Source organism: Variovorax boronicumulans, from assembly GCF_030812215.1.
Classification (GTDB): domain Bacteria; phylum Pseudomonadota; class Gammaproteobacteria; order Burkholderiales; family Burkholderiaceae_C; genus Variovorax; species Variovorax boronicumulans_C.
In genome coordinates, this window is sequence record NZ_JAUSSG010000013.1 from 1 (window position 1) to 54,743 (window position 54,743).

Genomic DNA, 54,743 nt, shown 5'->3' on the forward strand with positions numbered 1-54,743 from the left:
TGGGGCATCGGGCCGTCAGCGGCCGAGCACACCAGGATGGCGCCGTCCATCTGGGCAGCGCCGGTGATCATGTTCTTCACATAGTCGGCGTGGCCGGGGCAGTCCACGTGAGCGTAGTGGCGGTTGGCCGTTTCGTACTCGACGTGCGCGGTGTTGATCGTGATACCACGGGCCTTTTCTTCGGGCGCCGCGTCGATCTGGTCGTAAGCCTTGGCTTCGCCACCGAACTTGGCCGACAGAACGGTTGCGATCGCAGCCGTCAGCGTCGTCTTGCCGTGGTCAACGTGACCGATCGTGCCCACGTTCACGTGCGGCTTGGTGCGGGTGAATTTACCTTTTGCCATTTTTCAATCCTTGAAAGAGCATTCCCGTGTATTGGTTTTATGTCTGCACCCGATTGCTGGTTCGCCTCGCACGGGAACGCGGCGGCACCGGATCGCAGACAACGAGGGCCGCGCACCGCGCAGCCCTGCATTCTTCAAAAACTTACTTGGCGCGAGCAGCCACGATGGCTTCGGCAACGTTACGGGGAGCTTCAGCGTAGTGCTTGAACTCCATCGTGTACGTGGCACGGCCTTGCGACATCGAACGCAGCGTGGTCGAGTAGCCGAACATTTCCGACAGCGGCACTTCGGCCTTGATGGACTTGCCGCCACCGATCATGTCGTCCATGCCCTGCACCATGCCGCGGCGTGAGGACAGGTCGCCCATCACGTTGCCGGCGTAGTCTTCGGGCGTTTCGACTTCCACAGCCATCATCGGCTCCAGGATCACGGGGTTGGCCTTGCGGGCACCTTCCTTGAAACCGAAGATCGCGGCCATCTTGAACGCCATTTCGTTCGAGTCCACGTCGTGGTACGAGCCGAAGTGCAGCGTGACCTTGACGTCCACGACGGGGTAGCCCGCCAGCACGCCTTGCGTCAGCGCTTCCACAACGCCCTTTTCCACCGCGGGGATGTATTCGCGAGGAACCACACCGCCCTTGATGGCGTCGACGAACTCGAAGCCCTTGCCTGCTTCCTGCGGCTCGAGCTTCAGAATGACGTGGCCGTACTGACCCTTGCCGCCCGACTGGCGAACGAACTTGCCTTCGGCATCTTCGACGGTCTTGCGGATCGTCTCGCGGTAAGCAACCTGGGGCTTGCCCACGTTGGCTTCCACGCCGAATTCACGCTTCATGCGGTCCACGATGATTTCAAGGTGGAGCTCGCCCATGCCGGCGATGATGGTCTGGCCCGATTCTTCGTCGGTCTTGACGCGGAACGACGGATCTTCCTGAGCGAGACGCTGCAGGGCGATGCCCATCTTTTCCTGGTCGGCCTTGGTCTTGGGCTCAACGGCCTGCGAGATCACCGATTCCGGGAACACCATGCGCTCGAGCGTCACGACGGCTGCCGGGTCGCACAGGGTTTCGCCCGTGGTGACTTCCTTCAGGCCCACGCAGGCGGCAATGTCGCCGGCGCGGATTTCGTTGACTTCTTCGCGGTTGTTCGCGTGCATCTGCACGATACGGCCGATACGCTCCTTCTTGCCGCGCACCGGGTTGTAGACGCTGTCGCCCTTGGTCAGCACGCCCGAGTAGACGCGCACGAAGGTCAACTGGCCCACGAACGGGTCGGTCATCAGCTTGAATGCGAGCGCCGAGAACTTCTCGTTGTCGTCAGCCTTGCGGGTGACGGGGGCTTCGTCTTCGTCGGTGCCGGTGACCGGGGGAATGTCGGTCGGTGCGGGCATGTATTCGACGACGGCGTCGAGCATGGCCTGCACACCCTTGTTCTTGAAGGCCGAGCCGCACAGCATCGGCTGGATTTCGCCGGCGATGGTGCGCTGGCGGATGGCCTTCTTGATTTCTTCCTCGGACAGCTCGCCGCCTTCGAGGTACTTGTTCATCAGCTCTTCGCTGGCTTCAGCGGCAGCTTCGACCAGCTTTTCGCGGTATTCGGCGCAGACGGCGGCCAGGTTCGCGGGGATTTCACCGTAGGTGAAGGTCACGCCCTTGTCTTCGTCCCAGATGATCGCCTTCATCTTCACGAGGTCGACGATGCCCTGGAAGTGCTCTTCTGCACCGATCGGGATCTGGATCACGACGGGGTTGGCCTTCAGGCGGTCCACCATCATCTGGCGCACGCGCAGGAAGTCGGCGCCGGTGCGGTCCATCTTGTTGACGAACGCGAGACGCGGAACCTTGTACTTGTTGGCCTGGCGCCAGACGGTTTCGGACTGGGGCTGCACGCCGCCGACCGCGTCGTACACCATGACAGCACCGTCCAGCACGCGCATCGAGCGCTCGACTTCAATGGTGAAGTCCACGTGGCCGGGGGTGTCGATGATGTTGATGCGGTGTTCTTCGAACTTGCCAGCCATGCCCTTCCAGAAGCAGGTGGTGGCAGCCGAGGTGATCGTGATGCCACGCTCTTGCTCTTGCTCCATCCAGTCCATCGTGGCGGCACCGTCGTGCACTTCACCGATCTTGTGGTTCACACCGGTGTAGAACAGGATACGTTCGGTCGTCGTGGTCTTGCCAGCGTCGATGTGCGCGGAGATGCCGATGTTGCGGTAGCGCTCGATGGGGGTCTTGCGGGACATGATTTACTTTCGGGTTGAAATGCGTTGAGCGCTGGGCCCCGAGCATGGGCACAACGCCCGACACTCGACACCCAACGCCCAAGCGAAGTTTGATTTTTAGAAGCGGAAGTGGCTGAACGCCCGGTTGGCTTCTGCCATGCGGTGCACTTCGTCGCGCTTCTTCATGGCGCCGCCGCGGCCTTCAGTGGCTTCCATGAGTTCGTTGGCCAGGCGCAGGGCCATCGACTTTTCGCCGCGCTTGCGGGCAGCTTCCTTGATCCAGCGCATCGACAGGGCGAGGCGGCGGACAGGACGGACTTCGACCGGCACTTGGTAATTCGCACCACCGACGCGGCGCGACTTCACTTCAACCATCGGCTTCACGTTGTTGATGGCAACGGTGAAAGCTTCGAGCGGGTCCTTGTCAGGGTTCTTCTTTTCGATGAAGTCGAGCGCGCCATAAATGATGCGCTCGGCGATCGCCTTCTTGCCGCCTTCCATGATCACGTTCATGAATTTCGACAGCTCGACATTGCCGTACTTGGGATCCGGCAGGATTTCACGTTTGGGGACTTCGCGACGACGTGGCATTTTTCTAACCTCTTTGCTTCAGTTGGCACCGTTTCCGATACCGCGAGAGCCAGTCAGGACTCTCACTTACTCGACCCGGGATTGGGTCACTTCGTTCGACAAGCCCGCCAAGGCCATCGAACACCGTTTGTTTTTTGATGACAGAAAGAAGGCTTAGGCCTTCTTGGGACGCTTCGCGCCGTACTTGGAGCGCGACTGCTTGCGGTCTTTCACGCCTTGCAAGTCGAGCGAACCGCGCACGATGTGGTAGCGAACACCGGGCAAGTCCTTGACACGACCGCCGCGAACCAGCACGACGCTGTGTTCCTGCAGGTTGTGGCCTTCGCCGCCGATGTAGGAGATGACTTCGAAGCCATTGGTCAAACGGACCTTGGCAACTTTACGAAGCGCCGAGTTGGGCTTCTTTGGCGTCGTGGTGTAGACGCGGGTGCAGACACCGCGACGTTGCGGCGAGTTCTGCATGGCAGGGCTCTTCGAATTGATCTTTTCGACCGTTCGACCCTGACGCACCAGTTGATTGATGGTTGGCATGAATGAATTAGTCCCAAAACAACCCGGCTTTGGTGATCAAACCGCCCCTGGTCGTGACCCAAGGAAGCCGGGAATAACGAAAACGTGAAACCCTTCGGAAAATTCCGAAAAGCCCACGAGTATAGCAGGCAGGCTTGAAACGGCAAGGTCAGGCGCAGCCGACGCCCGCCTTGCCCCCGCCTGACTACTTGATCCAGAGACGGATGGCGTCCCAGGCGCGGCCGAAAACGCCCGCCTGCTCGACGCCTTCCAGGGCCACCAGCGGCACATCGGCCACCGGCTGGTCGTCCAGCGTCACCTTGAGGGAGCCCACGGCCTGGTACTTGGTGAACGGTGCCACCAGCGGGTCGGGGCGCGCCACCTGGGTCTTGATCTTGCTGGCCGAGCCGGCGGGAACCGCAACGACGATGGCTTCGGGACGCCCCAGCTTCAGCACGTTTTCCTTGCCCTTCCAGACCGCGGGCGTGGCGGCCGGCTGGCCGGCGTCGAACAGGCGGACGGCGTCGTAGGCCGTGTAGCCCCAGTTCAGCAGCTTCTGCGATTCATTGGCGCGCACCGTCTCGCTCGAGGCGCCCAGCACGATCGACAGCAGGCGGCGGCCGCCGGTCAGGTTCGGGAAATCGCGCTTGGCGGTGGCGATCATGCAGTAGCCGGCCGCTTCGGTGTGTCCGGTCTTCAGGCCGTCGACGGTCGGATCGCGGAACAGCAGCAGGTTGCGATTGGTGTCATTGGTCGACGGCGTGCCCGGGTAGCGGTACTTCTTGATGGCGTAGTACTTGGCTTCTTCCGGAAAGTCGCGCACCAGCCGGGTCGCCAGGATGCTCAGGTCGCGAGCCGTGGTGGTGTGGCCGGGCGCCGTGAGTCCTTCGGGGTTCTTGTAGCTGGTGTTCTTCATGCCCAGCGCCTTGGCCTGGGCGTTCATGAGTTCGACGAAATGCTCGACCGTGCCGCCGACGCCCTCGGCCAACGCCACAGTGGCGTCGTTGCCCGACTGCACGATCAGGCCCTTGATCAGGTCCTCGACAGGCACCTGCATCTTCGGATCGATGAACATGCGCGAACCCGGCATCTTCCAGGCGCGCGGGCTGACCGGGAAGGTCTGGGTCAGCGTGATCTTCTTGGCGCGCAAGGCGTCGAACACGATGTAGGCCGACATCAGTTTGGTGAGCGAGGCAGGCTCCACCGGGCTGTCGATGTCTTTCTGCGCGAGGATCTGGTTCGCGGTCACGTCCAGCAGCAGGTAGCTGCGCGCGGCGACTTCGGGCGGTGCCGGCACCTGGGCAACAGCAATCACGCCGACCGAGGCAGCGGCGGTCAGCACCAGTGCGCGGAGCGCATTGAAAAAACGATTCATGGGGAGGATGAGAAGAGACGAAAACAAGCCCGTGAGGCTTTCATTCAATGCCCGCGCGGAGGTGGCGGGCAACCAGACTTTTGAGCAGCGGCAATTGTCCGTGAAAGAAATGGCCGCCCCCGGGAATAACCGTGACAGGAAGTGACTGTGGCCGCGCCCAGTCCATCACGGCGGCGAGCGGCACGGTGTCGTCGGCTTCGCCGTGGACGACCAGCATGCGGTCGTGGGCTTCGACAGGCAGCGTGGCGACAGTATTGCGCGCGGCTGCCGTGCCGACCAGCACGATCTGCTTGATATCGCGCGTGGCCCAGAGCCGTTCGGCTGCGCCGGTCGCAACGAAGGCGCCGAACGAAAAGCCAGCGATGGCCAGGGGGCCTTCGAGCGCCAACTGGCCGACGACATTCAGCATGTCTTCCAGTTCGCCGCGCCCTTCGTCGTGCACGCCTTCGCTGGCACCAACGCCGCGAAAGTTGAAGCGCACCGTCGTCCAGCCGCACGACACGAAAGCACGCGCCAGGGTCTGCACGACCTTGTTGTCCATCGTGCCGCCGAACAGCGGGTGCGGGTGCGCGATCACGGCGATGCCACGCGGGGTGCCGGCAGGCTGGTCGCGCTGCACCTCGATCGCGCCGGCAGCGCCCTGGAGGCTGATTTTTTCGGTCTGGGAGTTCATGGCAAGGTGGGTGGGCGGGCCGGCAACGCCGGTCGGGAGCACGGTACGAGCAAAGCGTCCGGGGGAAAGTTCAGCGTCCGACGTCGGCAGGCAGCAGGAGCCGCTCGACGACTTCGCCGTTCTTCAGATGCGACTCGACGATCTCGTCGATGTCGTCGGCATCGACGAAGGTGTACCAGACGGCTTCGGGGTACACCACCGCCACCGGTCCGCCGGCGCAGCGGTCCAGGCACCCCGCCTTGTTCACCCGCACCTTGCCGGGCCCGGAAAGCCCCGCCTCCTTCACCTTTGCCTTGCAGCGATCGAAGCCTTCCTGTGCGTTGTGCATGGCACAGGAGTCCTCGCCGTTCTTGCGTTCGTTGAGGCAAAAGAAGATGTGGCGGCCGTAGTAGCCGGACGGCGCGGCAGGGGTGGGACTGGGCATCGGTCGATTTTAGTGACCGCCGTCTCGATGCCCGGGCTACGCTGCGAGCCGCCCCCGGCGCGACAGGGCCGCCACCACGTACGCCAGCACCGCGAACGGCCAGACCCATCCCAGCCACTGGGCCAGCCCGTGAAAGCGGATGAAGCGTCCCTGCTCCCAGGTGGCCAGGGTCTGCGCGAAGTAGGCGCTCTCGGGGGCCTGATTCAACAGGCTCAGCTGGAGCACGAGCCCCACCAGCAACAGGGCTGCACACAAGCGGCGCGGTGCGGCCACGAGCAGCACGCCCGCAACGAGCGCAGCCGCCATGCCGACCTGGACGGGAAGATCCAGCCACGCCCAGGCGTGGGCGGGCCCGTAGCTCAGGGCCGCCGAAAGCGCCGAAGCGGCAAAACCCGCCAGAAAGATCAGCGGGAGCAGCACCGCGCGCTGGACCACCGTGCGTGCCACCAGGTAGCCCAACAGACACGGCACCAGCGCGCCGAGCATCACGCACAGCAGCTCCACCGCCGGCACCAGCGGCTCGAGCTCGAACTGGCGCACGGGCAGCCAGTCGATGAAGGGCGTGTCGAGCAGCCACTCGGAAATCGCGACCTCCAGCCGCTCGAACACCTGGCCCAGCCCGAAGGGGACGGCGGCGGGGAAGAGCAAGGCGAACGGCCAGAGCGCCAGCAGCACGAGGGCGCCGCGCGAATCCTCGATGAACCAGTACGAGCGCGCACGGCCCCAGTGGGCCACCGCTCCCAGCCGCTCAAGCCCCACCGCCAGCACGGCACCGAGGACCGCGCCGGCCGTGTTCAGCCCCAGGTCGACATTGGAAGGAATGCGCGCGGGCAGGTAGCTTTGCAGCGTCTCCATCGCGAAGGCGATCGCCGCGCCGGCCACGGTGGCGCGCACCACCGCGCCACCGACACCGGCGGTCCGGCGCGTACGCAGCACCGCCAGGGCACACAGGAATCCGAAGGGTACGTAGCCCCCGACATTGATCGCGAAGTCGAAACCCGTCCAGTACTTGGGCCACGGCGCTGATAGATACGCCCAGGGCGCAATGCCCTGGTCGCGCCAGTCGGCGAAGGGGTAGAGGCTCGCATAGACGATCAACGCCGCATAGGCGAGCGCGAGGGGAAGCGCGGCGGACTTGTGCGGCTTCTCCACCGTGTCCATCGGGCTTAGAACGGCTTGACGACGACCAGGATCACGATGCCGAGCAGCAGCAGCACCGGCAGCTCGTTGAACCAGCGGTACCAGCGATCGTTGCGCTGGTTGCCTCCCGCCACGAAACGGCGCAGCAGCACGCCGCAGCCATGGTGATAGCCGATAGCCACCAGCACCAGTGCCAGCTTGGCGTGCATCCATCCGTTGCCCGGCCCGCGGCCGATGCCGTAGCCCAGCCAGAGCCAGAGGCCGAAGCCCAGCGCCGGAACGGCCAGGAAGGTGGTGAAGCGCAGCAGCTTGCGCGCCATGAGCAGCAGGCGCTCGCGCTCTGCGACCGACTCCGGGGGCACCATCGCCAGGTTCACGAAGATCCGCGGCAGGTAGAAAAGCCCGGCGAACCAGCTGGCGATGAAGACGATGTGGAGAGATTTGACCCAGAGCATGGCGGCAGTTTAGTGGCGCACCGCGCGGGCGCGCGGGGCCGTCACGTAACGCCCGGAAAGCCCCGGACAAAAAAAAGCCCGACGTCTTCACGTCGGGCTGGGAAGCCCTTTTGCTGTCACACATCAAGGCACCCGCTCAGGGAGGAAAAGCGGGGAGCGGCAAGCCGCCCGCTTCAGAATTTAACAAAGACGAAACAAGGTTTCAAGCGACTGAACCATTTTCTTTGCAATTCATAACTATTTATTTAGAACTTTATGGTTACGAATTTCCGTAGTTGTCAGACAACCCGTCTCGCAGGCGACAACACGGCGATTGAATGCTTCAGGCACAATTTTCGGGATTATGACGCGCCCTCATTCCCCCCTTGCCATGTTCCCCGCCGGCCGTCCGCGACGCCTGCGCCGGGACGCCTTTACCCGCAACCTGGTGCGCGAGAACACGCTGACCGTCAACGACCTGATCTATCCCGTGTTCGTGCAGGAAGGCGAGAAGCGGCGCGATGCCGTCCCTTCCATGCCCGGCGTGGAGCGCCTGAGCCTCGACCTCCTGCTGCCGGTTGCCGAACAATGCGTAGCCGCCGGCATTCCGGTGATGGCGCTGTTTCCGGTGATCGACGCAAGCCTGAAGACCCCGGCCGGCGATGAAGCGTTCAACCCCGACGGGCTGATTCCCCGCGTGGTCGCCGCCCTCAAGTCGCGCTTCCCCGAACTCGGCGTGATGACCGACGTGGCCCTGGACCCCTACACCAGCCACGGACAGGACGGCCTGCTCGACGACAGCGGCTACATCGTCAACGACACCACGGTCGAAGTGCTGGTGAAGCAGGCACTCACACAATCGCAAGCTGGCGTGGACATTGTGGCGCCCAGCGACATGATGGACGGCCGCATCGGTGCGATCCGCACCGCCCTGGAAGCCCGCGGCGACATTCACACGCGCATCATGGCCTACAGCGCCAAGTACGCCAGCGCCTTCTACGGCCCCTTCCGGGACGCCGTCGGCTCGGCCGCGACGCTCGGCAAGAGCAATAAGAAGGTCTACCAGATGGACCCCGGCAACAGCGACGAAGCGCTGCGCGAGGTGGCCCTGGACATCGCCGAAGGCGCCGACATGGTGATGGTCAAGCCTGGCATGCCGTACCTGGACATCGTGCGCCGCGTGAAGGATGAGTTCCATGTGCCGACCTTCGTCTACCAGGTGAGTGGCGAGTACGCGATGCTCAAGGCCGCCGCCCAGAACGGCTGGCTCGACCACGATGCTGTGGTGCTCGAAAGCCTGCTGGCCTTCAAGCGGGCGGGTGCCGATGGCGTACTGACCTACTTCGCGCTTGACGCTGCGCGATTGCTACAAAAACAATAGCTATCCAGGCCCACTGCACACGGGCAAGTCGGGCAGATAGACAAGAAAATCAAGGCAGGGCGATGCGCATCTTCGAAATCAACCGCTCGCAGGTCAGCGAGCATCCGGCGCTCACGCCACTGGCCGTGCCGGGTGCGTGCGCCGCCGGCGGCTATCTCTGGATTTCGCTCACGCGAGAGGAATTTCGCACCTCCCTGACCGAAGTCCAGCAGATCCTCCAGACGCTGTGCCAGACCCAGTTGGTGGACCTGCATGTGGCCGACCTGCTCAACGACCAGTTGCCCTCGCACTACGACTACACCTCGCAGTACGACGTGCTGGTGTTCCGGCGCCTTGCGACCAGCCAGGGGCAGGCGGCGCTGGGCAACGGCAAGGGCAATGGCAACGAAACCCCGCCCATCCCGACCTCCCCCAAACCCCGGGGCGGCCCGCCCGTGCTGCGCCGCGTCGACACCCGTCCGGTCGGCTTCGCGGTGTTCGACCGGGTACTGCTTTCGGTGCATCCCGAAGACGGCGCGGTGCGCGACGCCTTTGCCGCGCGGCTGCTCGCGGCCGGGTCGTCCGACGACCGCGGCGCCCCGGCGCTGGACGTGCGTGCGACCTCCACGCGCGTGCCCACGGGGCCTTCGGACCTGATGCTGCGCGTCATCAACCAGATCGTCGACGGCTACCTGGACCTGCGGCGCGAGCTCACCAAGCAGCTCGACCACTGGCAGACCGAGCTGATCGACCCGCGCAGCCGCTTCACCAACTGGGGGGCGCTGATGGAGGCACGACAGTCGCTGCACCACCTGGACGAGATCTGCGAAGACCAGCGCGCTGCCATGCAGGACTGGATCGACACGCTCGAAACCCTGCCGCCGCCCAAGGGCGAGGCCGAGCAGCGCGAGCGGGAACTGATCATGATCCGGAGCCGCGACGTGCTGGAGCACATCGAGCGGGTGGTGCACCACGTGCACCGCCTCGAGCAGAACGCCGAGACGGCTGTGCAGATGCACTTCAGCGTCCAGGGCCACCGCGCCAACGACATCATGCGTGTGCTCACGGTGCTGACCGCCATCTTCCTGCCGCTGAACCTGATCGCGGGGATCTTCGGCATGAACTTCGAGTTCATCCCGCTGGTGCACAAGGCCGACGGCTTCTGGATCGCGATGACCGCCATGCTGGTCATCGCGGTGCTGCTGGTGCTGGTCTTCTGGCGCAAGCGCTATCTCGCGCGAACGCGCTGATAACCAGCTGCTTGCCCAACGAAAAAGGCCACGCTTTCGCGTGGCCTTTGCTGAACTGCCCCGAGAGGCGGGTTCTTTTTTTTATTACTTGGCGGTTGCGCCCGTGCCTTGCTGGGCTTGAACGCGTGCGTCCATCGGATGAGCCATCGTCGAGATGACCTTGCTGTTGACGCGCGAACCCGAGGTCACGTTCTGGTCGGGAGCGTAGGAGGTACGAACGGCTTCGGCTTCCACGATCGAACGGTCCTTCGACACGGCAACCGTTTCCGGGCCGCGCGAACCGCGGGTCACGTTCTGGTTCGGAGCCGCTGCGGCGCGCACGGCTTCGGCGTTGACTTCGTCGCGGCTCTTGGTCGAGACGGCGGTGTTCACGCCTTGGTACGTTTCAGCTTGGGCGCCGGTAGCGGCCAGGAGGGTCAGAGCAGCGGCGGCGAGGATGTGCGAGGTCTTCATGTCAATTCCTTGTGTTCGTCGGATGGTTTGTCCACCAGGCTTGCTCGGGTCGCTTGCCTGTGCGGCGAGTGTCAAACGAAATTCCCTAGAGAAAACACCCGGATCAGAGACACGGTGTTTCCTCTATTGAAACAATGCGGACACAGATGCATGCACAAAGCAAAAAGGCCGGCGCCGCATGCGCGGCCCCGGCCTTTCGGAACCTGGGAGGTGTCCGGCCTAGCGGCCTGTTCGCGCCCCCTGAAACTGCGGCGGCACTTCGCTGTTCGCGAAGGCGCGGCGGTCCAGGTTCTGGTTCGGCGCGTGGGCCGCGGCAACCGCTTCCGCGTGGACCGAGGCGCGATCGAGCTGGCTGGGTCGCGTGGTCAGCGGCGAGGCCACCACGTCGCCATAAACATTGCCGCCGCGCGCGGCCGCAGCCCCTTCGGCTGCCAGTTGGACGCGGCCCCCGCCGATCTTCAGCGGCTGCACGGGCTCGAAACCCTGCGCATGCGCGCCGACGGTCGCGAGGATCGACAGGGCGGCAACGGCGATGATGTTCGGGGTGTTCATGGTTCGGCTCCTTCGGCGCGTGGAGCGAGTGTGACGCAGGTCGCCTAAGAAAAACGCCGGAGAATCGAACCACCGCGTTCCCCGAACGGAAACAATGGGCTCTTTGACATGGACAGTCTCGATCTGATCAGAACCTTCCGCGAGGTCGCCTCGCACGGCAGCTTCTCGCAGGCGGCCAAGAGGCTCGACATGTCGAAAGCCACCGTCAGCAAATACGTGGCCGAGCTCGAAACGCGCTTCGGCGTGCGGCTCCTGAACCGCTCCACCCGCTCCGTGAGCCTCACCGATGCCGGTCAGTTGCTGCTCGAGCGCAGCACCCCGGTGCTCGAAATGGTGGAACTCACCCAGGCCGAGCTGCAGGATCGCGCCAGCCAGCCCGCCGGGCGCCTCCGGATCTCGGCCCCGCACGGCATGGGCAACGGCGAATTTCCGAACCTGCTGGCCGACTTCATGCGCTATTACCCCGATGTGAGCATCAGCCTGCAGCTGACCAATCGCACGGTGGACCTCGCCGAGGAAGGCATCGATGTCGACATCCGCAGCGGCCCCGTCGAGGACGCCAACCTCATCGTGCGCAAGCTCCGCCTCATGCAGATGGTGGTCTGCGCCTCGCCGGTCTACTGGAAGAAGCACGGCAAGCCCGAGCATCCGCGCGACCTGGCCGGGCACGACGCGCTCACCCACTCCCTGCTGGGCGCCCAACCGGTGTGGCGCTTCGACGATGGCGGGGAGCCGCTGGACGTACACGTCAAGAGCCGCATGGACTGCACCGAAGGCGCGCCGCTGATCCGGGTCGCGATGCGTGGCTTCGGCGTGATCTACCTGCCCTCGATCCTCGTGCAATCGCACATCGAGCACGGTGAGCTCGTGCCGGTGCTGCAGGACTACACGCGCAAGGACATGTGGCTGTCGGCCGCCTACCTTCAGCGGCGCCACAACAGTGCCGCCCTGCGCGCGCTGCTCGACTTTCTTCAGACCCGCGTGGGCGACGCGCCGGGCCTCAAGAAGTAAGAAAGCCCGGCACCGGCCGGGCTCTTCGGCGCGGAGACGTTGCGTTCAGCCGACGTGCTTCGCAAAAAACGCCAGCGTGCGTTCGCGCGCCAGCTTGGCCGCCTCGGCGTTGTACGACCCGCGCTGGTCGCAATTGAAGCCGTGGCCGACCGGATAGACATGCACTTCCACTTCGGGATGCGCCTTCTTGAAGCTTTCGACAGTGTCCAGCGGAATCCAGTGGTCCTGGTTGCCGAAGTGCGCCAGCACCGGCACCTTGGGTTGGCGCGCGGTTTCCTCGGGCGAGGTCATGCCGCCGCCGTAGTAAGGCGCTGCCGCGGCCAGGCCCGGCAGCAGGCTCGCCGCGCGCCAGACCAGCAACCCGCCCCAGCAGTAACCCACGATGCCGACCTTGCCGGCCTTCGATGCATAGGCGATCGCCGCCTCGATGTCCTGGAGCACGCCGGGGGCGGGCAGTGCCTCGACCGCGGTCTTCAGGCCGAAGCCCTCCTTCATGTCTTCGTCGCTGTAGCCCAGCTCGACGCCGGGCTTGACGCGCTGGAAGGTCGATGGCGCGACCGCGAGATAACCCTCGGCCGCATAGCCGTCGGCCACCGAGCGAATGTGCGAGTTCACGCCGAAGATTTCCTGCACCACGACCACCGCGCCGCGCGGCTTGCCCGCGGGCTCGGCCACGTAGGCGGGAAAGCTGAAGCCGTCCTTGGCTTCGAGATCGATGAATTGACCCATGTTTGTCATGCTCCTGATGGCAATTGAATGAAGAAGAAGAACGTTGTCATCGTCACTGGCGCAGCGCCCGCTCGACGAAGTCGAGCCGGTCCTGCCCCCAGAAAATCTCGCCATCGATCACATAGCTCGGCGCGCCGAACACCTGGATGTCGATGGCCTCCTGCGTATAGGCCTCGTAGCGCTCCTGCACCGCCTGGCTTTGCGATTGCTCCGAGCGTTTCGCGGGCAGGCCGCATTCGACGACCAACGCTTCGAGCACGTTCGGATCGCCGATGTTCCGCTCCTGCACCCACACCGCGGCAAACACCGCCGAGCACATGCGCATCGCCGCCGCCGTCCCGTCGTTGATATCGACCGCGATGATGATCCGCGCCGCATCGTCGCCGGCCACCGGAAAGAACTTGGGCTTGGTGTTCATCGGCAGGCCGAGATACCGCGAGAACCGCGCCATCTCCACCAGCCGGTAGGCCTGCCGCTGCGGCGCCCGCTTGCCCAAGGGCAGTCCGCCCGACACCGGGAACACGCTCCCCATGTCGATGGGCCGCACCCGCACCGTGGCGCCCGCCGCGGCGGCGATTTCCGCGAACCGGGTATGACCCAGATAAGTCCACGGGCTCTGGGGCGCAAAGTAGTAGTCAATCGTCTTGTGCATTCAATAACCTCCGTGCTTCGCACTGCGGTGCGAGCTTGCTTGGGGCGGCCCGGCGCGGCGCTCATGCTCATGCGCCGGCCCTCGAATGATGTAATCCAAGCCGATGGTTTTAACTGACGCGCAGTTTCTCTGCAGGAGGTAGGTTTTGAATCCAGTGCTACTCATTACCGGCGGTGGGCGTGGCATCGGCGCCGCCACCGCCCTGCTCGCCGCGCAGCGCGGCTACGCGGTGGCCGTCAACTACGCCAGCAACTCGATGGCCGCCGACGAGGTGGTGCGCACCATCCGCGCCGGTGGCGGCACCGCCATTGCCGTGCAGGCCGATGTGGGCGATGAGGCCCAGGTGATCGCGATGTTCGAGAAGGTCGACGCCAAGCTCGGCCGACTCACCGCATTGGTGAACAACGCCGGCGTGGTCGACCTGCAGGCGCGCGTCGACGAAATGAGCGTCGCGCGGCTGGAACGCATGTTCCGCATCAACGTGATCGGCAGTTTTGTCTGCGCGCGCGAAGCCGTGCGCCGCATGAGCACGAAGCATGGCGGGGAAGGCGGCGCCATCGTCAACATCTCCAGCGGCGCCGCGCGCCTGGGCTCGCCGGGCCAGTACGTCGACTACGCCGCCAGCAAGGCCGCCATCGACACCCTCACCATCGGGCTGGCAAAGGAGGTGGCCGAGGAAGGCATCCGCGTCAACGCGGTGCGCCCCGGCCTCATCGACACCGAGATCCACGCTTCGGGCGGCATGCCCGACCGCGCCTTCGAACTTGCGCCTACCGTGCCGATGAAGCGCACCGGCAGCCCCGAGGAAATCGCCGGCGCCATCCTCTGGCTGCTGTCGGCCGAGGCGAGCTACACCACCATGGCCCTGCTCGACGTGACCGGAGGAAGGTAGACCCCATGAGCACCTCGATGGACCTCATCAAGCCGCTGGTCACCCTGGTGGCCATCGTCAACCCACTGGCCATCGTGCCCTTCTTCATCCACTACACGCAGGGGTATTCCGATGCGCAGCGCCGGCACACGGTGCGCATGTCGGCCTTCAGTGCGTTCGTGGTCATCGCGGTGAGCGCGCTGCTCGGGTTGCAGCTGCTGTCCTTCTTCGGCATCTCGATCGCGAGCTTCCAGGTCGGCGGCGGCCTGCTGCTGCTGATGAGTTCGCTCTCGATGCTCAACGCCAAGCCGGCCGAGAGCAAGACCAACGTCGAGGAACTGCGCGCCACCGAGGTGAAGGCCTCGATGGGCGCCTCCATCGCGGTGGTGCCGCTCACCATTCCGCTGCTGACCGGCCCGGCCACCATTTCCACCGTGGTGATCTACGCCGACAAGACGCAGCACCTGTGGGAACTCGCGGTGCTCGTGGGCTACGGCGTGGTGGTGGCGCTGGCGACCGCGCTGGCCTTCTCGCTCGCGCAGCCCATTGCGCGCGTGCTCGGCAAGACGGGCATCAACATCATGACGCGGCTGATGGGCCTCATCCTCGCGGCGCTGGCCGTCGAGGTGATGGCGGACGGACTCGGCAAGCTGTTCCCGATCCTGTCGAAAGTCGCCTGAACGCAGGGGCTCAGGCCAGCATCTTCTCGATGACCTTCCAGTGCGCCGGCTCCACCGGCGTGATCGACAGCCGGTTGCCCTTGCGCAGGATGATCAGTTCGGCCAGCTCGGGCTTGGCGCGCAACTCGGGCAGCGCCAGCAGCCGGGTCTTGCGCACCGCCTGCACATCGACCAGCAGCCAGCGCGGGTCTTCCTTCTTCGAGGCCGCGTCGTAGTAAGGCGACTTGGCATCGAACTGCGTCGGATCGGGCTTGATGCCCGAGGCCACGCGCGCGATGCCGGCGATGCCCGGCTCCGGGCAGCTCGAGTGATAGAACAGCACGCCGTCCCCCACTTTCATGCCGTCGCGCATGAAGTTGCGCGCCTGGTAGTTGCGCACGCCCGTCCACGCGACAGTGGCATCGGGCGCGGCGAGCGCATCGTCGATCGAAACCTCGTCGGGCTCGGATTTCATCAACCAGTACTGGGGCATGGCGTTCTCGCGAAGGTGAGTTTTCGCGGAATATAGCCGCTAGCCCCGTACCGGGGTGGCTGTCTATGGGGCGACGTAGTCAGAGACGACGACCCACTTCCCGTCCTTGATCTGCGACAGCCGCGACTGCTCGTTGCCCAGGCGCTTGGTGGCGGTGTAGTTGCTCTTCGGGCTGCCGAACATGTCGGGCTCGAAGGTCATGCTGTCCATCGCCTTGATGAAGCTGTCGGTCGTGAGGTTCGGGCCGGCCTTTGTCGCCGCCTTGATGAACGAATCGATGATCACGTAGCCGTACACCGAGAACACCGTCGGGTCTTCGTTGAACTTGGTCTTGTACTTGTTGGCCCAGAAGCGCAGCGGCTGCGATTGCTCGTCGGTGTAGGGGTTCTGCACCGTCATGGTGGCGTAGATGCCGTCCATCGCCTTGCCGCCCAGCTTGTGGATGAGGTCGGTGTACGCCGCGCTCGAACCGAGGAAGGTCGGGTTGAACCCCGTCTTGCGCGACTCGCCCACCGTGCCGATGGTCTCGCGGATGATCGTGCCCAGCACCACGAGGTCGCAGTTCGCCGCCTTCATCTTCGCGACCTGCGAGCTGAAGTCGGTTGCGCCGCGCTTGAACGAGGTCTTCTCGGCCAGCTCCATGCCCGCGGCCTTCAGGCCCGCTTCCGCGCCGCGCTGCACCTCGAGCCCGAACTCGTCGTCCTGGTAGATCGTGCAGACCTTCTTGGCGCCCTTGTCCTTGATCATCTTGGGCAGCGCCAGGCGGATCTGGTCGTAGTAGGTCGCCGCGAACGAGTACTTCAGCCGGTTCAGCGGCTCGTACATTTCGCGCGCCGCGGTAATCGGCATGTAGTTGACGATGTTCTTGTCGAACTGCACCGGCATCGCCGCCATGTTCTGCGCCGTGCCGATGTGCCCGGCCATGATGAAGATCTTTTCCTGGTTCACCAGCTTCTGCGCGGCCAGAACCGCCTTCTTCGGGTCGTAGCCTGAGTCCTCGACAAAGAGCTTGAGCTTGCGCCCGTTGACGTTGCCCTGCTCGTTGAGTTCGTCCACGCGCAGCTGCATGCCGTTGCGCGCCTGCTTGCCGAAGCCCGCGAGCGGACCCGACAGGTCCTGGATCGTGCCGATCCGGATCTCGTCCTTGCTCACGCCCTGTTGCTGCGCGGACGCGAGCGTCGCGGTCATCAGGCCCAGCACGGCCAAAGTCGTCACTGTTGTCACTGTCTTGGGCTTCATGCGGTTGTCTCCTCAGGTTGACACTAAAAACGTTCGCCGATCAGCGGTACATGGCCTCGATGCGCTCGGCATATTTGGTCTGCACCAGCTTGCGCTTGAGCTTCATCGTCGGCGTGAGCTCCTCGTCCTCGGCGCTCAGCTGCGTCTCGAGCAGGAAGAACTTCTTGATCTGCTCCACGCGCGCGAACTTCGCGTTGACGCGGTCGACCTCGCCCTGGATCAGGTCCAGCACCTCTTGCGCACGCGTCAGGCTCTCGTAGTTGCTGAACGGCACATCGTTGTCCTGCGCAAACTTCTCGACGTTCTCCTGATCGATCATCACGATCACCGTCAGGTAGGGTTTCTTGTCGCCGATCACCACCGCGTCGGTGACGTAGGGGCTGAACTTGAGCTCGTTCTCCAGCTCGCTCGGCGTGATGTTCTTTCCACCTGCCGTGATGATGATGTCCTTCATGCGGTCGGTGATGCGGAAATACCCTTCCGCGTCGACCAGCCCGACGTCGCCGGTGTGCAGCCAGCCGTCCGCGTCGATGGTCTCGGCCGTCTTCTCGGGCAGGTTGAGGTAACCCATGAAGACATTGGGGCCGCGCACCAGGATCTCGCTGGTCGCGGGGTCCAGGCGCACCTCGTTGTAGCTGGTGGCCGGGCCGATGGAGCCCGGGGCGATGCGCGACGGCGGCACGCCGGTGGCGGCGCCGCACGACTCGGTCATGCCCCACACCTCCAACATCGGCACGCCCAGGGCGAGGTACCAGCGCACGAGGTCGGGCGAAATCGGCGCCGCGCCGGTCACGAGGAATCGCGCCCGATGGATGCCGATGAGCTTGCGCACGTTGTTGAGCGCGAGCCAGCGCGCGATGCGGAACTTCAAGCGCAGCCCGGCGCCGATCGGCTGGCCCTGCAGCACGCGGTCGGCAATCTGCTGGCCGACGCCGATGCTCCAGCCGTAGGCGGCCTGCTGCATGCGGCTCGCCTCCTTCAGCGCGATCATCACGCCCGAATAGAACTTCTCCCACACGCGCGGCACGGCAGTGAACACCGTGGGCGAAATCTCGCGCACGTTCTCCGGCACCGTCTCGGGGTTTTCGACGAAGTTGAGGATCGAGCCGGTGTACATCGCGAAGTACTCGCCGCCCATGCGTTCGGCGATGTGGCACAGCGGCAGGAAACACATGCGCTCGTCGGTCTCGCCCTGCGCGAGCAGCGTGTTGTAGCCGCGCATGGTGTAGACCAGTCCGCGATGGCTGTGCATCGCGCCCTTGGGCTTGCCGGTGGTGCCGGAGGTGTAGACCAGGATCGCGAGGTCTTCGGCACGGCAGGCGGCGATGCGCTGTTCCAGCGCCTGCGGATTCGCCTTCAGGTGCTCGCGGCCGAGGGTGCGCAGGGCATCGAGGCTGATGACGCCGGGGTCGTCCAGGTCGCGCAGGCCCTCCATGTCGAACACGATCACCTTGCGCAGGAGCGGCAGCTGCGCGCGCACTTCCAGCGCCTTGTCGAGTTGCTCGTCGTCTTCCACGAAGAGCATGGTGGTGCGCGAGTCCTCGCAGAGGTAGGTGACCTGCGAGGCCGCATCGGTCGGGTAGATGCCGTTCGACACGCCGCCGCAACTGAGCACGGCCACATCGCACAGCACCCATTCGATGACGGTGTTGGAGAGGATCGACGCGCACTCGCCGTGCCCGAACCCCAGCGCCAGCAGCCCGCCCGCGATCTCGCGCACCGCCTCGGCGGTCTGCCGCCAGGTCCAGGTGCGCCAGATGCCGAATTCCTTCTGCCGCATCCACACCTTGTCGCCGCGCAGTTCCACGGCTTTCCAGAACACGGCCGGGATGGTGTCGCCGGGCACGACGACATCGAGCCGGGGTTGAAGATGCGCCAGGTCCCAGAGACCGGCAGGAGCGCGCAATGCGAGTGTGCTCATGGGGTCATCTCCAGTTCTTCTTCTTTTTCCAGCGCCGCTCGCCGCGCACGCCGTCGTCCTTCACGCCGAGGTAGAACTCCTTGATGTCTTCCTTCTCGCGCAGGCGGTCACAGGAATCCTCCATGACGATGCGGCCGTTTTCCAGCACGTAGCCATGGTCGGCGGCATTGAGCGCCATGTTGGCGTTCTGCTCGACCAGAAGGATCGTGGTGCCGCGCTCGCGGTTGATGCGCACGACGATCTCGAAGATCTCCTTCGTGAGCTTCGGGCTCAGGCCGAGGCTGGGTTCGTCGAGCAGGATGAGATGCGGCGCGGCCATGATGGCGCGCGAGATCGCAAGCATCTGCTGCTGCCCGCCCGAGAGCAGGCCCGCGTCCTGCGTGGCGCGCTCGCGCAGGATGGGGAAGTAGGTGTAGACGGTCTCCATGTCCCGCGCCACGCCATCGCGGTCCTTGCGGGTGTAGGCGCCCATCAGCAGGTTGTCTTTCACCGAGAGCAGCGGGAACACCTCGCGGCCTTCGGGCACGTGGCTCAGGCCCTGCTGCACGATGAAGGCCGGGTCCTTGGCGGTGATGTCCTTGCCCTGGAATTCGATGCTGCCTTTTCGGGGGTCGATGATTCCCGAGATGGTCTTCAGGATCGTTGTCTTGCCCGCGCCGTTCGATCCCAGCACCGTGGCGATCTCGCCCTGCTTGACCTTCAGGCTCACGCCGCGAATGGCCTTGATGGGGCCGTAGGCGCTTTCCACGTTGAGGAGCTGGAGAACGACGTCGGTCATGGCGTTGTCCTCCAAGCGCTTGCAGAGGGCGGGGAACGGCGTTGGGGCCCCTGCCCCGGGCGGGCCGACGTCACCGGCCCTTCGGGCTTCCCTGCGCTGCTCACGACGGGCGGGGTCTCGCCGAACTCGCTTCGCTCAAACAGCGGCGAGCCCTGATCCGCCCGTCGCTGCGCTGCTCGGCGGTGCCTCAACGGCCCGCCCGGGGCAGGGGCCCCAACGCCGTGGGTACGCACAAGGCGATCACTACACCCCGGAGCCCGGTGTGCGGTGCGGGGCGGGCGCCCCCTCTGCGCCGCCGAGGAGCGCAGCGTTTCGCGGATCAGGGCTCGCAGCTGTTTGAGCGAAGCGAGTTCTGCGAGACCCCGCGAAACGCGAGCACCGCAGGGGAGCCGCGAAGCGGCCGGCGCAGTGGGGGCGCCCGCCCCGCACCGCATACCGGGCGCCTCCCCGAAGAGAGCGAACGAGACATTCACGCCGCTACCCTCCTCAAGCTGCTCACGTCGTCCACGGTTCCGAGGTAAGCCTCAATCACTCGCTCGTCTGCCTGCACTTCGCGCGGCGTGCCGGAGGCCAGCACCTCGCCCATGTTCATTGCCAGCACGCGGTCCGATACTTTCGACACCAAAGACATGTCGTGCTCGACCATCAGCACCGACACCCCCAGCTCATGCTGGATGTCCTGGATCCAGAACGCCATGTCCGCCGTCTCTTCGACATTGAGGCCGGACGACGGCTCGTCGAGCAGCAGCAGCTTGGGCTCGGTGCACAGCGCGCGCGCCAGTTCCACCACCTTGCGAACGCCGTAGGGCAGGCCAGCCACCATCGAGTCGCGGTGATGCTGCAGATCGAGCAACTCGATCACCTGTTCCGCCTTCTCGCGCGCCGCGATCTCGGCCCGCCGCGTGGCGGGCGTGAAAAACACCTCGCTCCAGAACCCCGTCTGCCGATGCGTGTGGCGGCCGATCAGCAGGTTGTGCAGCACGGTCGCATGCTCGAAGAGCTCGATGTTCTGGAAGGTGCGCGCAATGCCCAGCGCCGCGATCGCATGCGGCGCCTGCTGGGTCAGCGCGAGCGGTCCCGACGCATCGCCGTGCCAGGTGATCTCGCCGGTGGTCGGCGTGTAGATGCGGCTGATCAGATTGAACACCGTCGTCTTGCCCGCGCCGTTCGGACCGATCAGCGTGAACACCTCGCCGCGCCGCACGTCGAAGCTCACCTTGTTGACCGCCAGCACGCCGCCGAAGCGCACGCTCAGGTCTTTGGCCGAGAGGAGGATGTCGCCGTTGCCGCTCATCTCAGCCGGTCCGATTTGGTGAAGGACTTCTGCCGCTTGAACAATCCCTTGCGGTAGAACGGGAAGAGTTGCAGGTACGTCCTGATCTTGAGCCAGCGACCATAGAGCCCCAACGGCTCGAACAGCACGAACGCGATCAGCACCACGCCGTACACCAGCCCTTGCAGCCCCGGCGCCTGGCCGATCACCGCCGGCAGCCAGTCCTTGCCCATCGAGATGAGCTGCGGCATGGCAATGAGGAAGATCGCACCGAGGAACGCGCCGTGCACCGAGCCGAGGCCGCCGATCACCACCATCAGCAGCAGGTCGATCGATTGCAGGATGCTGAACTGGTCCGGCGAAATGAAGCTCAGCTTGTGCGCATACAGCGCGCCGCCCAGCCCCGCGAGCGCGGCCGAGATCGCGAACGACATCGTCTTGTAGCGCGCGAGATGGATGCCCATGCTCTGCGCCGAGATTTCCGAATCGCGGATGGCCACGAAGGCGCGCCCCGTCGGCGAACGCAGCAGGTTCAGGATGCCCAGCGTGCTCAGCACCGCCACCACCAGGCACAGGAAATAGAAGCCGTCGCCCGAGCCCAGCGACCAGCCGAAGAGCTGCGGCGCCTTCACATGCAGCCCCGCGTTGCCGCCGGTGACGCTCTCCCAGCGCGCAAACACTTCCTCGACGATGAAGCCGAACGACAGCGTCGCGATACCGAGGTAGATGCCCTTCACGCGCAGCGCCGGCAAGGCGACCACCACGCCCACCGCCGCTGACAACGCCGCAGCCGCGAGCAGCGCAATCGGAAACGGCACACCGAGATTCGTCAGCACGCCCTGCGTATAGGCCCCCGCACCGAGAAACGCCGCATGCCCGATGGAGAACTGCCCCGTGAAGCCCGCGAGCAGCATCAGCCCCAGGCCGACGATGCCGTAGATCAACACGAAGGTCAGTTGCGCGAGCCAGTACTCCTCGATCAACCACGGCGCGGCGACGAGGAACGCGACGAGCAGGCCATACCAGAACACATGCCCGCCGTGCCGGGCGAGGCGGATGTCCTGGTCGTAGCTGGTCTTGAAGATGTAGCGCATGGAGACTTACACCTTCTTGCGCAGCTTTTCGCCGAAGAGGCCGTTGGGCTTGATCATGAGCATCAGCAGCACCACGATGTAGGGCGCCGTGTCCTTGAAGCCATCGGGCAGATAGAACCCGGCGAACGATTCGACGATGCCGATCACCAGCCCGCCCACGATCGCGCCCGGCAGGCTGCCGAAGCCGCCCACCACCGCCGCCGGAAAAGCCTTCAGCCCGATGAAGCCCATGTTCGCGTGCACGAAGGTGATGGGCGCGAGCAGCATGCCGGCAATGGCCGCGACCGCTGCTGCCAGCCCCCACACCAACCCGTTGAGCCGCTTCACCGGAATGCCCATGTAGTAGGCCGCGAGCTGGTTCTGCGACGAGGCCTGCATCGCGATGCCCAGCTTGCTGTAGCGGAACATCGCGAACAGCAGGCCGCACAGGATGGCCGTGGCCACGATGATCGCGAGCTGCTCCAGGTTGACCACGAGCTCGCCCAGCTTCCAGATCTGGTCCTTGTAGGGCACGGGCAGCGTGTGGGTCTCGGTGCCGATGCCCGGCACCATGGTGATGAGGCCGCGCGCCACGTAGGCGATGCCGATGGTCAGCATCACGATGGAGAACTGCGGCTGCCCGAGGATCGGCCGGATCACCGCCAACTCCAGCAACACGCCGAAGGCCGCCATCGCCACCACCGCGAGGATCGCCGCAAGCCAGAACGGCATGCCGAAGAGCGACATGCCGGCAAACGCACCGAAGGCGCCGAGCATCATCAGGTCGCCCTGGGCGAAGCTCACGGTTTCGGTCGCCTTGTAGATCAGCACGAACCCGAGCGCGATCAGCCCATAGATGCAGCCTTGCGCAATGCCCGACAGCAGGAGTTGGAGGATCTGCATGGGCCTCTTCTTTCGCCTACTGCCGAAAGCCGCCGGCCGCGTCGTGCAGCGCGAGGCGGCGCGAACCCGCCAGGATGTCGCTGGGCTTCAAGCCGTAGACCTGGCGGATCGAGTGGCTGAAGTGCGTGGAGTCGGGGTAGCCGGTGTCCAGCGCGATGTCGGTCAGCGTGGTGGTCTGGCGCACGTAGCGCAGCAAGCTGCGCGCGCGCTTCCAGGCCCGGAACGCGCGAAAGGCCATGCCGGTTTCCTGCTTGAAGAGATGCAGGAAGCGCGAGAACGACAGGTGCACCGAGGCTGCGCAGTCTTCGGCCGACGTGGGCGCGGCCGGATCGGCCACCAGCGCGTCGATGACCTTGCGGATGCGCGCATCGATCGCGCGGGGCGCAAGCGCGGCGCCGAAGAACAGCGCATCGAAATCGAAGCCGTCGAAGTCCGTGCCCCGGCCCGAGGCGGCGAGCAGGTGCGCATGGGCATCGCGCACGCGCTGCACGAAGGCAGGCGCATCGACCGGACCGCAGTGCTGCATGAAGACGGGCATGCGCGCGGGATCGACGGATTCCGATTCGATCAGCAGGTTGAAGATGAGCGGATGCTGGCTCTCGACACGGTGCGGCACCTGCGGCGGCACCACGATGAGTTCGCCCGTCTGCCAGGCGCCGCCACCGATGCGGATGCGGATCGGCGGCACGCCCGCGGGCGACACGTACACGCCGTGCCCGCCCATCGTGCGCTCGGCCGCCGCACCGAGCAGGCCGGCGTAGAACACGCGCTGCGGCGTGAGCCACATGAGGCGTTCGCCCTGCCGTGCGTCACCGTTTTCCGGGGGCGCATTACTCGCTCGCTGCATGGTGTTTGTCTCCTGCATCGGGTCTGGCCTGCCCTGCGGTGGGCAGCTTCGTGTTGGCTGGATCGTAGCGGCGCAACCCTGTTGCGCGGCATGCATTTGCGCGGGGACTTTCCCTAGTCTGATGAAAGCGCGCGATGCAACTCGGTGGCGCAAAGCGCAACGGCGGTGTTGGCCTCGTCGAGCACCTTGCCCATGGTGATGAAGCCGTGGATCTGGCGCTCGAAGCACACACAGTCCGCGCGGTTGCCGGCGGCGGTAAGCGCCTCTGCATACGCGAGCCCCTCGTCGCGCAGCGGGTCGTAGCCGGCGGTGATCACCAGCGCGGGCGGCAGCTTCGAGAGATCGGTGTGCAGCAGCGGCGAAGCGCGCCAGTCGAGGTCGTGCTTCGCATCGGTGATGTAGTGGTCGTGGAAGTACGTCATCGTGTCGCTGGTGAGGAGGTACCCCTGCCCGTTCGCCTGGTGCGACGGGTGGCCGCGGCGCATGTCGGTGGCCGGGTAGATCAGCAGCTGGAAGGCGATGGGCAGGTCGCCCGCATCGCGCGCGGCTATCGCCACCACGGCTGCGAGGTTGCCTCCGGCGCTGTCGCCACCCACCGCCATGCGGTTCGCATCGAGCCCCAGCGCGCCGGCCTCGCGGCGCACCCAGCGCGTGGCGGCAAGCACGTCGTCGACGGCGGTGGGAAAGCGGTGCTCGGGCCCCATTCGGTAGTCGACCGCCACCACCGCGCAGCCCGCGCCGTTGGCCAGCTCCCGGCACAGCACATCGTGCGTGTCGAGATCGCCGATGACCCAGCCACCGCCGTGGTAGTACACCAGCACCGGCAGTGGGCCGGCACCCGAACCCAGCGGCCGGTAGAGGCGCACCGGGATGGTGCCGTGCGGACCTTCCGCAGCGAGGTCGCGCACCTCGGCCACTTCCGCGGGCAGCGGCTGCGTGGCGGCGCGGCGCTCGCGGTAGAAGGCCCGCGCATCGGCGGGCGACAGCGTGTGGGTCGGCGGGATGCCGCGTGCCTCGATGAAGTCGAGCAAGGCGCGCGCCTGGGGATGCAGCATGGTGTCTCCGGTGGATCGAGCGGGCGCCCAGTGTGGAGCGCATCGTGCATGCGTGGTATCCGCATGCACCCGCCCCCACCTCGGCCTCCCGGCAAGCCCCGCACCATGCCCGCGCCCTTGCGGCGCGGCTTGCGAAAACTGGCTACGGCTGTCGCGGGGGCTTCAAAAGAGGCTCAGCCCTTGCGTGGCTTGACGCGGGAAGCCGCTTCCTTGGCGAGCTTGCGCGCCGTGTCGGTGTCGGCCGCGTGCACCAGCGCCACGCCCATGCGCCGCTTGAGAAAGCTCTCGGGCTTGCCGAACAGGCGGATGTCGCTGCCGGGCACCTGCAGCGCCTCGGCCACGCCGTCGAAGGTGATGCCGGTGGCGTCGATGCCGCCGTAGATCACCGCGCTCGCGCCCGGGCTCTTGAGCGAGGTATCGACCGGCAGGCCGAGGATGGCGCGCGCATGCAGCTCGAACTCGTTCTGCCACTGGGTGGCCATGGTGACCATGCCGGTGTCGTGCGGACGCGGGCTCACCTCGCTGAACCAGACCTCGTCGCCCTTGACGAACAGCTCCACGCCGAAGAGGCCCTGGCCGCCGAGGTCTGCCGTGACCGCCGCTGCGATCTGCTGCGCCTTCTGCAGCGCGGCCGGCGCCATGGGGTGCGGCTGCCAGCTTTCCACGTAGTCGCCGCTCACCTGCACGTGGCCGATGGGGTCGCAGAACTTCGTTTCCACGGTGCCGGACGCGTCCTTGGCGCGCACGGTCAAGAGCGTGATCTCGTAGTCGAAGTCGATGAAACCCTCGACGATCACCCGGCCATGGCTCACGCGGCCGCCGGCCATGGCGTAGTCCCAGGCCTTCTGCACGTCGGCGGGGCCGTCGATCTTGCTCTGGCCCTTGCCGGAGCTGCTCATCACGGGCTTGACGATGCAGGGGTAGCCGATGCCGCCGTCGATGGCGGCCTGCAGCTCGGCCAGCGAGTCGCAGAACTTGTAGGGGCTGGTGGGCACGCCCAGCGTCTCGGCGGCCAGGCGGCGGATGCCTTCGCGGTCCATCGTGAGGCGAGCGGCGCGGGCCGTGGGAATGACGCGCACGACGCCCGCGTCTTCCAGCTGCTGGAGCATCGGCGTGGCGATGGCTTCGATCTCGGGCACCACGAGCATGGGCTTTTCGGCTTCGATCAGCGCCTTGAGCTGCTCGGGGTCGCTCATGGTGATGGTGCGCGCATGGTGGGCCACCTGCTGGCCGGGCGCGTTCTCGTAGCGATCCACCGCGATGGTCTCGACACCGAGGCGCTGCAGGGCGATCAGCACCTCCTTGCCGAGTTCGCCGGAGCCGAGCAGCATCACGCGGGTGGCGGAGGGGGAAAGAGGGGTGCCGAGGGTGGTCATGGTCGAAGTCGAAAAGAGAGAAGAAAAAGCAACCGCCGCACTGTAAGCCACCGGTGGCCCCCGGTGTCGCGTGCGGGAACGGCGGCCCTGCGAGGCTGCTTCACAATCGATGTCCTCTGTCGCGGCGGTGGCCCAGGCGTCCCGCCCGCTCCCCCCTTTCCCAGTTTTTGTACTTCAAGGAGTTTTCTCATGACGATCCAGACCGTCGGCATCATCGGCGCCGGAACGATGGGCAATGGCATTGCGCAGGCTTGCGCGGTGTCCGGCGTGAACGTGGTGATGATCGACGTCGCCCAGGCGGCCGTCGACAAGGGCCTGGCCACCATCTCGGGCAGCCTCGACCGCCTCATCAAGAAAGAAAAGCTCACCGCCGAGCAGAAGACCGCGGCGCTCGCGCTGATCAAGGGCTCGACCAACTACGACGACCTGAAGGGCGCGCAGCTCGTCATCGAGGCGGCCACCGAGAACCACGCGCTCAAGCTCAAGATCCTGAAGCAGGTCGACGAGCTGCTGGCACCCGAGGTGATCGTCGCCTCGAACACCTCGTCGATCTCGATCACGCAGTTGGCTGCCGCCACCTCGCGCCCCGACCGTTTCATCGGCATGCACTTCTTCAACCCGGTGCCGATGATGGCGCTGGTGGAGCTGATCCGCGGCTATCTCACGAGCGACGCCACGCACGATGCCGTGAAGGCGCTGGCCGAGAAGCTGGGCAAGTCGCCGATCACGGTGAAGAACGCGCCGGGCTTCGTGGTCAACCGCATCCTGGTGCCGATGATCAATGAGGCTTTCTTCGTGCTGTCCGAAGGCATCGCAACGGCCGAGGACATCGACGCCGGCATGAAGCTGGGCTGCAACCAGCCCATCGGTCCGCTGGCGCTGGCCGACATGATCGGCCTGGATGTGTGCCTGGCCGTGATGGAGGTCTATCTTGAGCAATTCGGCGACTCCAAGTACCGCCCCTGCCCGCTGCTGAAGGAAATGGTCGCTGCCGGCCAGCTGGGCCGCAAGACGGGCCGCGGCGTGTACGCGTACTGAGTCGGCGTCCCATAAAGACAAGGAGACAAACGCCATGACCGCCACGCCCACCACGCCACCCGCAGAAGGCTGCATCGACACCCAGGTGCTCGACCATGTGCTGCTGATCGGCATCAACCGGCCCGCCAAGCGCAACGGCTGGACGCCGCCGATGTTCAAGCAACTGGCCGAGGCCTACACCCGGCTGGACGACGACCCGAACCTGCGCGTGGGCGTGCTGCATGCCTTCGGCGACCACTTCACCGCGGGCCTGGACCTGCCGGCGGTCACCGAGTACATGAAGCGCGGCGAGAAGGCGATTCCCGCCGGGCTGGTGGAGCCGCACGACTTCGGCCTGCCCGACTACCGCCGCCGCACCAAGCCGATGGTGGTGGCCGTGAAGGGCATCTGCTTCACGGTCGGCATCGAGCTGATGCTGGGCGCGGACATCGTGGTGGCCGCCGACAACTGCCGCTTCTCGCAGATGGAAGTGCAGCGCGGCATCATGGCCACGGGCGGCGCCACGCTGCGCATGGCCGAGCGCGCCGGCGTGGGCAATGCGATGCTGCACCTGCTCACGGCCGACGAGTTCGACAGCGCCGAGGCGTATCGCCTCAACTTCGTGCAGAAGGTGGTGCCGGCCGGGCAGGAGCTCGATGCGGCGCTGGCCATTGCGCAGCGCATCGCGGCGCAGGCGCCGCTGGCGGTGGTGGCCACCCGGCTCAACGTGATCAAGGCCATCGAGCACGGGCCGCTCGCGGCCGTGTCGGAATTCATCGAAACGCAAAAGCGCCTGTCGAACAGCGAAGACGCGGCCGAAGGCGTGCGCTCTTTCGTCGAGCGCCGTCCCGCGCGCTTTAGCGGTCGCTGATGCTGAATTCCACCGGAGCCTTGAAGCCCATGGCCTTCTTCCAACGCGCGGCGCTCGCCGCCGCCTTCACCCTGCTCGCCGTGAACACTTCCATTGCACAGACGCCCGCCCCCGCCGCGCTGCCCGATCCCGCGGCCACCTCGGTCGATGCGCTCGGCTGGATGAAGGGCTTTCCGCCTCCCCCCGACAAGCAGATCACCTTCGACAACCCGGCCGGCGGCGTGTTTCCGCGCACGCGCTGGAGCTTCTCGCATGTGCGCGAGACGGTGCCCACGGCCAACGTATGGCGCGGCAGCGGCGCTGCGAGCCCGCTGCCTTCGGCGCCGCGCAACGACATCGAAGCGGTCACCTTCAAACCTCTGGGCAGCGAAGAGACGATGACCTTCGCGCAGATGATCCCGCGCACCTACGCCGACGGCATCCTCGTGCTGCACCGCGGCCGCGTGGTCTACGAAAAGTATTTCGGCGCGCTCACGCCCGAGCGTCCGCACATCGCGATGTCGGTGACCAAGTCTTTTGTCGGCACGCTCGCGGCCATCCTCGCGGACGAGGGCAAGCTCGATCCGTCGGCACCCGTCACCAGGTACCTGCCCGAGCTGAAGGACACCGCCTATGGCGACGCCACCGTGCGCCAGGTGATGGACATGACCATCGGCGTGCACTACTCGGAAAACTACGCCGATCCGAAGGCCGAAATCTGGGACTACGCGCGCGCCGGCGGCATGTTGACGCAGGGGCCGAACTACACGGGCCCCAAGTCGTTCTACGAATTCCTCGTGACGCTGAAGAAGGAAGGCGCGCACGACGCCGCCTTCGCCTACAAGACGGTGAACGCAGAAGTGCTGGCGTGGATTCTTCGCCGCGCAAGCAATCAGTCGCTGGCCGACCTCTTGAGCGAAAAGATCTGGCGCCGCATCGGTGCCGAGCAGGACGCGTATTTCATGGTCGACCGCATCGGCACCGAATCGGGCGGCGGCGGATTGAACACCGTGCTGCGCGACCTCGCGCGCTTCGGCGAGACCATGCGCAACGGCGGCCGCGCGCCCAACGGACAGCAGGCCATTCCGAAGGCGGTCGTCGAAGACATCCAGCGCGGCGGCGACCCCGCCAAGTTCGCCAAGGCCGGCTATGCGCTGCTGCCGGGCTGGTCGTACCGCAACATGTGGTGGGTGTCGAACAACCCGCACGGCGCGTACATGGCGCGCGGCATCCACGGCCAGAGCATCTATGTCGATCCGAAGGCGGAGATGGTGATCGTGCGCTACGCCGCGCACCCGATCGCGGCGAATGGCGGGAACGATCCGCTGACGCTGCCGGCGTTCCAGGCGGTGGCCGAGGCGCTGATGCGCCCCTGAGCCGCGAAATCAGCCTCGCTGTTGGGCAATGACCAGCAGGCCGTCCATGATGAGGCTCTCCACGAGCTCGAAGTGCCCGTTCATCACGGGCGCCATCTTCCAGCCCGCACCACCGGTCATGTAGCAGGCCGGCTCGGCGCCGCAATGCGAGCGCACATGCTGCACCATGCGCTCGACGGCGCCCGCGATGGCGTAAGTGCCGCCGCTGGTGAGCGCATCGCTGGTGTTGGTGGGAAATTCGCGCACCTCGCCGGTCGGCACATGCAGGCCTGCGGTCCCCGACTCCAGCGCGCGCAGCATGATGCCGTGGCCCGGCAGGATCAACCCGCCGAGGAACTTGCCGCTGGCGTCGATCGCCTCCACGGTGACGGCCGTGCCGATCAGCACCACCACCATCGGCCGCGCCGGTCCTTGCGCGAGCATGCGGTGGCGCGCGCCGATCATCGCCACGAATCGGTCGGCGCCCAGGCGCGTGGGATGGTCGTAGCCGTTGACGATGCCGGCCTCGCCGGCGCTCGACACCACCCATCGCGGGGTGCAGTCGAAGCGCTCGACGATCTGCTCTTCGGCGCGGCGCCGAAGGGTGTCGCCGGCCACCACGCAGCCGAGCATGGAGCCGGGGGCGGGCAGGTCGGCCCAGGGACCGTCGGCCAATCGTTCGATGTGGTCCAGGAACTCCGCGCCCGAGGCCTGCAACGCGGCGCCCGGATGCGCCCCATCGTAGAGCGCCCATTTCAGGCGGGTGTTGCCGATGTCGATTGCGAGGAAGGGGGATGCCATGCGCGGGATTATTGCGACTTTGTTGTTATTCCTGCTGGCACGTCGCTGACACACGCGGCATGGGCCTACGCCCATGCACGGCGTTCCACCGCTACATTCGCAAATTCCATCCACCACCACGGCAAGGAGAACACCATGGGATTGCTCAGTTTCATCAAGGAAGCCGGTGAAAAACTGTTTGGCGGCTCGTCGGCCCAGGCGGCCACGCCCGATGCGAACACGGCGGCCGCAGCCGCCATCAAGACCTACATCGAGACGCAGAACCTCGGCCTCACCGGGCTCGAAGTGACCTACACCGCCAGCAGCGGCGTGGTGACCCTCGCGGGCCAGGCGCCCTCGCAGGAAGCCAGCGAGAAAGCCTCGCTCGCCGCGGGCAACGTGGCCAACGTCACGAGCGTGGAGAACAACCTGGTCGCCCCTGCCGCACCGCCCGCGCAGTACCACGACGTGGTCAAGGGCGACACGCTCTCGGCCATCTCCAAGAAGTACTACGGCGATGCCAACAAGTACAACGCGATCTTCGAGGCGAACAAGCCGATGCTGTCGCATCCGGACAAGATCTATCCGGGGCAGAAGCTGCGCATTCCTGCGCTCTGATCTTCTTCAGGCTCGCCATGGAAAAGGCCCACTGGAAACGGTGGGCCTTTTTTGCTTTTTTGGCGGAAGCGCCGTCCGACGCCTAGCTCTGCTTCCAGGGCAGCCCCCGCTTGCGCCACCCACCGACCTGCCCACGGTGGCCACTTTCATCTGGATTCCCCTCGAACCCTTCAAGGATGTTGTAGGCCTCCAGCCCCAGTTCAGTGGCGCGCTTCGCAGCCGCGATGGAGCGCACGCCGCTGCGGCACAGCAGCACCAGCTTCTTGCCGCCTTCACCGGCAGCACGCACGCCCTCGTCGAACGCGGGGTTCAACGCCATGCCCGGCCATTGTTTCCAGGCCAGCGGCACGGCGCCGGGCACGTAGCCGACCCATTCGCGCTCCGCATCGGTGCGCACGTCGACCAGCACGGCCTCGCCGCTGGCCTGCCATTGCGCGGCCTGCTCGGGCGTCACATCGCCGGCATAGCCCTTTTCACCAACGGGTTCAGTCATCTCTTTGCTTCCTTCCATTTCATTAGGGTTATCTCGCGGACCGCGGCGATCTTTACCTTGCCCGGTGCCCGCCGGATGGTGGAATTTTTCACCGGTTCGTGAAAACCCTGTTTGTCACGTTTTCGCGCGCGCCAAAGATCGGGCCTGGGCCTGCCAAACATAACTCGAAGAGGCGGGCAGGGTTTTTCGGTCAGTCAGAACTTGTATGGAGAGAGACAACATGACAGAGAGCAAATCACCCCGCCGCCGCAACCTCCTGAAGGGAGCAGCCGTGGCCGCAGGCGCCATGTCGGCGCCGATGGTCAGCATGGCCCAGACCACGTCGCTGCGCTTCCAGAGCACCTGGCCGGCAAAAGACATCTTCCACGAGTACGCGCAGGACTTCGCCAAGAAGGTGAACGACATGGCCGGCGGCCGCCTGAAGATCGAGGTGCTGCCTTCGGGCGCGGTGGTGCCCGCGTTCCAGTTGCTGGAGGCAGTGAACAAGGGCACGCTCGATGGCGGCCACGGCGTGGTGGCCTACCACTACGGCAAGAACTCCGCGCTCGCGCTGTGGGGCTCGGGCCCGGGCTTCGGCATGGACGCCAACACCGTGCTGGCCTGGCACAACTACGGCGGCGGCAAGGCGCTGCTGGACGAGATCTACAAGAGCCTGAACATGGAGGTGGTGTCGTACCTCTACGGCCCGATGCCCACGCAGCCGCTCGGCTGGTTCAAGAAGCCGGTGGCCAAGGTGGAAGACATGAAGGGGCTCAAGTTCCGCACCGTCGGGCTGGCCGTGGACATGTTCACCGAGATGGGCACCGCGGTGAACCCGCTGCCGGGCGGCGAAATCGTTCCCGCGCTCGACCGCGGGCTGATCGATGCGGCCGAGTTCAACAACGCATCGAGCGACCGCGTGCTCGGCTTTCCCGACGTGGTGAAGAACTGCATGCTGCAGAGCTTCCACCAGTCGGGCGAGCAATTCGAGGTGCTGTTCAACAAGGGCAAGTACAGCGCGCTGCCCCAGGAGCTGCGCTCGATCATCGACTACGCCGTGCAGGCCGCGAGCGCCGACATGAGCTGGAAAGCGGTGCAGCGAAATTCGCAGGACTATGCGGACATGAAGAAGGCCGGCATCAAGTTCTACAAGACGCCCGATGCGGTGCTGCGCGCCCAGCTTGCGGCGTGGGACAAGACGGTGGCGAAGAAGGCCGACGAGAACCCGCTGTTCAAGAAGGTGCTGGACTCGCAGCGCGTGTTCGCCGAGCGCGCACTGCAATGGCAGAACGACTACGGCGTCGACTTCAAGATGGCCTACGCCCATTACTTCGGCAAAAAGAAGTCCTGAGAGAGACCTGTCGATGACGGTTCGCGCCAGCCATCCGGAACGCTCCGGGTGGCTGGCTTTCTGATGCGTGCTTTCCTGCCTGCCATGCCTTCATGACCATCCAACGTTTCCTCCATACCGTCGACCGGTTCAGCATGGTCGTGGGCAAGACCTTCTCGTGGCTCATCGTCGCGCTGATGCTGCTGGTGTGCGGCGAGGTCTTCAAGCGCTATGCGCTCAACGCGCCCACCGCCTGGATCTTCGATGCCAACAACATGCTCTACGGCACGCTCTTCATGATGGGCGGGGCCTACACGCTCTCGCAGGCGGGCCATGTGCGCGGCGACTTCTTCTACGGCAGCATGAAACCGCGCACGCAGGCCGCGCTCGACCTCGTGCTGTTCGCGGTCTTCTTCCTCCCCGGCGTGGTGGCGCTCACCTGGTCGGGCTGGACCTATTTCGGTGAATCGCTCGCGATGCGCGAGCAGACATTCAATGCCGACCCGATTCCGGTGTATCCGTTCAAGTTCGTGATCCCCGTGGCCGGCGCAGTGCTGCTGGTGCAGGGCATCGCCGAGATGGTGCGCTGCGCGCTGTGCCTGAAGACCGGTGTGTGGACGCCGCGCCTGAAGGATGCGGAAGAAATGGACGTGGTCGGCGAACAGCTTGCCGGCAGCAGTTATGTCGATGAAGCCGACAAGCGCGAGGTGATCGACAAGGCCAAGGCCATCGAGCAGGCGGCCCAACAGCGCAAGAGCGATTCGACCGGAGGTGCGGCATGAGCGATCCCGCACTCGGTCTTTCGATGCTCGGCCTGATCGTGGTCGTGATCATGCTCGGCTTCCCCACGGCGTTCACGCTGATGGGCCTCGGCATGTTCTTCGGCTTCATCGCCTTCTACGACCCCGCTTCGCCCTGGCTCGACAACAAGGTCTTCGACCTGATGGTGCAGCGCGCCTTCGGCGCCATGACCAACGAGACGCTGCTGTCCATTCCGCTCTTCGTGCTGATGGGCTACGTGATGGAGCGCGGCGCGCTGGTGGACAAGATGTTCCACAGCGTTCAGCTCGCCTTCCGCCGCGTGCCCGGCTCCCTCGCGGTGACGACGCTGATCGTGTGCACCTTCTGGGGCATCGCGAGCGGCCTGGTCGGCGCGGTGGTGGTGCTGATGGGCGTGATCGCAATGCGGCCGATGCTCAACGCGGGCTACGACACGCGGCTGGCCGCCGGTGTGATCACGGCCGGCGGCACGCTCGGCATCCTGATTCCCCCCTCGGTGATGATCATCGTGTACGCGGCGGTGGCCGGGCAGTCGGTGGTGAAGCTCTATGCGGCCGCGATGTTCCCTGGCTTCTTCCTCGCGTTTCTCTACCTGGTCTACGTGATTGGCTGGGCCGTGCTGCAGCCGAAGGTCGCGCCCAAGCTGTCGCCCGACAAGCAGCGCGCCCCCATCACGCCGTGGGTCGCGCACATCGCGCAGAGCTATTCGCCGCGCATGCTGCCTGCGCTGTTCGCGGCGGTGGTGTCGCCGACGCGTGCCTTGCGCGGCGCGGCCGAGGGCGTGCGCATCACCTGGTGGATGCTGCTGCGCAGCCTGCTGACCTCGCTGGTGCCGCTGACACTGGCTGCGGCGACGCTGGGCTCGGTGTGGTGGTACGTCACGATCTACTCGCAAAAAGACGCCAATGGGCCAGTCGCGGAGCAGCAGGCCACGCAGAAGACTCCGGGGGCGGCCGCGACACTGCCCGAAGCGCCTTCGTCTGCTTCCTCCGAGAGCGGCACAGGCCTGGCCGAACCGCCGACCGACGACGCGCCGAAGGAGGCCGGCTCGGACAGCGGCCTGCAGGAGCCGCCCGGTGGCGTCGAGGAACCACCCGGCAGCGAAACTGCCGCGGCGCCTCCCGCGGCGGAAGGCGGCCTTCAACAGCTCGGCGAAGCGGTCGAAGCACCGAAGACCGCCGCCGTGCCCGAAGCCTTCTACACGGGCTTCCTGCTCGCCAGCCTCTTCACGCTCGCGCTGCTCGGCTGGTACTACTGGCGCATGGATGCGGAGCAGTTCGAAATCCTGCGCATGCTGGTGTCGTCGGTGATGCCGCTCGCCACGCTCACGCTGGTCGTGCTGGGCGTGATTCTGTTCGGCATCACGACCGCCACCGAATCGGCGGCGGTCGGCGCGGCCGGGGCGTTTCTCATGGCCTGGCAGGCCGGGACGCTGGACTTCAAGAAGACCAAGGAGGCGGTCTTCCTCACGCTCAAGACCACCTCGATGGTGTGCTGGCTCTTCGTGGGCTCGGCGCTGTTCTCGGCGGTGTTCGCGCTGCTGGGCGGGCAACGCATCATCGAGGAGTGGGTGCTCGGCATGAACCTGTCGCCGCTGCAGTTTCTGCTGCTGTCTCAGGCGATCATCTTCATTCTCGGCTGGCCGCTGGAGTGGACCGAGATCATCGTGATCTTCGTGCCCATCTTCCTGCCGCTGCTCGCGCACTTCCAGATCGACCCGCTGCTCTTCGGCGTGCTGGTGTTCGTGAACCTGCAGGCTGCGTTCCTCTCGCCGCCGGTGGCGATGTCGGCCTTCTATCTGAAAGGGGTGTCGCCTTCGCACGTGACGATCAACCAGATATTCGCCGGGATGATGCCGTACATGCTGATCGTGATCCTGTGCATGGTGTTCATGTACATCTGGCCGGGGTTGACGTTGTGGCTGCCGCAGTATTTGTACGGTTGAACGGAGTGCTCAATTGCTCTGCTGTCTTCATAAACCAGCTTCCGAGACCCAAGAAACCGTTGGGAGAATTTCAAGACGGCAACCACAACAAAGAAGGCTTCGACCAAGAGCCAAATATCTTCAGCCGCAAAAAAGGAAGGGGCCTCGATGCCATCGGCTCGACGGTCGGATGGGCCTACCTATTGAAATAGTCAGCGCCGCCGCTCCACATACGGCCGCGCCTGCAACAGCACGATCCTGTCGCCCACCGTCGCCCACTCGATATCCTGATCCACGGCGTTGAACGTGCGCTTCACGGCAGCACCCACACTGGCAAGCCGCACCACCAGCGCATCGGTCAGCACGTTGCGTCCATGCTCCACCGGCACCTCCTTCACCCCGCCGTCCTTGTCCAGCTGCAACGCCGTCTCTTCCGCCGACCGGCTGAGCACCTGGATCGCCTTCGACCAGCTCGAATACATCACCTGCTCCGCCACGCGCTGCCCCTCGACCACGCGGATGCCGATGCCGCGCTTGGCCGAGATGTAGGTGACGTGCGGATGGCCCGCGTCGAACGGGTCGCGCGTGATCATCACGCCCGCGTTGGTCGAGTCGATGGCGGTCTGCACGAACACGCCCATCAGCACCGATTCGGCGCCGAAGCCCGCGGCGCTGCGGGCCTCCCAGGCCTCGGGATTGAACACCGAGGCCCAGACCTTCTTCACCGCGAGTTCGAGCGCGTCACCGGTCTTCACGTTGGGCACCGTCGTGTAGAGCCCCGCGCCGCTGAAGCCCGGCAGGTCTTCGGAGTTGGACGAGCTGCGCACGAACACGCCGCCACCGCCCAGTTGCGATTGCCACGCGGCGCGCCATGACGCCGCGGCAGCGGCATCGACAGGCCACTTCACGATCTCGTCGCGCAGTTGCGCGAGCGCCTTCTGCCGCAGTTGCGGATCGCTCGCGAAGCCGGGTTGCTGCTGCATGCGTGCGATGCGATCGGCCAGGCCGTTCGTTCGCATGAAGCGGTCGTAGTGGGCGAACGGAATGCAGAAGCCATCGGGCACCGTGGTCGACGGAATGCGCGCGGCCAGCACCGCGCCGAGGTTCGCGGCCTTGGAGCCGCACTGCGCGCTGTTGCGCGCGCGCAGCGACGCGAGCGGCAGCAGGCGGGTCTCGCGCAGGTCGGGCTTCACGGCCCTGTCGCTGCCGGGCACGGCACCGGTGGCCGCAGCGCGCACCGCACGCGGCGGGAGCGCCGCGATCTCTTCCGCGGTGAGCCGACGCAACTGGTAGCCCGATGCCGCGACCTTGAGCGCGACCCACTGTCCCGCATGCTCGCGAAGCACGGTCGCCGCATCGCGCACATAGGCGTTCGGAATGCCCCAGCCCTTGGCCAGAAGGTTGACGTGAGAGAGCGCGGTCGACGGCCGCTCGGTCAACACACCCGCGACGGGCGGCAGGCTGATCGGCACCTGGCGCAACACGGCGATGTCGTCGGGCAAGAGCGCATTCAGCCCCGATGCGTCGTCCACGATGCGCACGCGTCCCGTCGCGGTGCCGAGGTTCATCGGCATGTAGGGCTGCTCCCGGATCAGCGCATCCTGGCTCACGAAATCGATGCCCGCTTCCTTCGCCACGCGTTCGTGCAGCGTGGAGTTGGTCTTGAACTTCACGGGCGCGAAGAAGCTGGCCTTCACCTGGGCATCGGCCTGCTTCAGCAGCGGTGCGGTGAGCTGGTCGCCTTCCCAGAATTCGTACGTGAAGGTGCCTATGTTCTGTTGCCAGCTCAGCGTGCCAAACAGGAAGCGGCGATCGGGCACGAGGTAGTTGCGGTCGATCTCGCGCTTGCCCGCGCGCGGCGAGAGCCCGGTGTCGCGCACGAAGCGCACATGCAGCTGGTAGCGCGGCGTGTCGATGTAGTGGGTGCGCACCGGCCTGGCCTGGCGGTCGATGGCGAACAGCACATGGGCCAGTTGCATCGGCGTGCCGGGATCGTAGACGCGCGCCAGCGTGTCGAAGTCGCCCTGGCTGCGCAGCGCGGGCAGCGACGCGGCCACTGCGGGGCGCGGCACAGGCTGTGCAGCCGGGGCTTCGGGCGGCGGCTCGACCTGCCGTCGGTAGAAGGAAGGCTTGCCTGCGAGTTGCGCGTCGGCCGGCACAGGCGCGATGGCCGCCGCGCACAACGCCAGTGCCGATAGCCAGACCGGCGCCTTGCGCGCCCGATGCGGGGTGCTGTTGTTCTTCATGGAGTGTCCCTCTCGTTGCAGGCGAATTCTCGCTCGCGTTCCGGCGGGGCCGCACCGCGCCAAGTCCCGCCGGCAGCACTGCCATCGGCCGGCCGCTACAGTCGCCCGAAAGGAGCCTCTTCTCATGCCCACATTCGACTTTGATCTCTTCGTCATCGGCGGCGGCAGCGGCGGCGTGCGCGCCGCGCGCATGGCGGCACAGACCGGCGCCCGCGTGGGCCTGGCCGAAGCCGCCGACCTCGGCGGCACCTGCGTCAACGTGGGCTGCATTCCCAAGAAGCTCTACAGCTATGCGGCAGGCTATGCCGAATCGTTCGAGGAGGCCGCGGGCTACGGATGGAAGTTGCCCGCCGAGCCGCAGTTCGACTGGTCGCACCTCAAGTCTCAGCGCGCGAAGGAAATCAGCCGGCTCAACGGCATCTATGCCTCGCTGCTGAAGAACTCGGGCGTCACGCTGATCACCGGGTGGGCACAGCTGGTCGACGGCCACACGGTGGAAATCGACGGCAAACGCCACACCGCGCGCCACCTGCTCGTGGCCACCGGCGGCACGCCTTTCGTACCGGAGATCCCGGGGCGCGAGCACATCGTGACGTCCGATGCGATGTTCGATCTCGACCCGTTCCCCAAGCGCCTGCTGGTGGTGGGCGGCGGCTACATCGCCTGCGAGTTCGCATCGATCTTCAACGGGCTGGGTTCGAAGGTGACGCAACTGCACCGTCGCGCGCACCTGCTCACCGGCTTCGACGACGACGTGCGGCAGTTCCTCGCGAACGAAATGGGCAAGGCGGGCGTCGATGTGCGGCTGAACTGCGAGGCCTCGTCGATCGCGCGCGGGCCGGACGGCCTGGTCGTGACGCTCGCGCGCGGCCAGCAGATCGAGGCCGACACGGTGCTCTTCGCCACCGGCCGGGTGCCCAACACGCAGGGCCTCGGCCTCGAGGCAGCGGGCGTGAAGCTCGATGAGAGCGGCGCGATCGCGGTCGATGCGCACTACCGCACGTCGGTGCCGTCGATCTACGCGGTGGGCGACGTGTCGACCCGCGTGCAGCTCACGCCGGTCGCGCTCGCCGAAGCCATGGTGGTGGTCGATGCGCTGTTCGGCAAGGGCAAGCGCCGCATGGACTACGAGTTCATTCCAACCGCCGTGTTCACCCACCCGAACATCGGCACCTGCGGCTATACCGAGCTCGACGCACGCGCGAAGTTCGGCGAGGTGACGGTTTTCTCCAGCGAGTTCAAGTCGCTGCGCCACACGCTCTCGGGCCGCAGCGAGCGCACCTTCATGAAGCTGGTGGTCGACAAGAAGAGCGACCGCGTGGTGGGCCTGCACATGGTGGGCGCGGACGCGGGCGAAGTCGTGCAGGGCTTTGCGGTGGCGATGCGCGCGGGGGCGACGAAGGCAATCTTCGACAGCACCATCGGCATTCACCCGACGGGTGCCGAAGAGTTCGTGACGATGCGCGAACCGATGCCTGGCTAAGCGACGGCCTTCTGCTGCTTGCCTTCGAGCAGCTTCACCATCACGAACAGCACGCGGTTGGCCGGCGTGGGCACGCCGAGCGCTTCGCCGCGGCGCACGACCAGGCCATTGAGGTGGTCGATTTCGCTGAGCTTGCCGCGTGCGAGGTCCTGCGCTGTGGATGAGTACTGCGAGGGCATCGATTGCGCGATGGCGCGGATGGCCGCGTCGGTGTCGCCTGGAATGACGACGCCCTCGGCCGCCGCCACGGCGAGGCATTCGGCGACCACGTCGCGGATCACGTCGGCCACGCCCACGCCCTTCACGAGCTCGCCATAGGGCAGTTGCGACACCGCCGACAGCGCGTTGTAGGCGCAGTTCAGGATCAGCTTGGCCCAGAGCGAGCCGCGCACGTTGCCGGAGATCTGCGTGGGAACGCCGGCGGCGATCAGGTGCTGTGCCACCTGCTCGCTCGCGCGTGAAGGTGCGATCACCAATTCACCGCGACCGTGGTGCTTCACATGACCGGGGCCCGCCATTTCGGTCGCCACGTAGACGACGGCGGCAGCCACTTCGCTCGTGAGCACCGAGCGCACGCGCTCGTCGTTGTCCACGCCGTTCTGCAGCGTGAGCACCAGCGCATCGGGCGCGAGGTGCGGCTTGATCTGCGCGGCGGCCGACTCGCTGTCGGTGGACTTCACGCAGAACAGCACGAGGTCGGCGCCCTGCACGGCGCTCGCCTCGGTGCTCGCAGCGAGGCGCACCTGCTCGTCGAAGGTCTTCGTCTCGAGCCGCAGCCCGTTCGCCCTGACCGCCTCGACATGCGAAGGCCGCCCGATCAGCACCACCTCATGGCCCGCGCGCGCCAGCATGGCGCCGTAGTAGCAGCCGACTGCGCCGGCGCCCATGACTGCGACTTTCATCGATTCGTTTCCTTGGTTGTCCGTTCGACCGCAGAGGTTAGCGAAGCTCGCCGGTTCACGCTTCCACACCGCGCGACTTCAGTCCCTCGTCCATGATCCATTCGCGAAACGCCACGAAGGCCGGCAGGTCGAGCCGGTCCGGACGGTAGCAGAGGTAGTGCCCCTGGTCCACGCGCACCGGCGTGCCGCAGGGGCTCAGGAGCGATCCCTCGGCCAGCTCTTCCTGCACGAGGAGCTTGGGCACCAGCCCGATGCCCAGGCCATTGAGCGCCGCCTGGATCAGCGCCGAGTACTGCGCGAAGCGCGGCCCGGCCACCGTCTGCACTTCGGGCACGCCATGCTGCGCGGCCCACGCGCGCCACGCGGTGGGCGCGCCTTCGTGATGCAGCAGCGTGTGGCCGACGATGTCCGCCGGCTGCGCGATGCGATGGCGCCCTTCGACCAAAGCGCGCGCCACGATCAGCACGAACTCGCGCCCCGCGATGTATTCGGACACCACGCCTGGCCAGCCGTCGGGGCCGTAGCGGATCGCGGCATCCACGCCCGCCGGAATGCCGTCGCTCGGCTCCAGGTGGCGACTGAAGCTCAGCATCACATGGCGGCTCTTCTGGCTGAAGGCCGGCAGGCGCGGAATGAGCCACTTGGTGAGAAAGGTGGGCACACTCGCGAGCGTAAGAAGGCCCGCGCCGGCATCGCCCGAGCGGGCCTCGAAGGTCGCGGTCTCGATGGCGCGCAGACCCCCCGAAATCTTCTGCCAGTACACCCGTCCCTGCGGCGTGAGCTGCACACCGCGGCCGTTCTTCTGCAGCAGTTCGCGGCCGAGAAAGGCCTCGAGCCCCGCGATCTGTTTGCTCACCGCGCTCACCGTGATGCACAGGGCACTGGCCGCGAGCGTGATGCTTTGCTGGCGCGCCACCGCGTCGAAGGCCAGCAGCTCCTGGATGGTGGGGCAGTCGCGCTTCATGCCTGGCTCCGGTTGATGAAAGTTCTGTGAAAAACACTTTCCGATTGCTCAAGCATCGTCATCCAACTTTCACCCATGGGTTCGTGTGTGCTTCCTAGAATTCGCTCGAACACGGCAGCTCGCCGTGCGCAAAAGGTAGAGCATCCGGAAAGTATGCCGGTTGCGCAAGTCACTCGGAGACCTTCACCTTGATTCGCGGCATCTCGCTCGTCTACGGCCTGTACCTGCTGCTGCCCATCGCCTTGCTGCTGGTCGGCAGCTTCGGCGGCAACTGGACCAACACGCTGCTGCCCACGGGCATCACCGGGCAGTGGTACGTCGACCTGTGGCTGGACACCTCGTTCCGCAAGGCCTTCGTGAGCAGCCTGGTGGTGGCGATGAGCACCTGCGCGATCAACACGGTGCTGGCGTTGCCGCTGGCCTATGCGCTGTACCACGGCGCGCGGCGCGGCAGCAGCATCGCGGCACGCATCGTGAGCGCCACACCCGTCGCGGTGCCGACGATCACGCTGGCCTTCGGCTACATGATCGTGTTCAACACCGACATCGCACCGTGGCTCGGCTCGATGCCGCTCCTGATCGCCGCGCACGCAATCCTCACGTTGCCCTACCTCACCAACACGCTGCTGACCGACCTGCGCCACCTGGACCTCGGCCGGCTCGAGCAGGCGGCTGCGACGCTCGGCGCCTCGGGCTGGCAGCAGTTCACCGGCATCGTGCTGCCGAGCCTGCGCCAGAGCCTGATCAGCGGGCTGGTGATGGTGGCGGCGATTTCGGTGGGCGAGTTCGGGTTGTCGAACCTGCTCACGAGCTTCCAGAACCGCACGTACCCGGTGGTGCTGCTGCAGGCCTTCTATGGCGCGACAGGTTTTGCCTGCGCGGCGACGGTGATTCTTCTTGTGCTGGCGAGCGCGTCGGCCCTTCTTTCCTCTTCATTGGTGAAGCAACGCGCATGAGCCTCCTTCTGGACAACGTGAGCTACAACTACCCCGGCAGCACGCACGGCCTGCACGACGTGTCGCTCGACGTGCGCACCGGCGAGCTGGTCGCGGTGATCGGGCCGAGCGGCTCGGGCAAGTCGACGCTGCTCAAGCTGGTGTCGGGCCTGGAGACGGGACACACCGGCCGCATTGCGCTCGGCGGCGAAGACATGTCGCGCACGCCGGTGCACCAGCGCCACATCGGCATGGTGTTCCAGAGCTACGCACTCTTTCCGCACCTGAGCGTGCTCGACAACGTGGCCTACGGCCTCAAGCTGCGCAAGGTCGGCACCGCCGAGCGCCGCCAGCGCGCGCAGAACCTGCTCGACGTCGTCGGGCTCGGCGACTACGCAAAGCGCGCGGTCGCCCAACTCTCGGGCGGCCAGCAGCAGCGCGTGGCGCTGGCCCGCGCGCTCGCCATCGACCCGCGCGCGTTGCTGCTCGACGAACCGCTCTCTGCGCTCGACGCCAGCGTGCGCGGCCATCTGCGCGACCAGATCCGTTCGATCCAGCAGCGCTTCAACGCGACCACGCTGCTGGTCACGCACGACCAGGAAGAAGCGCTCGTGATGGCCGACCGCGTGGCGATGCTCAAGGACGGGCGGCTGCTGCAAATTGCGACGCCGCGCGAGATCTACGAGCAGCCCGCAAGCCGCGCGGTGGCGGAGTTCGTCGGGCTCTCGACGATCCTGCCCGCGAAGGTATCGGCGCCGGGCCGGCTCGACATGGGCTTTGCCGAACTCCTCGCCGACACCGGCCAGCGCCCGTTCGGCACTGCGGTGCACGTGCTGGTGCGCCCCGAACACATCCAGCCCGCCCCGCCGTTGGACAGCGTGAATCGCCTCACGGGCCGCACCGGTGCGCAGCGCTACCTGGGTGCGCTCACGCGCTACGACTTCGAGGTGCCGGGTGCGGGCAAGCCATTCCTCGCCGAGTCGGCCGTGCCGGCGTCGGAAGCCATCGCCATCGCGCCCGAGCACCTCCGTTTACTCGACCACTGAACTTTTCCTTTCCTCCAAGGAGCCACCATGCAACGCAGACATCTGATCCAGGCCGCCGGCGCACTGCCCGTGCTGTCCCTTGCTCGCACCGCCTTCGCCTTCGACGGCCCCGAGCTCTACGCGGGCGAGAAGGCGCTGTACGCCGAAGCGCAGAAGGAAGGCCTGTGCGTCTCCTTCGACACCGGCCCCGAATGGGCCAACTGGAAGTCGCTGTTCCGCGACTTCAAGAAGCGCTACCCCGAGATCGAATTGACCTACAACGACATCGGTTCGGCCGCCACCGTCGTCGCATTGGAGAAGACCAAGCGCCGCCCGCAGGCCGACACCGCCTACTACTTCGCCGCCTCCGCCGTCGATGCCGCGAAGAAGGACGTGGTCGCGCCCTTCAAGCCCGTCAACTTCGACAAGCTGCCGCCGGTGTTCCGCGAGGCCGAGGGCCGCTGGTTCACCATCCACACGCTCAACATCGCGTTCCTCGTGAACAAGAAGCTGGTGAAGAACGTGCCTACCGGCTGGGCCGACCTGCTCAAGCCCGAATTCAAGAACACGGTCGTCTACCTCGACCCGCGCTCCACCGGCATCGGCCAGGTGCTGACTTTCGCCGCGGCCTACGCCAACGGCGGCAGCGTCGACAACGTGCAGCCCGGCACCGACTACCTGGGCAAGCTGCATGCGGCCGGCAACGTGCTGCGCGTGGAAGGCACCACGCCGTATGCCAAGTTCCTGAAGGGCGAGATCCCGGTGTGGATCAGCTACGAGAACGATGGCCTGAAGGCCAAGCACGTCGACGGCATGGGCGATGCGGTCGAGATCGTGATTCCGAAGGAAGCCAGCGTGGCCGCACCGTATGCGATCAGCCTGGTGAAGAACGGCCCGAATCCGAACGCCGGCAAGCTGTGGCTCAACTTCATCATGAGCGAAGCGGGGCAGACGCTGTTCGCACAAGGCTTCGTGCGGCCCGCCGTGCCGGGCACGCCGCTTTCTGCCGACGTCGCCGCCAAGATGCCGCCCGCACCGCAGATCCGCCCGCTCGACGTGGTGAAGGCCTCGGAGCGCAAGGCCGACGTCGACAAGCTCTGGGCGCAGGCCGCCTTGGGGAAGTAAGCCGTCATGCGACGCTTCGGCGCCTGGCCCGCATGGGCCTTCATGGCGCTCTTCTTCGCGGTGCCGCTCGCGGCACTGCTGCCCGAAGCCTTTGCCGAGGGCGGCAGCGCCTTCGGGCGGCTGTTCGGCAATCCGCTGTTCCTGGGTGCGCTGCGCAACACGCTGGGCCTCGGGCTCGCGGCGGGTGCGATCTCGGCGCTGGTGGGCACCTGCATCGCCATCGAGCTCGCGCGGCAGCCCGAGCATCGGCGCCAATGGATGATGACGCTGCTGGGCCTGCCGCTCGCGTTCTCGGGCCTGGTGATCGCCTACGGCTTCATCCTGGCCTTCGGACGCGCGGGCTTCGTGACGCAGTTGCTCGCGGGACTGGGCGCCGATCCGGCCGTGATCGGCAGCTGGATCTACAGCGTGTCGGGCCTGGGCTTCGCCTACGCCTACTACCTGATTCCGCGCGTGGCGCTGTCGCTCTACCCGGTGTTCGCCAACCTCGACCTGCGCCCGGCGCAGGCGGCGCGCACGCTGGGCGCATCGAAGGCGCGCGCGTTCTGGGACACGGTGGTGCCCGAGGTGATGCCCTCGGTGCTGTCGAACGCCTGCATGGTGGCCGCGATTGCCATGGGCACCTACGGCACGGCGCTGGCGCTGGTGGGCACGCAGCTCAACATCCTGCCGCTGATGCTGCTCGCGCAGGTGGGCGACGGCGGTTCGGATTTCGCGGTGGCAGCGGCCTTGTCGCTGGTGCTGATGGTGGTGTGTGTGATCGTGATGGGAGTGGGCGATGTCGTTACGCGAAGGCGCGAGCGCGGTGCTGTCGGCGCCGGTCACTGAGGCGCTGACGCGCCTGGCGCAAAAGCAATGGGGCCCGGCGCGGCATCGCCAGCCAGTGGCCATCATCGGCCCGGGCGACGGCGGGCCGGTCGAGTGCGAGGCCGCCTACGCGGTGGCGCACGCGCTGGCCGGCGCGGGCATGGCGGTGGTGTGCGGCGGACGCGGCGGCGTGATGGCCGCAGCCTCGCGCGGCGCCACCGAGGCTGGCGGCATCGCCGTGGGCATCCTGCCCGAGGACGACGACCGCAACGCGAACGAATGGCTCAGCGTGGCGATTCCCACCGGCATGGGCGAGATGCGCAATGCGATCGTCGCGCGCAGCGGCGTGTGCCTCATCGCCATCGGCGGCAACATGGGCACGCTGTCGGAAATGGCGCTCGGACTCAAGTGGGGCAAGCCGGTGTTCGTGATGCATGGCGATGTGGAACTGCCGGGGGCGGTGCAGGCGGTGGATGTGGACGACATGCTCGCGAAGGTGCTGGCCACGCTGCTCGCCTGAGCACGTTCGGGGGAGGACGAATGCCACGGCCGCATTGCACAATGCCGCCATGCCCTACATGCCCACATTCGTCGCCCCCGCCCGCTTCACCGACGCCGCCGCCGCACTCGAACAGGTCAAGGCCATCTACCAGGGCGGGCTCGCCCATCTGCGCGAGTCGATGCTGCGCTTCGTGGCGGGCGAGGCGCTGCCGGGCCGGGTGCGGGCCTGCTACCCGTTCGTGCGGGTGCACACGCACACCGTCTCGCGCCACACGCCGCCGGCCAATGCGGGCCTGAGCTACGGTTTTGTCGCCGGTCCCGGCCGCTACGAGACCACGCTGACGCGGCCCGATCTGTTCTCTCGCTACTACCTCGACCAGTTCCGCCTGCTGCTGGAAAACCATCAGGTCGAGCTCGAGGTGGGCACCAGCACGCAGCCGATTCCGATCCATTTCTCGTTCGCCGAGAACGACCACATCGAAGGCACGATGAGCGAAGACCGCCGCGCGCTGATGCGCGACGTGTTCGACCTGCCCGACCTGGGCGTGATGGACGACGGCATCGCCAACGGCACCTTCGAGGCGCGCGACGGCGAGGCGCAGCCGCTGTCGCTCTTCACGGCCGCGCGGGTCGATTACTCGCTGCACCGCCTGCGCCACTACACGGGCACCGCGCCCGAGTGGTTCCAGAACTTCGTGCTGTTCACCAATTACCAGTTCTACATCGACGAGTTCGTGCGCCTGGGCCACGAAGCGATGGCCGACGAGAACAGCGAGTACATCGCCTTCATCGAACCGGGCAACGTGGTCACGCGCCGGCGCGGGCTCGATGCCGGCGCGAGCGAGACCTTCGCTCGCCTGCTGGACGGCAGCCAGGGCACCGCGCCGCCGCGGCTGCCGCAGATGCCGGCCTACCACCTGGTGCGCGAGGACTACAGCGGCATCACCATGACGAACATCGGCGTCGGCCCGGCCAATGCCAAGACCATCACCGACCACATCGCCGTGCTGCGCCCCCACGCCTGGATGATGCTAGGCCACTGCGCGGGCCTGCGCAACACGCAGCAGCTGGGCGACTACGTGCTGGCGCATGCCTATGTGCGCGAGGACCACGTTCTGGACGAAGAGTTGCCGCTGTGGGTGCCGATTCCGGCGCTGTCGGAAATCCAGCTCGCACTGGAAAAAGCCGTGGCCGACATCACACGCTACGAAGGCCCCGATTTGAAGAAGATCATGCGCACCGGCACCGTGGCCAGCACCGACAACCGCAACTGGGAGTTGCTGCCCGGCAACCAGCCGCAGCGCCGCTTCAGCCAGAGCCGGGCGGTGGCGCTCGACATGGAGAGCGCGACCATCGCGGCCAACGGCTTCCGCTTCCGCGTGCCTTACGGCACTTTGTTGTGCGTGAGCGACAAACCGTTGCACGGCGAGATCAAGCTGCCCGGCATGGCCAACCACTTCTACCGCGAGCGGGTGGAGCAGCACCTGCGCATCGGCATGCGGGCCATCGACATCCTTCGGGAAGAGGGCTCGACCCGGCTACACAGCCGCAAGCTGCGCAGCTTCGCGGAGGTCGCTTTCCAGTAATAGTTGGCAGTCAGCAGGCGCTTTCGAGGGTTTTTACCTAGGCGCTTGTGCAGGTGTTTTGCACATTTCGCGGACATCATCCGGTTACTTTTGAGAACAACCGGAAACAAAATGTCTAAATCGTCACCTTCTGCCCTTTCACGCCGTGATTTCAGCGCATGGGTGGCAGGCGGCGTCGCCGTTGCCGGCGCTGGTCAGGCCGCACTGCTGTGGCCTCGGTCGGCCGGCGCGGCCGAGCCGCAGCTGGTTGCCAGGTTGCGCATCGTCATTCCCGCCAACGAAGGCGGCGGCTGGGACCAGACCGGCCGTGCGCTCGGCGCGGCGCTGTTGGCCTCGGGCGCGGCGGGCGACGTGGTCTACGAAAACATCGGCGGCAAGGGCGGCACCATCGGCCTGGCGAAGTACGTCGAGAAATACGACGCCGACCCCGACACCCTGCTGATGAGCGGCATGGTGATGGTCGGCGCAGTCGCACTGCAAAAGCCCGCCGTCACGATGGCGCAGGTCGCTCCGGTCGCGCGGCTCACCAGCGACTACGAAGTGGTGGCGGTGAAGGCCGACTCGCCCATCAAGACGCCCAAGGACCTGATCGCAGCCCTGCGCGCCGACGCGGCCAAGACCGTCATCGCGGGCGGCTCGGCCGGCGGCGTCGACCACATGTACGCCGGCATGCTGGCACGCGTGGCCGGCAATACCGCCGGCCTGGTCTACCAGCCGTACCCCGGCGGCGCGCAAGTGGTGGAAGCGCTGGAAACCGGCAAGGCCGTCGCCGGCATCTCGGGCTACAGCGAATTCAGCGAGGCGCTGGCCGGCGGCAAGCTGCGCGCGATCGGCGTCTCGTCCAAGCGGCCGTTCCTGGGCATTCCATCGGTGCGCGAGCAGGGCGTGGACGCCGACCTCGCCAACTGGCGCGGCGTGCTCACCGGCAAGAAGGTGCCCGCCGAGCGCCGCGCCGTGCTGCTGGAAGCCGTGCGCCGCGCGACCGGCGCCGACATCTGGCAGAAGACCATCAAGCGCAACAACTGGGATGCGTACTGGATGGCCGGCAAGGATTTCGAGAGCTTCCTCGAGCTCGACCTGGCGATGGCCGGACCGATGATCTACCTGCTCAAGCTGAAGGCCTGAGCACCAGGCACAGGGGCTTCAGGCGAACAGCTCCGGCATCTCGCGCTGCGCCTTGGGCGTGAGCACGAGTTCGCGCCCGTCGAGCTCCTGCCGCACCCAACCGCGGCGCAGCGACAGTTGCAGCCACGCGGCCCCCAGCGCGCCACCCAGATGCGGACGGCGCTCGCTCCAGTCGAGGCATGCGCAGGCAAAGCGCCGGCGCGAGCGGCGCACCGCATCGACTTCGACTCCCAGGCTTTCGAGCGCGATCGCACCTTCGGTCGTGAGTTCGTACGAACCGCTCTGCAGACCGCTGAGCCAGCCCTGCGCATGCAGCCGGTCGTGCAGCGCGACGCCGGCGGTGCCAGCCATGTGGTCGTAGCAGGTGCGGGCGGCGCGCAGGCGGCTCGGCGTGTTCGGCTTGAACTCGGCCGCGCGCGGTGCGCCGGCCACGACCATCAGGCTCTCGAGCGCAGCAGCGACGTTGTCGTCCGCAAGCCTGAAATAGCGGTGCTTTCCCTGCACGAGGACTTCGACCAATCGCTCCTCTTTCAGGCGCGCGAGGTGCGCGCTCGCGGTGGAGGCGGCCACCTCGGCGACGGTGGCGAGTTCGGTCGCGGTGCGCGCGTGGCCGTCCATCAGGCAGTTGAGCATGCGGGCGCGCGCCGGCTCGGCGATGGCGCCCGCAAGGCGGGCCAGTTGGAGATCGGCGCTGGAGGATGAAGTCGTGTCCATGCGGCGATCGTAAAACGCTGCCGCAATCGACACTTCGTTCACGGGCGAAGTGTGGCGGCATCGTAGATTGCACACTGCGGGGCATGAACACAAGCCCCACTTCCTTCGCCGACTGCATGCCCGTCGACCCGGTCGCGGCCATCACGCATGCCGATCCTTATCTCTTCTACGCCGAGTTGCGCGCGGGTCCGCCGCTCGTGTGGAACGAGAAGCTGCGCGTGTGGGTCGCGAGCCGTGCGGACGTCATCGAATCGGTGTTGCTCGCGCACGGCGCGCTGCGTGTGCGGCCCGCCGCCGAACCGGTGCCGCGCGCCATCGCGGGCAGCCCGGCCGGCGAGGTGTTCAGCCACCTGGTGCGCATGAACGACGGCGCGGCGCACCAGGCGCATCGACCCGCGCTGCAGCGTGCGCTGGCCGGGCTGGACTTGAATGCCGTGCACGCGGCCGCCCTGCAGGTTGCGCGCAATGTGCCGGCTGCGCCTTTGTCGGACGCGCTCTTTTCCATGCCCGTGCAGGCAGTCGCGCAGCTGCTCGGTTTTGCGGAGGAAACGCTGCCGCAGGTGGACCGCTGGATGCGCGACTTCGTCGCCTGCCTGTCGCCGCTGTCAACGACGGGCCAGTTGCAGGCGGCGAGCGTTGCCGCAGGCGAACTGATGACGCGCTTCGAGACGCTGACCGCAAGTGCGCCATCCCGTCACGGCACGCTGCTCGCGGCCGTGCTGGCCGAGAGCGATGCCAGCACGCCGCTCTCGCGCTCCCTGCTCGCCAACATCGTCGGCCTGCTCTCGCAGACCTGCGACGCGACGGCCGGCCTGCTGGGCAACAGCCTCATCGCACGGGTGCGCGAGCCCTCATTGCGCCAAGCCGCACGCACGCGCGACGGACTGCAAGCCATCGTGGAAGAGACGGCGCGGCACGATCCGTCGGTCCACAACACGCGCCGCTTCGCGATCGAGCCCATCACCATCGCGGGCACGCCGCTGGCGGCGGGCGATGCGGTGCTGCTGGTGCTGGCCGCGGCCAATCGCGACCCGGCGTTCAACCCCGAGCCGGACCGCTTCCAACTGATCCGCGAGCGGCGCCGCATGCTCGGCTTCGGCCACGGCATGCACGCCTGCCCGGGCCAGGCGCTGGCCTGCACGCTGGCGGCGGCGGGGCTCGATGCGCTGTTGCAACGCCAGCCCGATCTCGATGCGATCCGAGCGCGTGGCTGGCACTACCGCCCTTCGGCCAACGCGCGCATTCCGGTCTTCCACTGACGGTTCAGCCGCGCGCGCTGGCCCAGTGCCCTGTGCCCGCCAGATGCGGCGACAGTTGCGCATCGCCCCAGCGCAGCGGCAGCGCGGCCGGACGGCGCAATGCGTGCTGGACATGCAGACGAAGCAGCCGCTCGGCGCCTTCGAACCGGGCAAGCTCGGGCCCGTCCAGCACGATCTCCGCAGTGGCTGCCACATGCAGCAGGTCGCCGTTGTCGTAGTCGATGAACAGCAGGCCCGCACGCGGGTGCGCCAACAGATTGCCGAGCGTGTTGAAGAAGCGGTTGCCGTTGAAATCGGGCACCGTCAGCACGCCGCCTTCGTCGACGCGCACGAAGCCGGGTCGACCGCCGCGGTGCGACACGTCGACGCCGTGCGACCTGGCATCGGCTTCGTCGCCCGCTGCCACTTCGTCGGGGTAGGCCGTGGCGATGAACAGCGTGTCCGCGCTGCCGATAAGACGCTGCGCTTCGAGGTCCAGCGTGTCGAGCCATTGCACCGATGCGCCGTCTCTGCGCGTCGGCACAAACACCGGCTCGCGCGCCTGGATGTACCGCGGGCAATTGCCGAAGCTCTGCTGCACCTCGAGCATGAAGCCCGTGGCATCGAGCGATTCGACCGTGGCGTTCATGCGGTTGCGCCGCCGCGTATGCGGCTCGATGCCCAACAAGCCGAGCGGGGCGCCTTCTGCGAGCTGGCCTGCGAGCGGATCGCCGGCCGCGGGCAGCGCATCGATGCGCAGGTGCGTCGCATCGGGCGAATGCGCAAAACCCGCGGGGGCCGCGAGCACGCTGGCCCAGGGCTGCAGGTTCGCATCGAGGCTGCCGACCACGACGAACGGCAGCTGCGCGAAGAACTCGCGGTGCTGGTCGGGCATGTAGTCGCGGATCACGCGCGGCCCCGCGACCGCCATCTGCTCGCGCGAGCCGGCGTGGAGTTGCAGCGCGCGCTCCCCGGCGTGGAAGGGTGCCGCGATCATGCTGCCGCCGCGAGCCCGACCGGCGTGCGCACCATCGGCACGAAACCGGGCAGGGCTTCAATGCGCGCAAGCCATTCGCGCACTTGTGGATAGGCTTCGAGCGACACGCGACCTTCGGGTGCGTGCGCCACGTAGGCGTAGTTCGAGATGTCGGCAAGCGTGGCTTCGGGGCCAGCGAGGAAGGGCTGGCGTTCGAGGTGGATCTCCATCACAGCGAGCAGCGCATGCGAGCGCGTCACCGTCTCCGTAGGGTCCACGGCCAGGCCGAACAGCGCCATGACGCGCGCCGCAGCCGGGCCGTAAGCCAGCGGACCTGCCGCCACCGAGAACCAGCGCTGCACGCGCGCGGCACCCACCGCGTCCTGCGGCATCCAGCGCGACGGGTCGGCCGAATAACGCGCATTGAGGTAGACCAGGATCGCGTTGGAATCGGCCAGCGTGACCTCGCCGTCCTCGATCACCGGCACCTGGCCGAAGGGGTTGCGCGCCAGGAATTCGGGCGTGCGGTGGGCGCGCTGCTTCAGGTCGAGCTCGATCACCTCGAAAGGCAGGCCGAGCATCGAGAGGAACAGCCGCACGCGGTGCACATGGCCCGAAATGGCGCTGCCGTAGAGCTTGATGGGTTGCGCGGGGCGAGTGGCGGTGGCATTCATGGGAGGTCCTTTTGAAATGGCGAAACAGCGGCCGGGTGGCGTGTTCCCGATTCTTCTCTCTTGCACCCGATGAATGAATAGCCGTTTCTGTATTTGACTGCTGCGTTTTCCGGTTTAATCGCGGCATGGACCGCTTCAAAGCCATGCAGACCTTCGTACAGATTGCCGAGCAAGGCAGCATGACCCGCGCCGCCGAGTCGCTGGGCACTTCGTTGCCTGCGGTGGTGCGTTCGCTCGCCGCACTCGAGGCGCACCTGGGCGTGCGCCTTTTTCATCGCACCACCCGCCGCCTGTCGCTCACCGAAGAGGGCCGCCACTACCTGCCGAGTGCGCGCGAGGTGCTGCTCGCAGCCGATGCCGCCGACCGCGCGCTCAATGCCGAGGCACGCGAGCCGGCGGGCCAACTCACCATCACCGCACCGGTGCTGTTCGGCCACATGTACGTGGCGCCGGCCATCACGCGATTCATGAAGCGCTACGACAAGGTGCGCTGCAGCGTGCTGCTGTACGACCGCGCGGTGAACCTGCTGGAGGAGAACATCGACGTCGGCATCCGCATCAGCCCGCTGGAAGACTCGTCGCTCGTGGCGCAGTCGCTGGGCACCATCCGGCGCGTGGTCGCGGTGAGCCCCGACTACCTCGCGCGCCACGGCACGCCGCAGCATCCGCGCGAGCTGAACGGCGCACCCTGCGTGCGCGGCCGCATCGACGCACCGCCGCAATGGCAGTTCCACGAAGGCGGCAAGACGATCAGCGTGACGCCGAGCAACCGGCTGGAGTTCAACCACCTCGCGCCCGCCGTCGAGGCCTGCGCCGCGGGCATGGGCTTCGGCACCTTTTTCTCGTACCAGGTGCTGCCGTACGTGGCGCAGGGGCGCCTGAAGATCGTGCTCGAGGACTTCGAGCCGCCGCCGCGGCCGGTGAGCGTGATCTACCCGAACGCGCGGCTGCTGCCGGCCCGCACGCGGGCTTTCATCGACTGGATGAAGACGGAGTTCACCGGCTTGCGGATGTAGCCGCTACGACGCAGCCGCGGGTGCGGGTGCCGGCAGGGGCTTGCCTTCGCACAGCGCCGCGGCGTCGGTCGCCATGCTGCGCACCGCCTCTTCCATGCCGAGGTTCAGCACCGACATGAATTCGCCGTTGCCGCTCGCCCAGTTGGTGCGCGTGCCCATGCCGTGATAGAGGCGCGAGGCGATCTCGCCGCTGGGCAGTCGGTAGTTCACCTTCAGCACCACATGCGAGACAAGGTTGAGCCCCGCGGACCACGCATGGGCGAGGCGCAACGCGACCACGGCCGAGACCTGCCGGGCGCCGGTGGCCGCAGCGGGCGCGCCGACGATGGGCTGGAAGCCATAGCGCTGGGTCGACAACAACGCATCGCGCGTCCACATGCCCGCATCGCCGCTGCGCAGTGACTCCACCGCCCTCGGCGTGGCATGCACCGTCGGCATCATCAAGGTGAGGTTGCCGGCGTAGACCTGGTTGTTGCGGGCATCTTCGATGGCTGGCAGGTAGAGCTTGCAGCCCTGCGGCACACGCAGGGTTTCCACCGGCGGGCCATTGGGGCGCTGCTCCTGCTCGGGCGCCTGCTGGTAGACCATGTCGAGCGGTTCGCTCTCGGTGACTGCCTGCGCGAAGCCGGGCATGGCGCAGAGCGCGAACAGGGCGGCGGCTGCCAGGCCGGTGCGAAATTGGGAGGGTTGCTTCATGGTGCGGCCGTCCGGACCGAATACATCGCGTTGTCCTGGTCGCGGAATGCGACGCGGCCGGGCTGCTCGTCGAAGCCCTGGCCACCCAGCGTCACCCAGGTGCCGTTGACGTTGAACCGCGCGGTGCGGATCGCGCCGGAGCGCGCGCCGGCGAGATCCAGCCCCACCACATGCAGCGTCTGCTGGATCGAATCGCGCATCACGGCCTTGAGCTGCTGCCCGTCATTGGCGCCCAGCCGACGAACGACGGTGGCGCGTGCGCCGCCGCTCACAGGTGTCTGGTAGATCGTCGCGGATCGGTACGAGGGCTCCTTGTTGCCGTCCTGCCAGAGCAGTGCCGTGGTGCGCGTGGTGAAAGCGCCCAGCCCGGGCTCCAGCACGTACTGCAGCAACAGCACGAGGTAGGCGCGACCGTTCTTCGTGGCGGCGATGCGGGCGTCCTGCTCGGCTTTGGGCGGCATGCCCGCGAGCACCTGCGACGAGACAACCTTCAGCGGGAACGCGTTGGGCGTGTTGAGCAATTCGCCGATGGCCAGGCCCGCCTCGACGCGGTAGTCGTAGTCGAGCAGCGGGCCGACGATGGCGCCTACTTCCGCACTCATTTCCTTTTGCCGCGATTGCTGCACCGACGAGTCGATCAGCGCGCCGATGAGGCCGCCGCCCGTGGCCGCGCTCACACCGGGCGCCTGCGCGGAGAACATGAAGCTCTCTTGTGCGACGACCACGCGCAGGTCGGCCTCTTGCACCTTGGTGCGATCCGTTGCCGCGAGCGGCCGGTGGAATTGGGCGCATGCACCCAGCAGTAAAACGACTGACAGTGCCAACAGAAAACGCAGCATCTTCGGGTCTTCTCTCGCGGTATTCGACTGGGCGTCGATTGTGCCGGGTGTTGCCTGGATCACGCACCGCTTGTCCATCGGTTGGTGCCGCTTGTCCATTGGTTGAAGCGATGGCGACGTTCATCGGGGCCTGCGTCAGAATGCCTGTGTGCTTTCTTCTTCCTCCACCCCTCCCCTCTTCCACGCCAGCCACTTGCGCAAGCGCTACGGCGACACCACGGTCGTGGACGACCTGTCGTTCGAGATCGCGCCGGGCGAGTGCCTCGGCGTGATCGGCCCGAACGGCGCCGGCAAGACCACCACCATCCGCATGTGCCTGGGCCTCACCGCGCCCGACGGCGGCGAGATCTCGGCGCTGGGCCTGCAGATGCCGCGCGATGCGCTCGCCATCAAGGCACAGCTGGGCGTGGTCACGCAGTTCGACACGCTCGACCCCGACTTCAGCTGCGCCGAGAACCTCGTGGTGTACGGCCGCTACTTCGGCTTCAGCAAGGCGCAGGTGCGCGCACGCGTGCCGCAATTGCTGGAGTTCGCGGCGCTCTCGCACAAGGCCGACGC

Annotated in this window: 56 protein-coding genes (1 of these 56 running past the window's edge); 23 read left to right on the plus strand and 33 right to left on the minus strand. The window is 66.4% G+C overall.

Annotation, left to right across the window (positions count from 1 at the left end):
* From J2W23_RS27810 to J2W23_RS27850, 9 genes are all read right to left on the minus strand, one after another.
* A partial coding sequence (locus tag J2W23_RS27810) for a GTP-binding protein (protein WP_307651057.1) occupies nt 1-344 on the minus strand: 344 nt, incomplete at its 3' end.
* A gap of 142 nt (nt 345-486) precedes the next feature.
* The gene (gene fusA, locus J2W23_RS27815; protein ID WP_307651058.1) at nt 487-2,586 is read right to left on the minus strand and encodes an elongation factor G; all 2,100 of its coding nucleotides are present in this window, start codon (nt 2,584-2,586) and stop codon (nt 487-489) included.
* Nucleotides 2,587-2,682: 96 nt separating this feature from the next.
* Nucleotides 2,683-3,156, minus strand: coding sequence for a 30S ribosomal protein S7 (gene rpsG / locus J2W23_RS27820; RefSeq protein ID WP_013543947.1), 474 nt, complete (start codon nt 3,154-3,156; stop codon nt 2,683-2,685).
* 153 nt (nt 3,157-3,309) lie between these two features.
* Nucleotides 3,310-3,687, minus strand: coding sequence for a 30S ribosomal protein S12 (gene rpsL, locus J2W23_RS27825; RefSeq protein WP_013543948.1), 378 nt, complete (start codon nt 3,685-3,687; stop codon nt 3,310-3,312).
* Between the two features lie 184 nt (nt 3,688-3,871).
* Nucleotides 3,872-5,041: a D-alanyl-D-alanine carboxypeptidase family protein gene (locus J2W23_RS27830; RefSeq protein ID WP_176661868.1), complete on the minus strand. Its 1,170-nt coding sequence runs from the start codon at nt 5,039-5,041 to the stop codon at nt 3,872-3,874.
* A gap of 40 nt (nt 5,042-5,081) precedes the next feature.
* Nucleotides 5,082-5,714 carry an alpha/beta hydrolase gene (locus J2W23_RS27835; RefSeq protein ID WP_176661867.1) on the minus strand — a complete coding sequence of 211 codons (633 nt, stop codon included), beginning with the start codon at nt 5,712-5,714 and terminating at the stop codon, nt 5,082-5,084.
* A gap of 70 nt (nt 5,715-5,784) precedes the next feature.
* Nucleotides 5,785-6,138 (minus strand): (2Fe-2S) ferredoxin domain-containing protein, encoded by a 354-nt coding sequence (locus J2W23_RS27840; RefSeq protein ID WP_307651059.1) that lies wholly within the window; start codon nt 6,136-6,138, stop codon nt 5,785-5,787.
* A 36-nt stretch (nt 6,139-6,174) separates the two neighbouring features.
* The gene (locus J2W23_RS27845; protein WP_176661865.1) at nt 6,175-7,299 is read right to left on the minus strand and encodes a VanZ family protein; all 1,125 of its coding nucleotides are present in this window, start codon (nt 7,297-7,299) and stop codon (nt 6,175-6,177) included.
* A 5-nt stretch (nt 7,300-7,304) separates the two neighbouring features.
* The gene (locus tag J2W23_RS27850) at nt 7,305-7,733 is read right to left on the minus strand and encodes a CopD family protein (protein WP_176661864.1); all 429 of its coding nucleotides are present in this window, start codon (nt 7,731-7,733) and stop codon (nt 7,305-7,307) included.
* Nucleotides 7,734-8,103: 370 nt separating this feature from the next.
* Here J2W23_RS27850 and hemB point away from each other — a divergent pair, with 370 nt between their 5' ends.
* A complete protein-coding gene (gene hemB, locus J2W23_RS27855) occupies nt 8,104-9,093 on the plus strand; it encodes a porphobilinogen synthase (protein ID WP_307651060.1) in 990 nt (329 codons plus the stop codon).
* 62 nt (nt 9,094-9,155) lie between these two features.
* Nucleotides 9,156-10,322 (plus strand): magnesium transporter CorA family protein, encoded by a 1,167-nt coding sequence (locus J2W23_RS27860; protein ID WP_307651061.1) that lies wholly within the window; start codon nt 9,156-9,158, stop codon nt 10,320-10,322.
* A gap of 84 nt (nt 10,323-10,406) precedes the next feature.
* Here J2W23_RS27860 and J2W23_RS27865 read toward each other — a convergent pair whose 3' ends face one another.
* Together J2W23_RS27865 and J2W23_RS27870 are read right to left on the minus strand one after the other, a co-directional pair.
* Nucleotides 10,407-10,775, minus strand: a complete 369-nt coding sequence (locus J2W23_RS27865; protein ID WP_176661861.1) for a DUF4148 domain-containing protein — start codon at nt 10,773-10,775, stop codon at nt 10,407-10,409.
* A gap of 219 nt (nt 10,776-10,994) precedes the next feature.
* Nucleotides 10,995-11,327, minus strand: a complete 333-nt coding sequence (locus tag J2W23_RS27870) for an alpha/beta hydrolase (RefSeq protein WP_176661860.1) — start codon at nt 11,325-11,327, stop codon at nt 10,995-10,997.
* A 108-nt stretch (nt 11,328-11,435) separates the two neighbouring features.
* On the opposite strand from J2W23_RS27870, the gene J2W23_RS27875 reads away from it, so the two are divergent.
* Nucleotides 11,436-12,338 (plus strand): LysR family transcriptional regulator, encoded by a 903-nt coding sequence (locus J2W23_RS27875; RefSeq protein WP_176661859.1) that lies wholly within the window; start codon nt 11,436-11,438, stop codon nt 12,336-12,338.
* 45 nt (nt 12,339-12,383) lie between these two features.
* On the opposite strand, the gene J2W23_RS27880 is transcribed toward J2W23_RS27875, so the two are convergent.
* Both J2W23_RS27880 and J2W23_RS27885 read right to left on the minus strand, forming a co-directional pair.
* Complete coding sequence (locus J2W23_RS27880) at nt 12,384-13,067, minus strand: dienelactone hydrolase family protein (protein ID WP_176661858.1); 684 nt, start codon at nt 13,065-13,067, stop codon at nt 12,384-12,386.
* A gap of 52 nt (nt 13,068-13,119) precedes the next feature.
* Nucleotides 13,120-13,719: a 2-hydroxychromene-2-carboxylate isomerase gene (locus tag J2W23_RS27885; RefSeq protein ID WP_176661857.1), complete on the minus strand. Its 600-nt coding sequence runs from the start codon at nt 13,717-13,719 to the stop codon at nt 13,120-13,122.
* A 145-nt stretch (nt 13,720-13,864) separates the two neighbouring features.
* Between J2W23_RS27885 and J2W23_RS27890 the strand changes: the two genes are divergently transcribed.
* Nucleotides 13,865-14,611 (plus strand): SDR family oxidoreductase, encoded by a 747-nt coding sequence (locus tag J2W23_RS27890; RefSeq protein ID WP_176661856.1) that lies wholly within the window; start codon nt 13,865-13,867, stop codon nt 14,609-14,611.
* A 5-nt stretch (nt 14,612-14,616) separates the two neighbouring features.
* Entirely contained in the window at nt 14,617-15,270 is a 654-nt protein-coding gene (locus J2W23_RS27895; RefSeq protein WP_307651062.1) for a MarC family protein, read from the plus strand.
* 10 nt (nt 15,271-15,280) lie between these two features.
* Here the strand turns inward: J2W23_RS27895 and J2W23_RS27900 are convergent, their stop codons facing one another.
* The 10 genes from J2W23_RS27900 to purT all read right to left on the minus strand — a co-directional run bounded on the left by J2W23_RS27900 (nt 15,281) and on the right by purT (nt 26,207).
* Nucleotides 15,281-15,742: an EVE domain-containing protein gene (locus J2W23_RS27900; protein ID WP_307611733.1), complete on the minus strand. Its 462-nt coding sequence runs from the start codon at nt 15,740-15,742 to the stop codon at nt 15,281-15,283.
* A 63-nt stretch (nt 15,743-15,805) separates the two neighbouring features.
* Entirely contained in the window at nt 15,806-16,981 is a 1,176-nt protein-coding gene (locus J2W23_RS27905; RefSeq protein WP_307651063.1) for an ABC transporter substrate-binding protein, read from the minus strand.
* Nucleotides 16,982-17,021: 40 nt separating this feature from the next.
* The gene (locus J2W23_RS27910; RefSeq protein WP_307651064.1) at nt 17,022-18,902 is read right to left on the minus strand and encodes an AMP-dependent synthetase/ligase; all 1,881 of its coding nucleotides are present in this window, start codon (nt 18,900-18,902) and stop codon (nt 17,022-17,024) included.
* A gap of 4 nt (nt 18,903-18,906) precedes the next feature.
* Nucleotides 18,907-19,680 carry an ABC transporter ATP-binding protein gene (locus J2W23_RS27915; RefSeq protein WP_176661852.1) on the minus strand — a complete coding sequence of 258 codons (774 nt, stop codon included), beginning with the start codon at nt 19,678-19,680 and terminating at the stop codon, nt 18,907-18,909.
* Nucleotides 19,681-20,149: 469 nt separating this feature from the next.
* A complete protein-coding gene (locus J2W23_RS27920; RefSeq protein ID WP_307651065.1) occupies nt 20,150-20,974 on the minus strand; it encodes an ABC transporter ATP-binding protein in 825 nt (274 codons plus the stop codon).
* Nucleotides 20,971-22,047, minus strand: coding sequence for a branched-chain amino acid ABC transporter permease (locus J2W23_RS27925; RefSeq protein ID WP_307651066.1), 1,077 nt, complete (start codon nt 22,045-22,047; stop codon nt 20,971-20,973). Before J2W23_RS27925 ends, J2W23_RS27920 begins: the two co-directional genes overlap by 4 nt.
* A gap of 6 nt (nt 22,048-22,053) precedes the next feature.
* Entirely contained in the window at nt 22,054-22,929 is an 876-nt protein-coding gene (locus tag J2W23_RS27930; RefSeq protein WP_176661849.1) for a branched-chain amino acid ABC transporter permease, read from the minus strand.
* Between the two features lie 16 nt (nt 22,930-22,945).
* Nucleotides 22,946-23,776 (minus strand): helix-turn-helix domain-containing protein, encoded by an 831-nt coding sequence (locus J2W23_RS27935; RefSeq protein WP_307651067.1) that lies wholly within the window; start codon nt 23,774-23,776, stop codon nt 22,946-22,948.
* Between the two features lie 113 nt (nt 23,777-23,889).
* Nucleotides 23,890-24,831, minus strand: a complete 942-nt coding sequence (locus J2W23_RS27940) for an alpha/beta hydrolase (RefSeq protein ID WP_176661847.1) — start codon at nt 24,829-24,831, stop codon at nt 23,890-23,892.
* Between the two features lie 173 nt (nt 24,832-25,004).
* Nucleotides 25,005-26,207 carry a formate-dependent phosphoribosylglycinamide formyltransferase gene (purT, locus tag J2W23_RS27945; protein ID WP_307651068.1) on the minus strand — a complete coding sequence of 401 codons (1,203 nt, stop codon included), beginning with the start codon at nt 26,205-26,207 and terminating at the stop codon, nt 25,005-25,007.
* 189 nt (nt 26,208-26,396) lie between these two features.
* Here purT and J2W23_RS27950 point away from each other — a divergent pair, with 189 nt between their 5' ends.
* Genes J2W23_RS27950 through J2W23_RS27960 form a run of 3 tightly spaced genes read left to right on the plus strand, consistent with a single transcriptional unit; the run spans nt 26,397 to nt 29,450 of the window.
* The gene (locus tag J2W23_RS27950; protein WP_176661845.1) at nt 26,397-27,245 is read left to right on the plus strand and encodes a 3-hydroxybutyryl-CoA dehydrogenase; all 849 of its coding nucleotides are present in this window, start codon (nt 26,397-26,399) and stop codon (nt 27,243-27,245) included.
* Between the two features lie 34 nt (nt 27,246-27,279).
* Complete coding sequence (locus J2W23_RS27955; RefSeq protein ID WP_176661844.1) at nt 27,280-28,095, plus strand: crotonase/enoyl-CoA hydratase family protein; 816 nt, start codon at nt 27,280-27,282, stop codon at nt 28,093-28,095.
* A 29-nt stretch (nt 28,096-28,124) separates the two neighbouring features.
* The gene (locus J2W23_RS27960) at nt 28,125-29,450 is read left to right on the plus strand and encodes a serine hydrolase domain-containing protein (RefSeq protein WP_307651069.1); all 1,326 of its coding nucleotides are present in this window, start codon (nt 28,125-28,127) and stop codon (nt 29,448-29,450) included.
* Between the two features lie 9 nt (nt 29,451-29,459).
* Here J2W23_RS27960 and J2W23_RS27965 read toward each other — a convergent pair whose 3' ends face one another.
* Nucleotides 29,460-30,230: a type III pantothenate kinase gene (locus J2W23_RS27965; protein WP_307651070.1), complete on the minus strand. Its 771-nt coding sequence runs from the start codon at nt 30,228-30,230 to the stop codon at nt 29,460-29,462.
* Between the two features lie 135 nt (nt 30,231-30,365).
* Here J2W23_RS27965 and lysM point away from each other — a divergent pair, with 135 nt between their 5' ends.
* Nucleotides 30,366-30,827, plus strand: coding sequence for a peptidoglycan-binding protein LysM (lysM, locus tag J2W23_RS27970; RefSeq protein ID WP_176661842.1), 462 nt, complete (start codon nt 30,366-30,368; stop codon nt 30,825-30,827).
* An 82-nt stretch (nt 30,828-30,909) separates the two neighbouring features.
* On the opposite strand, the gene J2W23_RS27975 is transcribed toward lysM, so the two are convergent.
* On the minus strand, nt 30,910-31,320 hold the full coding sequence (locus J2W23_RS27975; protein WP_176661841.1) for a rhodanese-like domain-containing protein: 411 nt from the start codon (nt 31,318-31,320) through the stop codon (nt 30,910-30,912).
* A 220-nt stretch (nt 31,321-31,540) separates the two neighbouring features.
* Between J2W23_RS27975 and J2W23_RS27980 the strand changes: the two genes are divergently transcribed.
* From J2W23_RS27980 to J2W23_RS27990, 3 genes are all read left to right on the plus strand, one after another.
* Nucleotides 31,541-32,650 (plus strand): TRAP transporter substrate-binding protein, encoded by a 1,110-nt coding sequence (locus J2W23_RS27980; protein ID WP_176661840.1) that lies wholly within the window; start codon nt 31,541-31,543, stop codon nt 32,648-32,650.
* A 92-nt stretch (nt 32,651-32,742) separates the two neighbouring features.
* The gene (locus tag J2W23_RS27985; protein WP_176661839.1) at nt 32,743-33,411 is read left to right on the plus strand and encodes a TRAP transporter small permease subunit; all 669 of its coding nucleotides are present in this window, start codon (nt 32,743-32,745) and stop codon (nt 33,409-33,411) included.
* Nucleotides 33,408-35,354 (plus strand): TRAP transporter large permease, encoded by a 1,947-nt coding sequence (locus tag J2W23_RS27990; protein ID WP_307651071.1) that lies wholly within the window; start codon nt 33,408-33,410, stop codon nt 35,352-35,354. Before J2W23_RS27985 ends, J2W23_RS27990 begins: the two co-directional genes overlap by 4 nt.
* A 191-nt stretch (nt 35,355-35,545) precedes the next feature.
* Here the strand turns inward: J2W23_RS27990 and J2W23_RS27995 are convergent, their stop codons facing one another.
* The gene (locus tag J2W23_RS27995) at nt 35,546-37,579 is read right to left on the minus strand and encodes a PEP/pyruvate-binding domain-containing protein (protein WP_307651072.1); all 2,034 of its coding nucleotides are present in this window, start codon (nt 37,577-37,579) and stop codon (nt 35,546-35,548) included.
* 124 nt (nt 37,580-37,703) lie between these two features.
* On the opposite strand from J2W23_RS27995, the gene gorA reads away from it, so the two are divergent.
* Entirely contained in the window at nt 37,704-39,062 is a 1,359-nt protein-coding gene (gorA, locus tag J2W23_RS28000) for a glutathione-disulfide reductase (RefSeq protein ID WP_307651073.1), read from the plus strand.
* Here the strand turns inward: gorA and J2W23_RS28005 are convergent.
* The gene (locus J2W23_RS28005; RefSeq protein ID WP_307651074.1) at nt 39,059-39,964 is read right to left on the minus strand and encodes a ketopantoate reductase family protein; all 906 of its coding nucleotides are present in this window, start codon (nt 39,962-39,964) and stop codon (nt 39,059-39,061) included. The two genes, gorA and J2W23_RS28005, sit on opposite strands and share 4 nt — an antisense overlap.
* 55 nt (nt 39,965-40,019) lie before the next feature.
* The gene (locus J2W23_RS28010; protein WP_307651075.1) at nt 40,020-40,928 is read right to left on the minus strand and encodes a LysR substrate-binding domain-containing protein; all 909 of its coding nucleotides are present in this window, start codon (nt 40,926-40,928) and stop codon (nt 40,020-40,022) included.
* Between the two features lie 188 nt (nt 40,929-41,116).
* Here J2W23_RS28010 and J2W23_RS28015 point away from each other — a divergent pair, with 188 nt between their 5' ends.
* From J2W23_RS28015 to J2W23_RS28045, 7 genes are all read left to right on the plus strand, one after another.
* On the plus strand, nt 41,117-41,884 hold the full coding sequence (locus tag J2W23_RS28015; protein WP_307651076.1) for an ABC transporter permease: 768 nt from the start codon (nt 41,117-41,119) through the stop codon (nt 41,882-41,884).
* A complete protein-coding gene (locus J2W23_RS28020) occupies nt 41,881-42,909 on the plus strand; it encodes an ABC transporter ATP-binding protein (protein ID WP_307651077.1) in 1,029 nt (342 codons plus the stop codon). The genes J2W23_RS28015 and J2W23_RS28020 overlap by 4 nt, the downstream gene beginning before the upstream one ends.
* Before the next feature lie 27 nt (nt 42,910-42,936).
* Nucleotides 42,937-44,013 (plus strand): extracellular solute-binding protein, encoded by a 1,077-nt coding sequence (locus tag J2W23_RS28025; RefSeq protein WP_307651078.1) that lies wholly within the window; start codon nt 42,937-42,939, stop codon nt 44,011-44,013.
* A 6-nt stretch (nt 44,014-44,019) separates the two neighbouring features.
* Nucleotides 44,020-44,841: an ABC transporter permease gene (locus tag J2W23_RS28030; RefSeq protein ID WP_307651079.1), complete on the plus strand. Its 822-nt coding sequence runs from the start codon at nt 44,020-44,022 to the stop codon at nt 44,839-44,841.
* Nucleotides 44,792-45,340 (plus strand): TIGR00725 family protein, encoded by a 549-nt coding sequence (locus tag J2W23_RS28035; protein WP_307651080.1) that lies wholly within the window; start codon nt 44,792-44,794, stop codon nt 45,338-45,340. The genes J2W23_RS28030 and J2W23_RS28035 overlap by 50 nt, the downstream gene beginning before the upstream one ends.
* A gap of 49 nt (nt 45,341-45,389) precedes the next feature.
* A complete protein-coding gene (locus J2W23_RS28040) occupies nt 45,390-46,907 on the plus strand; it encodes an AMP nucleosidase (RefSeq protein ID WP_176661834.1) in 1,518 nt (505 codons plus the stop codon).
* Nucleotides 46,908-47,018: 111 nt separating this feature from the next.
* Nucleotides 47,019-48,032, plus strand: a complete 1,014-nt coding sequence (locus tag J2W23_RS28045; protein ID WP_176661833.1) for a Bug family tripartite tricarboxylate transporter substrate binding protein — start codon at nt 47,019-47,021, stop codon at nt 48,030-48,032.
* An 18-nt stretch (nt 48,033-48,050) separates the two neighbouring features.
* On the opposite strand, the gene J2W23_RS28050 is transcribed toward J2W23_RS28045, so the two are convergent.
* Nucleotides 48,051-48,746 (minus strand): ArsR/SmtB family transcription factor, encoded by a 696-nt coding sequence (locus J2W23_RS28050; protein WP_307651081.1) that lies wholly within the window; start codon nt 48,744-48,746, stop codon nt 48,051-48,053.
* A gap of 83 nt (nt 48,747-48,829) precedes the next feature.
* Here J2W23_RS28050 and J2W23_RS28055 point away from each other — a divergent pair, with 83 nt between their 5' ends.
* Nucleotides 48,830-50,005, plus strand: coding sequence for a cytochrome P450 (locus J2W23_RS28055; protein WP_307651082.1), 1,176 nt, complete (start codon nt 48,830-48,832; stop codon nt 50,003-50,005).
* Between the two features lie 4 nt (nt 50,006-50,009).
* On the opposite strand, the gene J2W23_RS28060 is transcribed toward J2W23_RS28055, so the two are convergent.
* Together J2W23_RS28060 and J2W23_RS28065 are read right to left on the minus strand one after the other, a co-directional pair.
* Entirely contained in the window at nt 50,010-50,981 is a 972-nt protein-coding gene (locus tag J2W23_RS28060; RefSeq protein ID WP_307651083.1) for a pyridoxamine 5'-phosphate oxidase family protein, read from the minus strand.
* Entirely contained in the window at nt 50,978-51,634 is a 657-nt protein-coding gene (locus J2W23_RS28065; protein WP_307651084.1) for a glutathione S-transferase family protein, read from the minus strand. The genes J2W23_RS28060 and J2W23_RS28065 overlap by 4 nt, the downstream gene beginning before the upstream one ends.
* 125 nt (nt 51,635-51,759) lie before the next feature.
* Here J2W23_RS28065 and J2W23_RS28070 point away from each other — a divergent pair, with 125 nt between their 5' ends.
* Complete coding sequence (locus tag J2W23_RS28070) at nt 51,760-52,650, plus strand: LysR family transcriptional regulator (protein ID WP_176661829.1); 891 nt, start codon at nt 51,760-51,762, stop codon at nt 52,648-52,650.
* Nucleotides 52,651-52,653: 3 nt separating this feature from the next.
* Here the strand turns inward: J2W23_RS28070 and J2W23_RS28075 are convergent, their stop codons facing one another.
* Nucleotides 52,654-53,346, minus strand: a complete 693-nt coding sequence (locus J2W23_RS28075; RefSeq protein WP_307651085.1) for a hypothetical protein — start codon at nt 53,344-53,346, stop codon at nt 52,654-52,656.
* Entirely contained in the window at nt 53,343-54,092 is a 750-nt protein-coding gene (locus J2W23_RS28080; RefSeq protein WP_307651086.1) for a hypothetical protein, read from the minus strand. The genes J2W23_RS28075 and J2W23_RS28080 overlap by 4 nt, the downstream gene beginning before the upstream one ends.
* 241 nt (nt 54,093-54,333) lie before the next feature.
* Between J2W23_RS28080 and J2W23_RS28085 the strand changes: the two genes are divergently transcribed.
* Nucleotides 54,334-54,743, plus strand: partial view of an ATP-binding cassette domain-containing protein gene (locus J2W23_RS28085; protein ID WP_176661826.1) — the beginning only. It continues 532 nt past the right edge of the window; 410 of the gene's 942 nt are visible here — the first part of the coding sequence; it begins with the start codon at nt 54,334-54,336; the stop codon falls past the right edge of the window.

Bases quoted from the DNA above. Each gene is read 5' to 3' on its own strand.
- J2W23_RS27850 (WP_176661864.1), bottom strand. From the start codon at position 7,733: ATGCTCTGGGTCAAATCTCTCCACATCGTCTTCATCGCCAGCTGGTTC.
- J2W23_RS27985 (WP_176661839.1), top strand. From the start codon at position 32,743: ATGACCATCCAACGTTTCCTCCATACCGTCGACCGGTTCAGCATGGTC.
- J2W23_RS27860 (WP_307651061.1), top strand. From the start codon at position 9,156: ATGCGCATCTTCGAAATCAACCGCTCGCAGGTCAGCGAGCATCCGGCG.
- J2W23_RS27920 (WP_307651065.1), bottom strand. From the start codon at position 20,974: ATGAGCGGCAACGGCGACATCCTCCTCTCGGCCAAAGACCTGAGCGTG.
- J2W23_RS27930 (WP_176661849.1), bottom strand. From the start codon at position 22,929: ATGCAGATCCTCCAACTCCTGCTGTCGGGCATTGCGCAAGGCTGCATC.
- purT (WP_307651068.1), bottom strand. From the start codon at position 26,207: ATGACCACCCTCGGCACCCCTCTTTCCCCCTCCGCCACCCGCGTGATG.
- hemB (WP_307651060.1), top strand. From the start codon at position 8,104: ATGTTCCCCGCCGGCCGTCCGCGACGCCTGCGCCGGGACGCCTTTACC.
- J2W23_RS27995 (WP_307651072.1), bottom strand. From the start codon at position 37,579: ATGAAGAACAACAGCACCCCGCATCGGGCGCGCAAGGCGCCGGTCTGG.
- J2W23_RS27870 (WP_176661860.1), bottom strand. From the start codon at position 11,327: ATGAACACCCCGAACATCATCGCCGTTGCCGCCCTGTCGATCCTCGCG.
- J2W23_RS28075 (WP_307651085.1), bottom strand. From the start codon at position 53,346: ATGAAGCAACCCTCCCAATTTCGCACCGGCCTGGCAGCCGCCGCCCTG.
- J2W23_RS27900 (WP_307611733.1), bottom strand. From the start codon at position 15,742: ATGCCCCAGTACTGGTTGATGAAATCCGAGCCCGACGAGGTTTCGATC.
- J2W23_RS27835 (WP_176661867.1), bottom strand. From the start codon at position 5,714: ATGAACTCCCAGACCGAAAAAATCAGCCTCCAGGGCGCTGCCGGCGCG.
- J2W23_RS28030 (WP_307651079.1), top strand. From the start codon at position 44,020: ATGCGACGCTTCGGCGCCTGGCCCGCATGGGCCTTCATGGCGCTCTTC.
- J2W23_RS27865 (WP_176661861.1), bottom strand. From the start codon at position 10,775: ATGAAGACCTCGCACATCCTCGCCGCCGCTGCTCTGACCCTCCTGGCC.
- gorA (WP_307651073.1), top strand. From the start codon at position 37,704: ATGCCCACATTCGACTTTGATCTCTTCGTCATCGGCGGCGGCAGCGGC.
- J2W23_RS27845 (WP_176661865.1), bottom strand. From the start codon at position 7,299: ATGGACACGGTGGAGAAGCCGCACAAGTCCGCCGCGCTTCCCCTCGCG.
- J2W23_RS27990 (WP_307651071.1), top strand. From the start codon at position 33,408: ATGAGCGATCCCGCACTCGGTCTTTCGATGCTCGGCCTGATCGTGGTC.
- J2W23_RS27960 (WP_307651069.1), top strand. From the start codon at position 28,125: ATGGCCTTCTTCCAACGCGCGGCGCTCGCCGCCGCCTTCACCCTGCTC.
- J2W23_RS28060 (WP_307651083.1), bottom strand. From the start codon at position 50,981: ATGATCGCGGCACCCTTCCACGCCGGGGAGCGCGCGCTGCAACTCCAC.
- J2W23_RS28070 (WP_176661829.1), top strand. From the start codon at position 51,760: ATGGACCGCTTCAAAGCCATGCAGACCTTCGTACAGATTGCCGAGCAA.
- fusA (WP_307651058.1), bottom strand. From the start codon at position 2,586: ATGTCCCGCAAGACCCCCATCGAGCGCTACCGCAACATCGGCATCTCC.
- J2W23_RS28035 (WP_307651080.1), top strand. From the start codon at position 44,792: ATGTCGTTACGCGAAGGCGCGAGCGCGGTGCTGTCGGCGCCGGTCACT.
- J2W23_RS28065 (WP_307651084.1), bottom strand. From the start codon at position 51,634: ATGAATGCCACCGCCACTCGCCCCGCGCAACCCATCAAGCTCTACGGC.
- J2W23_RS27975 (WP_176661841.1), bottom strand. From the start codon at position 31,320: ATGACTGAACCCGTTGGTGAAAAGGGCTATGCCGGCGATGTGACGCCC.
- J2W23_RS27905 (WP_307651063.1), bottom strand. From the start codon at position 16,981: ATGAAGCCCAAGACAGTGACAACAGTGACGACTTTGGCCGTGCTGGGC.
- J2W23_RS27875 (WP_176661859.1), top strand. From the start codon at position 11,436: ATGGACAGTCTCGATCTGATCAGAACCTTCCGCGAGGTCGCCTCGCAC.
- J2W23_RS27830 (WP_176661868.1), bottom strand. From the start codon at position 5,041: ATGAATCGTTTTTTCAATGCGCTCCGCGCACTGGTGCTGACCGCCGCT.
- J2W23_RS27915 (WP_176661852.1), bottom strand. From the start codon at position 19,680: ATGACCGACGTCGTTCTCCAGCTCCTCAACGTGGAAAGCGCCTACGGC.
- J2W23_RS27980 (WP_176661840.1), top strand. From the start codon at position 31,541: ATGACAGAGAGCAAATCACCCCGCCGCCGCAACCTCCTGAAGGGAGCA.
- J2W23_RS27965 (WP_307651070.1), bottom strand. From the start codon at position 30,230: ATGGCATCCCCCTTCCTCGCAATCGACATCGGCAACACCCGCCTGAAA.
- J2W23_RS27880 (WP_176661858.1), bottom strand. From the start codon at position 13,067: ATGGGTCAATTCATCGATCTCGAAGCCAAGGACGGCTTCAGCTTTCCC.
- J2W23_RS28005 (WP_307651074.1), bottom strand. From the start codon at position 39,964: ATGAAAGTCGCAGTCATGGGCGCCGGCGCAGTCGGCTGCTACTACGGC.
- rpsG (WP_013543947.1), bottom strand. From the start codon at position 3,156: ATGCCACGTCGTCGCGAAGTCCCCAAACGTGAAATCCTGCCGGATCCC.
- J2W23_RS27885 (WP_176661857.1), bottom strand. From the start codon at position 13,719: ATGCACAAGACGATTGACTACTACTTTGCGCCCCAGAGCCCGTGGACT.
- lysM (WP_176661842.1), top strand. From the start codon at position 30,366: ATGGGATTGCTCAGTTTCATCAAGGAAGCCGGTGAAAAACTGTTTGGC.
- J2W23_RS28025 (WP_307651078.1), top strand. From the start codon at position 42,937: ATGCAACGCAGACATCTGATCCAGGCCGCCGGCGCACTGCCCGTGCTG.
- rpsL (WP_013543948.1), bottom strand. From the start codon at position 3,687: ATGCCAACCATCAATCAACTGGTGCGTCAGGGTCGAACGGTCGAAAAG.
- J2W23_RS28045 (WP_176661833.1), top strand. From the start codon at position 47,019: ATGTCTAAATCGTCACCTTCTGCCCTTTCACGCCGTGATTTCAGCGCA.
- J2W23_RS28050 (WP_307651081.1), bottom strand. From the start codon at position 48,746: ATGGACACGACTTCATCCTCCAGCGCCGATCTCCAACTGGCCCGCCTT.
- J2W23_RS28040 (WP_176661834.1), top strand. From the start codon at position 45,390: ATGCCCTACATGCCCACATTCGTCGCCCCCGCCCGCTTCACCGACGCC.
- J2W23_RS27955 (WP_176661844.1), top strand. From the start codon at position 27,280: ATGACCGCCACGCCCACCACGCCACCCGCAGAAGGCTGCATCGACACC.
- J2W23_RS27910 (WP_307651064.1), bottom strand. From the start codon at position 18,902: ATGAGCACACTCGCATTGCGCGCTCCTGCCGGTCTCTGGGACCTGGCG.
- J2W23_RS27840 (WP_307651059.1), bottom strand. From the start codon at position 6,138: ATGCCCAGTCCCACCCCTGCCGCGCCGTCCGGCTACTACGGCCGCCAC.
- J2W23_RS27940 (WP_176661847.1), bottom strand. From the start codon at position 24,831: ATGCTGCATCCCCAGGCGCGCGCCTTGCTCGACTTCATCGAGGCACGC.
- J2W23_RS28020 (WP_307651077.1), top strand. From the start codon at position 41,881: ATGAGCCTCCTTCTGGACAACGTGAGCTACAACTACCCCGGCAGCACG.
- J2W23_RS28010 (WP_307651075.1), bottom strand. From the start codon at position 40,928: ATGAAGCGCGACTGCCCCACCATCCAGGAGCTGCTGGCCTTCGACGCG.
- J2W23_RS27895 (WP_307651062.1), top strand. From the start codon at position 14,617: ATGAGCACCTCGATGGACCTCATCAAGCCGCTGGTCACCCTGGTGGCC.
- J2W23_RS28055 (WP_307651082.1), top strand. From the start codon at position 48,830: ATGAACACAAGCCCCACTTCCTTCGCCGACTGCATGCCCGTCGACCCG.
- J2W23_RS27935 (WP_307651067.1), bottom strand. From the start codon at position 23,776: ATGCAGCGAGCGAGTAATGCGCCCCCGGAAAACGGTGACGCACGGCAG.
- J2W23_RS27950 (WP_176661845.1), top strand. From the start codon at position 26,397: ATGACGATCCAGACCGTCGGCATCATCGGCGCCGGAACGATGGGCAAT.
- J2W23_RS27925 (WP_307651066.1), bottom strand. From the start codon at position 22,047: ATGCGCTACATCTTCAAGACCAGCTACGACCAGGACATCCGCCTCGCC.